The sequence below is a fragment of the Phycisphaerae bacterium genome (genome assembly GCA_018003015.1).
GTDB lineage: Bacteria > Planctomycetota > Phycisphaerae > UBA1845 > PWPN01 > JAGNEZ01.
On sequence record JAGNEZ010000031.1, the window covers coordinates 1 to 57,671 of the forward strand.

The 57,671-nt window shown below is 62.8% G+C and carries 44 protein-coding genes and 3 tRNA genes (1 of these 47 running past the window's edge); 22 read left to right on the top strand and 25 right to left on the bottom strand.

The window, feature by feature from the left end; translation table 11 throughout:
• Positions 1-108 precede the first annotated feature (108 nt).
• Complete coding sequence (locus KA354_14295; protein ID MBP7935814.1) at positions 109-480, bottom strand: hypothetical protein; 372 nt, start codon at positions 478-480, stop codon at positions 109-111.
• Between the two features lie 421 nt (positions 481-901).
• Complete coding sequence (locus KA354_14300; GenBank protein ID MBP7935815.1) at positions 902-1,258, bottom strand: hypothetical protein; 357 nt, start codon at positions 1,256-1,258, stop codon at positions 902-904.
• A 170-nt stretch (positions 1,259-1,428) separates the two neighbouring features.
• On the opposite strand from KA354_14300, the gene KA354_14305 reads away from it, so the two are divergent.
• The 5 genes from KA354_14305 to KA354_14325 are packed head-to-tail and all read left to right on the top strand — an operon-like array spanning position 1,429 to position 5,087.
• On the top strand, positions 1,429-1,848 hold the full coding sequence (locus KA354_14305; GenBank protein MBP7935816.1) for a hypothetical protein: 420 nt from the start codon (positions 1,429-1,431) through the stop codon (positions 1,846-1,848).
• Positions 1,848-2,012 carry a hypothetical protein gene (locus KA354_14310; GenBank protein MBP7935817.1) on the top strand — a complete coding sequence of 55 codons (165 nt, stop codon included), beginning with the start codon at positions 1,848-1,850 and terminating at the stop codon, positions 2,010-2,012. The genes KA354_14305 and KA354_14310 overlap by 1 nt, the downstream gene beginning before the upstream one ends.
• Positions 2,013-2,023: 11 nt before the next feature.
• Positions 2,024-2,470 (top strand): hypothetical protein, encoded by a 447-nt coding sequence (locus tag KA354_14315; GenBank protein ID MBP7935818.1) that lies wholly within the window; start codon positions 2,024-2,026, stop codon positions 2,468-2,470.
• 21 nt (positions 2,471-2,491) lie between these two features.
• A complete protein-coding gene (locus KA354_14320) occupies positions 2,492-4,612 on the top strand; it encodes a DUF87 domain-containing protein (GenBank protein ID MBP7935819.1) in 2,121 nt (706 codons plus the stop codon).
• A 37-nt stretch (positions 4,613-4,649) separates the two neighbouring features.
• Positions 4,650-5,087 (top strand): hypothetical protein, encoded by a 438-nt coding sequence (locus KA354_14325; GenBank protein MBP7935820.1) that lies wholly within the window; start codon positions 4,650-4,652, stop codon positions 5,085-5,087.
• Positions 5,088-5,154: 67 nt separating this feature from the next.
• Here the strand turns inward: KA354_14325 and KA354_14330 are convergent, their stop codons facing one another.
• Positions 5,155-5,415, bottom strand: coding sequence for a hypothetical protein (locus KA354_14330; GenBank protein ID MBP7935821.1), 261 nt, complete (start codon positions 5,413-5,415; stop codon positions 5,155-5,157).
• 63 nt (positions 5,416-5,478) lie between these two features.
• Between KA354_14330 and KA354_14335 the strand changes: the two genes are divergently transcribed.
• From KA354_14335 to KA354_14360, 6 genes are all read left to right on the top strand, one after another.
• Entirely contained in the window at positions 5,479-6,018 is a 540-nt protein-coding gene (locus tag KA354_14335; GenBank protein ID MBP7935822.1) for a hypothetical protein, read from the top strand.
• Between the two features lie 2 nt (positions 6,019-6,020).
• Positions 6,021-7,562, top strand: a complete 1,542-nt coding sequence (locus tag KA354_14340) for an Hsp70 family protein (protein MBP7935823.1) — start codon at positions 6,021-6,023, stop codon at positions 7,560-7,562.
• 72 nt (positions 7,563-7,634) lie between these two features.
• A complete protein-coding gene (locus tag KA354_14345) occupies positions 7,635-8,291 on the top strand; it encodes a VWA domain-containing protein (GenBank protein ID MBP7935824.1) in 657 nt (218 codons plus the stop codon).
• Positions 8,288-8,731, top strand: coding sequence for a hypothetical protein (locus KA354_14350; GenBank protein ID MBP7935825.1), 444 nt, complete (start codon positions 8,288-8,290; stop codon positions 8,729-8,731). Before KA354_14345 ends, KA354_14350 begins: the two co-directional genes overlap by 4 nt.
• 108 nt (positions 8,732-8,839) lie before the next feature.
• Entirely contained in the window at positions 8,840-9,091 is a 252-nt protein-coding gene (locus tag KA354_14355; GenBank protein ID MBP7935826.1) for a hypothetical protein, read from the top strand.
• A 347-nt stretch (positions 9,092-9,438) separates the two neighbouring features.
• Positions 9,439-10,854 (top strand): hypothetical protein, encoded by a 1,416-nt coding sequence (locus tag KA354_14360; GenBank protein ID MBP7935827.1) that lies wholly within the window; start codon positions 9,439-9,441, stop codon positions 10,852-10,854.
• 259 nt (positions 10,855-11,113) lie between these two features.
• Here the strand turns inward: KA354_14360 and KA354_14365 are convergent, their stop codons facing one another.
• The 6 genes from KA354_14365 to murA all read right to left on the bottom strand — a co-directional run bounded on the left by KA354_14365 (position 11,114) and on the right by murA (position 18,343).
• Positions 11,114-12,310 (bottom strand): site-specific integrase, encoded by a 1,197-nt coding sequence (locus KA354_14365; protein ID MBP7935828.1) that lies wholly within the window; start codon positions 12,308-12,310, stop codon positions 11,114-11,116.
• 108 nt (positions 12,311-12,418) lie between these two features.
• Positions 12,419-12,493, bottom strand: a tRNA-Pro gene (locus tag KA354_14370).
• 71 nt (positions 12,494-12,564) lie between these two features.
• On the bottom strand, positions 12,565-14,376 hold the full coding sequence (locus tag KA354_14375) for an N-acetylmuramoyl-L-alanine amidase (GenBank protein MBP7935829.1): 1,812 nt from the start codon (positions 14,374-14,376) through the stop codon (positions 12,565-12,567).
• A gap of 267 nt (positions 14,377-14,643) precedes the next feature.
• A complete protein-coding gene (locus KA354_14380; GenBank protein ID MBP7935830.1) occupies positions 14,644-15,783 on the bottom strand; it encodes an SUMF1/EgtB/PvdO family nonheme iron enzyme in 1,140 nt (379 codons plus the stop codon).
• A 63-nt stretch (positions 15,784-15,846) separates the two neighbouring features.
• Positions 15,847-16,854 carry a hypothetical protein gene (locus KA354_14385; GenBank protein MBP7935831.1) on the bottom strand — a complete coding sequence of 336 codons (1,008 nt, stop codon included), beginning with the start codon at positions 16,852-16,854 and terminating at the stop codon, positions 15,847-15,849.
• A gap of 208 nt (positions 16,855-17,062) precedes the next feature.
• Positions 17,063-18,343, bottom strand: a complete 1,281-nt coding sequence (gene murA / locus KA354_14390) for a UDP-N-acetylglucosamine 1-carboxyvinyltransferase (protein MBP7935832.1) — start codon at positions 18,341-18,343, stop codon at positions 17,063-17,065.
• A 380-nt stretch (positions 18,344-18,723) separates the two neighbouring features.
• Between murA and KA354_14395 the strand changes: the two genes are divergently transcribed.
• Both KA354_14395 and KA354_14400 read left to right on the top strand, forming a co-directional pair.
• Positions 18,724-19,425: a prolyl oligopeptidase family serine peptidase gene (locus tag KA354_14395; protein ID MBP7935833.1), complete on the top strand. Its 702-nt coding sequence runs from the start codon at positions 18,724-18,726 to the stop codon at positions 19,423-19,425.
• A 141-nt stretch (positions 19,426-19,566) separates the two neighbouring features.
• Positions 19,567-20,259, top strand: a complete 693-nt coding sequence (locus KA354_14400) for a prolyl oligopeptidase family serine peptidase (GenBank protein ID MBP7935834.1) — start codon at positions 19,567-19,569, stop codon at positions 20,257-20,259.
• 509 nt (positions 20,260-20,768) lie between these two features.
• On the opposite strand, the gene KA354_14405 is transcribed toward KA354_14400, so the two are convergent.
• Complete coding sequence (locus KA354_14405; protein ID MBP7935835.1) at positions 20,769-21,032, bottom strand: hypothetical protein; 264 nt, start codon at positions 21,030-21,032, stop codon at positions 20,769-20,771.
• 143 nt (positions 21,033-21,175) lie between these two features.
• On the opposite strand from KA354_14405, the gene KA354_14410 reads away from it, so the two are divergent.
• A complete protein-coding gene (locus tag KA354_14410; protein ID MBP7935836.1) occupies positions 21,176-21,379 on the top strand; it encodes a hypothetical protein in 204 nt (67 codons plus the stop codon).
• 71 nt (positions 21,380-21,450) lie between these two features.
• Here the strand turns inward: KA354_14410 and KA354_14415 are convergent, their stop codons facing one another.
• Positions 21,451-25,386 carry a S8 family serine peptidase gene (locus tag KA354_14415; protein ID MBP7935837.1) on the bottom strand — a complete coding sequence of 1,312 codons (3,936 nt, stop codon included), beginning with the start codon at positions 25,384-25,386 and terminating at the stop codon, positions 21,451-21,453.
• A gap of 753 nt (positions 25,387-26,139) precedes the next feature.
• Here KA354_14415 and KA354_14420 point away from each other — a divergent pair.
• On the top strand, positions 26,140-27,591 hold the full coding sequence (locus KA354_14420; GenBank protein ID MBP7935838.1) for an NAD-dependent malic enzyme: 1,452 nt from the start codon (positions 26,140-26,142) through the stop codon (positions 27,589-27,591).
• Positions 27,592-27,624: 33 nt separating this feature from the next.
• Here the strand turns inward: KA354_14420 and KA354_14425 are convergent, their stop codons facing one another.
• The 4 genes from KA354_14425 to KA354_14440 form a co-directional block, all read right to left on the bottom strand.
• A complete protein-coding gene (locus KA354_14425; protein ID MBP7935839.1) occupies positions 27,625-28,224 on the bottom strand; it encodes a hypothetical protein in 600 nt (199 codons plus the stop codon).
• Complete coding sequence (gene prmC / locus KA354_14430) at positions 28,166-29,092, bottom strand: peptide chain release factor N(5)-glutamine methyltransferase (GenBank protein ID MBP7935840.1); 927 nt, start codon at positions 29,090-29,092, stop codon at positions 28,166-28,168. The genes KA354_14425 and prmC overlap by 59 nt, the downstream gene beginning before the upstream one ends.
• Before the next feature lie 236 nt (positions 29,093-29,328).
• Complete coding sequence (locus KA354_14435; GenBank protein ID MBP7935841.1) at positions 29,329-30,357, bottom strand: hypothetical protein; 1,029 nt, start codon at positions 30,355-30,357, stop codon at positions 29,329-29,331.
• A gap of 114 nt (positions 30,358-30,471) precedes the next feature.
• Positions 30,472-31,758, bottom strand: coding sequence for a DUF1015 domain-containing protein (locus tag KA354_14440; protein MBP7935842.1), 1,287 nt, complete (start codon positions 31,756-31,758; stop codon positions 30,472-30,474).
• A gap of 231 nt (positions 31,759-31,989) precedes the next feature.
• Here KA354_14440 and KA354_14445 point away from each other — a divergent pair, with 231 nt between their 5' ends.
• The 3 genes from KA354_14445 to KA354_14455 all read left to right on the top strand — a co-directional run bounded on the left by KA354_14445 (position 31,990) and on the right by KA354_14455 (position 34,409).
• Complete coding sequence (locus tag KA354_14445; protein MBP7935843.1) at positions 31,990-33,711, top strand: GH3 auxin-responsive promoter family protein; 1,722 nt, start codon at positions 31,990-31,992, stop codon at positions 33,709-33,711.
• Positions 33,712-33,797: 86 nt separating this feature from the next.
• Positions 33,798-33,870: transfer RNA gene (locus tag KA354_14450), tRNA-Met, on the top strand.
• Positions 33,871-33,986: 116 nt separating this feature from the next.
• The gene (locus KA354_14455; protein ID MBP7935844.1) at positions 33,987-34,409 is read left to right on the top strand and encodes a hypothetical protein; all 423 of its coding nucleotides are present in this window, start codon (positions 33,987-33,989) and stop codon (positions 34,407-34,409) included.
• Between the two features lie 393 nt (positions 34,410-34,802).
• On the opposite strand, the gene KA354_14460 is transcribed toward KA354_14455, so the two are convergent.
• The 8 genes from KA354_14460 to KA354_14495 form a co-directional block, all read right to left on the bottom strand.
• Entirely contained in the window at positions 34,803-36,161 is a 1,359-nt protein-coding gene (locus KA354_14460) for a hypothetical protein (GenBank protein MBP7935845.1), read from the bottom strand.
• A gap of 433 nt (positions 36,162-36,594) precedes the next feature.
• Positions 36,595-42,855 (bottom strand): right-handed parallel beta-helix repeat-containing protein, encoded by a 6,261-nt coding sequence (locus KA354_14465; GenBank protein MBP7935846.1) that lies wholly within the window; start codon positions 42,853-42,855, stop codon positions 36,595-36,597.
• Positions 42,856-43,111: 256 nt separating this feature from the next.
• On the bottom strand, positions 43,112-43,867 hold the full coding sequence (locus tag KA354_14470) for a type II secretion system protein (GenBank protein ID MBP7935847.1): 756 nt from the start codon (positions 43,865-43,867) through the stop codon (positions 43,112-43,114).
• A gap of 130 nt (positions 43,868-43,997) precedes the next feature.
• Positions 43,998-45,707, bottom strand: coding sequence for a serine/threonine protein kinase (locus tag KA354_14475; protein ID MBP7935848.1), 1,710 nt, complete (start codon positions 45,705-45,707; stop codon positions 43,998-44,000).
• A gap of 9 nt (positions 45,708-45,716) precedes the next feature.
• Positions 45,717-46,307 carry a sigma-70 family RNA polymerase sigma factor gene (locus KA354_14480; GenBank protein ID MBP7935849.1) on the bottom strand — a complete coding sequence of 197 codons (591 nt, stop codon included), beginning with the start codon at positions 46,305-46,307 and terminating at the stop codon, positions 45,717-45,719.
• A 103-nt stretch (positions 46,308-46,410) separates the two neighbouring features.
• The gene (locus tag KA354_14485) at positions 46,411-46,857 is read right to left on the bottom strand and encodes a hypothetical protein (protein ID MBP7935850.1); all 447 of its coding nucleotides are present in this window, start codon (positions 46,855-46,857) and stop codon (positions 46,411-46,413) included.
• A gap of 599 nt (positions 46,858-47,456) precedes the next feature.
• Positions 47,457-47,756 (bottom strand): hypothetical protein, encoded by a 300-nt coding sequence (locus KA354_14490; GenBank protein ID MBP7935851.1) that lies wholly within the window; start codon positions 47,754-47,756, stop codon positions 47,457-47,459.
• Positions 47,757-48,343: 587 nt separating this feature from the next.
• Positions 48,344-48,416 (bottom strand) — tRNA-Lys (locus KA354_14495).
• 602 nt (positions 48,417-49,018) lie between these two features.
• On the opposite strand from KA354_14495, the gene KA354_14500 reads away from it, so the two are divergent.
• The 4 genes from KA354_14500 (at position 49,019) to KA354_14515 (ending at position 54,218) form a co-directional block, all read left to right on the top strand.
• The gene (locus KA354_14500) at positions 49,019-49,843 is read left to right on the top strand and encodes a sugar phosphate isomerase/epimerase (protein MBP7935852.1); all 825 of its coding nucleotides are present in this window, start codon (positions 49,019-49,021) and stop codon (positions 49,841-49,843) included.
• A 70-nt stretch (positions 49,844-49,913) separates the two neighbouring features.
• A complete protein-coding gene (locus KA354_14505; GenBank protein MBP7935853.1) occupies positions 49,914-51,869 on the top strand; it encodes a glycogen/starch synthase in 1,956 nt (651 codons plus the stop codon).
• A 58-nt stretch (positions 51,870-51,927) separates the two neighbouring features.
• Positions 51,928-52,791: a hypothetical protein gene (locus KA354_14510; GenBank protein MBP7935854.1), complete on the top strand. Its 864-nt coding sequence runs from the start codon at positions 51,928-51,930 to the stop codon at positions 52,789-52,791.
• Between the two features lie 212 nt (positions 52,792-53,003).
• On the top strand, positions 53,004-54,218 hold the full coding sequence (locus KA354_14515; protein ID MBP7935855.1) for a lactonase family protein: 1,215 nt from the start codon (positions 53,004-53,006) through the stop codon (positions 54,216-54,218).
• A 191-nt stretch (positions 54,219-54,409) separates the two neighbouring features.
• On the opposite strand, the gene KA354_14520 is transcribed toward KA354_14515, so the two are convergent.
• Together KA354_14520 and KA354_14525 are read right to left on the bottom strand one after the other, a co-directional pair.
• Positions 54,410-56,440, bottom strand: a complete 2,031-nt coding sequence (locus tag KA354_14520; GenBank protein MBP7935856.1) for a BNR-4 repeat-containing protein — start codon at positions 56,438-56,440, stop codon at positions 54,410-54,412.
• Between the two features lie 129 nt (positions 56,441-56,569).
• Positions 56,570-57,671, bottom strand: partial view of a BNR-4 repeat-containing protein gene (locus KA354_14525; GenBank protein ID MBP7935857.1) — the 3' end only. The gene runs 2,081 nt beyond the window's last position; only the last 1,102 of its 3,183 coding nucleotides appear in the window; its start codon lies beyond the right edge, outside the window; it ends in the stop codon at positions 56,570-56,572.

Here is a 57,671-nt window from a genome sequence, read left to right on the forward strand (position 1 = left end):
GCCGGCCTTATCCGGAGAATCGTGTCGGCGTCCATGCCCAGGGCCTCCTGTGTTCGAGTTCCACTCGAACTACCCATCGGCTGGTCGCATGAGGTTTCTTGAGCTTTCTTAGCGTTGTAGTACTAGTCGGCGCAGGCCGGTCTCATCCTCTGCCGTAGGGATGCCCACGGTGAGCTGGTCCCGAAACTCCTCGGCAAGCCGCTTCTTCAGACGAAGGGCCGTCGCGTTGTCGATTTCCGTGTCCCGCTTGGTCAGGCTCATGGCCAGCCGGAGTTCTTCTTCCGGCAGCCGCTGCATCCCCACGAGGAGTCGGCAGCAGTGGTCGTCACCACCAGCCCACCGCTCGACATAGGAGTCGATCAGCTTCCAGCCGCGCAGGTTGAAGTAGCCGACGCAGAAATCCGCCCGTTCAGAAACGCCCAGCGTGTCTCGCAACGCGGGCAGGAGATGCTCCTCGATGTTGTCCAGGATTCGTGGCAAGCGGGTAACCCTCTGGCGCCCCAATCTTTACATCGCCGTCTGCAGTGGCCATTGTAGCCGCAGCCCAGAAGCGTTCCAATGGCTGTGGAGTGGAAACTCGAGTGTACCGGAAAGAGGCACAAGGTTCTAACGGCCGGTTACCTCGTTTCTATGCAGCCGTCGGTTGCGGGCCCATGCAGCAGAAGCAATCCGTGAGGTCATAGGCCGGAAGAAGGACGCAAGCCTTTGACGAACAGGCGTTTCCGTGCGATAGGTGGCCTTGGCAGCGAGACCCGGAGAGGCCCCTAGTGGATTGTCGATCCTTAGTGGCGTCGTGAAGCGGGCAGCCGGATGCGGGTCGAGGAGTCCAACCCCAGCGAGGAGGCGGCTCAGGCCCCGCCGCCCGATGAGGACGGGGAACATCGCCGCTGAGAGCCGCAGTTCACAGATCTTCACACGCGGTCAGCGTATCCAGGATGCCGCTCAGTTCGCCAGTCTGGCCGCACCATGGGCAGGTCACGATGCGGCTCTTGCCATCCCAGCAAAACACCTTACCGCAGCCACATCGGAAGATGTTGGGATTGCCGCAATACGGGCATCCCTGGAAGGGGGAATCCAGCACGATCGACCCGGTGATTGCGGCCTGACCGTAGCCGCCGCGGTTCGTCACCGCCTCCGCCAGCGGGAAGGCTTCTATCGCCACCCACTTATTCCACCACTTCCGCTTGAACTTCAAGCCAAAGCCCTGTTTCGAGCCGGCACACCTGGCCATCACCATCATGACGTTCGGGGTACGCACGGATCATCCTCTCGATCATTGCCTCGTGGCACGTTCGACGTCCCCCGGGCAGTCCGGCAGGACTGCTCCTCCCCAATAGCCTTCTCGCCAGAAACATCCAGCAGAAACATTCCCGACCTCTTCTGGTGTGGTTCCATAACCAATCTGCGCGCCTTCAGAGGAGAACGTCCATGCCCCGCAAGCCCTCGTCACTCATGATCATGCAAGAATACCCCCCGCTCCCGACGCGAGGATGGCTCATTCTCGTCGTCCTGGCTGTCCGCCGGTTGAGCCGAATCGTCGTGCGGTTCGAGCTGGGCGTCATCGAGGATGTCCGCCAGGCCGGCCGCATCCTGAACTACGACCTGCCGGCGGTGCTGACCCCGAACAGTCCGTTGTGCCGGTTTTTGGCCGACGGGTTCCGGGTGCGCGTGGCCGACGGCCAGTCCTTCGAACTGAAATCCTTGGTCGGCCGCCGATTTCAGGCACGCTTCGACCAGGGCGCTGATGGCTGCCTGCAGGCGATCGTGGCAGCTCGGCCCTTTGAGCACAGGACTATTGCCCCGGCGGAGCCCGCAAGCAATTCTGACGGGAAGGAGGGGGCAAAGTGATGGACTGGGACAAGACCATCAACAGCGTCAGTGAAGTTGCCCGCAAGACTTTCGTCCTGGCGGTCTCGATCATCATGGTGATGGCGTCGTTCGGCCTCGTGTACATCGCCGGCATCGCCCTGTTGTGGCTGGTCAAGCACGCCCAGGCCATTCTCGGGCAATAGCGGAGGGAACCATGCCGTATTCACCACCACCAGTTCGCCGCGTTCCCGTGACCCGGGAGACCGTCATCTCCGAGTTCACTCGTGGAGACGGCAGCCAGAACACGCAAGGCAGTTTCACCAAGCAGACCGGCCCGGGCCCCGGCGTTGACGTGGATGTCGTGGTCGTGAATCAGAAGATCGAACTGGCCTGCGGCTGCTACTGGCCCGACGCCGAGGTTGCGGGCGTCTGCGCGGAATGTGCCAAGGAAGGCGATCGCCCGAACGTCTGCAAGACCCATTACTTCGTCTGCGCGTGCGGCACGGCTTGCTGCTGGAAGCACTCCTCACCTTGCGATGACGGAAAGACTCGGATCTGCACCCGCTGTCACCTTCGGGAACAAAACAAGGCGTTCAAGGCCGCCGTCACCGGCAAGCTGGCTCACGCAGCCCGCTGGCTCTTCTGGCAAGAAACTGGGTAATCCGGCCGCCGGAGTCAGACGATGGACGTCACGGACAACGATTGGCATCGCCTCCTTGGTCTTCAGCGACGTGCCGAGGCACTGGGGGCGCGCCGGGATCCCACCATCGACAGCTACCTCGGGCACCTGGAATTCGATCCCCGCAACCCTGCGCTGGCTGACCTGATCAGCACCTGGCTGGACGAGCACGAACAGGAGCAGCGTCTGGCCCCCAATCGGCTGGCGCCGCCGCCGGCCATCGAGGAGCTTTATGATCCCCAGATGCTGCCCGACTTCACCGTCGGTCAGACCACAGAAACAGGGGTGCTGTTCGGCCCGCGCCTAGCCGACTGCGGGAGCATGGTGGTGACCGGGATTGCCGGCGGCGGCAAGACCTCGCTGGTTCAGAACATCGTGGCCCGGACCCACCGCTGCCTGCCCGGCGCGACCACGCTGGCGTTCGACGTCAAGGGGGATTTCACCAACATGGCCTCCCTGCCGGGGTCGGCCATCCACGTGCACAAGGCCCGCGAGGAACTCAGGTTCCAGATTCTCTCGCCGCCGGCGGGCGTGGCCCTGCAGGCCTGGCTGGCCACCGTGGCAGACTACTTCTGCGGATACCGCGGCCTGCAGAAATCCCGCCACCTGTTCCTGGACGCGACCCTCCGTTTGTGCCGGCACTTCGGTGTGGATCAGGATCCCACCAAACCGTGGCCCAGCTTGTTTAGTGTGCTTGATTACTTCGGACAAATGCGCGGCCCCCGGTTCGGCAAGGAGGCCGAGTACAAGGCCAGCCTGGTGAACGAGTTGCGCGGACTGTTGGAGGATACGGGCTCGGTTTTTGACACCTCCGACGGCATCGACCTGGACACGCATCTGCTGTCACCCGGGGGCATTGCGGTCGTGCAACTGGATACGCTCCCAGTGTCTGCCCAGCAATTCATCATCAGCCTCTCCATCGAGCGGATTATCCGCACGCGTGCCGCCCGGAACATCCACAATGCCGGACTGGAGGTGCTGGTGGTGCTGGACGAGGCTCAACTGGTGCTGAGCCAGGCCGCTGACCGGGCCTCAACGAACGGCATCGCCCCCCTGGCCAACCAGTTGCTGCGTGCCCGGGAGACAGGGGTTGCCTTCCTGGTCGTCTCCCACCTGCTGCCGGACATTTCCCGGGCAGTCCTCGCGGCGGCCAAGAGCATGTACGTGGTCGGCGGGCTGAGTGACGCCCTCAGCGTCGATGTCGCTGCCCGCACACTGAATCTGCCGTACGAGGCCAAAACCATGATTCCCCGGCTGGGGAGAGGGCAGGCCCTGGTCCGCGAGATCGGCAAAGGCGGCACGTACACGGATGCCTTTCTCGTGGATCTGGATCCGCCCGAGCTGGTCAAGGATGCCATCGACGAGCCCACCCGCCAACGGCTGATGGCCCCCAAAAGGGCCACCTTCCCGGCGTCCCCTTCCAGGCCTTTGGCGGATTACCCGTCCCTGGTTGCGGAGCTCAACCTGCCCAAGCCGGCCCCGACGAACCCTTCCCCCACGTCGTCGACGGGCCCGTCGTTGACCCAGGATCAATATGATTTGCTGCTAGACTGCGCTCACCACAGGGATGACTGGATGAAAGAACGCCAGGCCCGGCTGAATATCCACAACTACAAGATCCTGGAGAAACTCGCCCAGTCGCTGGCGGCCCAGGGTCTCCTGGTGGTGCACGAGATCCGACTGGGTTCGGCCAAGTACTCTTTCATGGAAGTAGCGGACTATGGATGGCAGACTCTCCAGCTCGCCAAGCCCCTGCATTACATCGGCCACGGCAGCTTCCTGCACACCGTTCTGATCAACCGGGTCTCGCGATACCTCAGTGCACAGAACTGGTCGTATGTCCAGACCGAGTTTCGGATCGGCCAGAACCTTCACGCCGTCGACGTCTATGGCCGCAGTCCGGCCGGCGTCGCGACCGGTTTCGAGGTCACCCTGTCGCACTCCAACGTGGTGAGCAACGCCCTGAACTCGCTCGCGGTTCCCGGCGGCGTACAGGAGCTGTTCTTCCTGTGCCCGGTTACCAAGGATTGCAGAGCCGTGGAGGGTCTGCTGCAGCAGGACCCGCGCGTCGCTCCCTACCTCCCGCAGATCAAGACCTGCCGGATTGACCAATTCACTTCCTGAGAAACTTTCTGTCCTTCTTCCTTGTGAGGGGAATTACATGCGTAAGGGAGATGCCATGCGAGCGGCGAAGATCGTATTTCTCATTTGGTTGCTCTGCGAACTTGGTCTTTGGGTCCGCGGTGGCCAGGGCTTCTGCGTCATGGACACGCTGCCATTCGTCCAGAGGCCCCAGTCGCTTTCACCACACTATGAGTGGTTGGCCGCGGGCGCCATTCTCATCGGGCTTTGGGGCTTCCTCATGTTGCCCCGCCCACAAGCCGCCGCGCAACAGACCCGTCGGTTCCGGTCCGAGCTCTTCCTGGTGCCCGCAACCATCATTGCCCTGGCCCTCGTAAGTGAGCGGTTGCACACCACGCTCAGCCTCACGGACCTGACCGGGGATCCGAACCGGGCCATCGAGCATCGTCACCTCGCGATCCTGTGTCTGTGCGTCTACGCGGCACTGTTGGCCATCAAGGCCTTGCGGAACCGGTAAACCTGTTCCTTTTTCACTGGAGGACCCCGTTATGCGAAATCCATTCAACGGCAAGAAAAAGCCGGACTCACCCATGGAGGGCAGACCGCCCCCTCGCGGAAGGCCGGCTGACCATCCGGCATCTCCAGGCGTACCGGACGGCGCCAAAGCCGGTGATCACCGCGGCCAGGTGGGCTTGCCTGGTGGTGAAACAATGCCCGCGCCGCCGCTCGCAGACGCCGGCGTGCTGGATGGTCTGGCTGCGCTCGTTGTTCAGCGGCTGGAACAGCACGTTGCCTGCCACGTGCAGCGCGTGGCGGATGAACTCGTCGAACTTCTCCTGCAGCATGGGCCTCCAGGGGAGGACCAGATCAGCCTAGCCGCCCAGAAGATAGGAGAGGACCTGGCCCGCTTGATCGACGGGCATGCCTGCGAGCTGCAGACCGCCATCACCCAACGCCTGGAAGCCCTGCCCGCTCGGCTCAGCGAATGCCTGACCCAGATCTCGGCGGAGCACTGGACCGCAATTGGCTCCCAGTTGGCCGAGGCGGCTTTGACAGCCAACCGTCAGGCCGCTCTGCGGCCGGTGATCGACCAGTCGCTGGCGCTGCTGGACCGCATTCACGACGAAGGTGAGTTCCTGGCTACCGGGTATCACCGGAATCCCGAGCTGGCGTTGCACCTGGGGTCCCGTCAGCTCTTCGAGACGTACGACGCGGCGGTCCGGTCGTTCGTCACCGAGATCTTCATGATCCTGCGTACGCTCGATGTCCACCCGATCCAAGGGTCTGCCGGGCCCTTCAATCCCCAGTTACAGCGCGTCGTGGGAGTCGAGCGTACGTCCAAACCGGAACTGGACGGGCATGTGGCTCGAATCGTCCGTGTCGGCGTGACCTGGAACGGCGCCGTATTTCGTCACGAGCAGGTCATTGTTTTCAAGAAGGAGTGCTGAACATGAAACCGAAAGGAAATGGCGTCGTGATCGGGATCGACCTGGGCACGACGCTCTCGGGCGTTGCGATCTATGAGGCAGACACCAAGGTCAGGATGTTGGCCAATGCCGATGGCGAGCTGTTGACGCCCTCGGTGGTCAACCTGCGGGATGAGCAGCGGCCGGTGGTGGGCACCGCGGCACTCAATGAGCTGGCCTTCGCGCCGGAGTTCAGCGTTCGCCTGGTGAAGCGCTCCATGGGCAAGCGCGACGCCCAGGGCAACCCGGTCAACGTCCTCATCCACCCCACCAGCGGCAAGACCTATGTGCCAGAGGAGATTTCCGCCCTGATCATCCGCTACCTGGTAGACAGCGTCGAGGCCGGCCTCGGCGTCCACGTGGCCGGTGTGGTCATCACCGTGCCGGCGTACTTCGACGATCCGCCCCGAGTGGCCACTCGCCGGGCTGGGGAGCTGGCCGGCGTCAAGGTCCTCGGCATCATCAACGAGCCCACTGCGGCGGGGTTGGCTTTCGGCGTCGACCATGGCGAGGACGGGCGGCTCGTGGTGTTTGACTTTGGCGGCGGCACGTTCGACACGACTATCCTGGACATTTGCGGGGGCAATTTCCAGGTGATGGCCACTGACGGCGACCGCGATCTGGGAGGCTCTGACATCGATAACCTCCTCATCGAGAAAGTCGCCCAGGCCTTCAAGGCCGAGCACGGCGTGGAGATCAGCCCGCAGACCGACCTGCCCGCCCACCTGGAGACCCTGGCCAAGTGCGAGATCGCCAAGAAGACTCTCAGCCAGGCCGAGACAGCCAGCTTCATGGTCTCTGCCTCGGGCAAGCGGCTGGTATTCGACATCACGCGGGCGGAGTTCAACGCACTGATCGCGCCCCTGGTGGAGCGGACCCGGATGATCACGCAGCGGGCCCTGGACGCGGCCAAGCTTCAGCCCAAGGACATCAAAGATGTGCTGCTGGTGGGCGGCTCCAGCCGTATCCCACTGGTGCGCGAGATGCTCACCGAGCTGTTCGGCAAGAAGCCGCGCACCGACGCCAAGCCGGACGAGGCGGTGGCCATGGGTGCGGCCATCTTCGCGGCCCGGCTGGGCGTCGATGCCAAGCTGGCGGTCGTCGACACCGAAGGTAGGAAGGTTCTCCCGCCCGCACCCAAGATAGTGGATGTCAACGCGCACGGTCTGGGCTGCCTGGCGTTCGTCAAGGACGTGGAACTGAACTGCGTCATCATCCCGCCGAACACACCCCTGCCCGCTGAGCAAGAGGACATGTTCGCGCTGCAGCAAGAGACGCAGACCGAGGCCCCCGTGGTGATCACGCAGGGCCGGCACCACGTGCCGCCGTCGGAGTGCAACGTCATCGGCGAGATGGTTTTGAAGGATCTGCCGCCCGGCCCGCTGGTGGACCGGATCCGCGTCAAGTACGGTCTCGCAGCGGACGGGACGCTGCACATCACCGTCACCGACACTGTCAGCAAGAAGAGCACCAGCGACATCAAACGCGGCCTCGCCCACCTGATCGCGAAGACGCCGCACAACTGACCCAACCGGGGCGGAGGGCTGCCAAACAGGTGGCCCTCCCCCCATTCCTCTGACTTCTCCCGGAGAAAACCCATGATCCTCAAGAACAGTTATCTCGAACAAGTAGCTCGCGGACTGATCAAACTCACGCCTACGCAGGCGAAATCCACAGCCGCCATCCTGAACGAGTTCCTCCTGGTCCTCCTGGACTGCTCGGGCAGCATGAACGAGGAGTGCGGTCGCACGCACCGCCTGGGTGCGGCTCAGGACGCCATCCTCCGACTGCTGGACACGCGGCGGGCTCTCAAGGCCGATGACCAGATTGCCGTCATCGCCTTCCACGACGACGCCCACCTCGTCCTGCCCCCGACGCGATGCAGAGACCATGGTTCGACGATCGAGAAAGCGATCCGATCGATCACCGGCGGGGGCGGCACGAGCCTGGCGGTGCCCCTGATCCTGGCCGGCACGATCGTACCGGGCAGCGGAGCGGCTCACATCGTGATGCTCTCGGACGGCCATGGCGGCGACCCCACGAGTGCGGCCGACAAGCTCAAGCGGCGGGGAGCGATTATCGAGACGATCGGCGTGGGCAACGATCCTGCAGAGGTAGCCGAGGATTACTTAAGAGCGGCTGCGAGTGTCCTCAACGGCAAGGTGCTCTACCGGTTCATCACCGACGCGGACGAGATGTCGCACTATTTCCGCACGGAGATCGCCAATCGGCTGGTGTATCGGAGCAAGTCATGAGCCCGGAAGAAGCCCGTCAGAACCTGGGACTGCCCCGCAAGTTCACCCAGCAGGACGTTGAGCGGGCCTACGCCGAGCAGTCTCGCCCGTACATGCTCCGGGCTCAGCACGACACCAACCCGGATGAGCGCGAGGTCGCCAAGAACGCCCTGGCGGTGCTGCAGGACGCGTATCACAAGCTGACCGGCAAATCGCGGCCGGAGCTGATCAAGCCCTCGGGCAACATGGGGCAGGCCGCGTCAGAGCTCATTCGCCACCGGTCGCTGAATGGTTCGTGCCCGTCCAGACATGCTTCACCGACCCGTCCGCGGCGGCAGGAAGGCGCCGTCTGGGGACAACGGGCCGTCACCAAAGAGCGCTTGGTGGCCGCGTTGATCTTCGTCTTGATCTGCCTCGTCAACCTCCTGCTCCTCAGTACCGCGGTCGGCGGGCTTCCGTGAGGGCGATTCGAGGTTTGCAGGAATGATTTCTGACGAAACTTATCTCACATAGACGAGGTGAAGGGTCTCGGCTCCGACGGCGAGACCCTTGTTGTAGGAGCAATAGACATGGAACGACCCGTTAACCAGCAACCGCTGGCCAGTAAGCAGTTCGATCGCGTCCACGTTGCGATCTGGCCTCAGGAAAAGAAGGAGAACGATAACGGGGGCCGGCTCTGGTTCAGCGTCGGCATCACCCGCCGCTACCAGGACGGCAGCGGGCAATGGCAATCCTCGAACCACTACACAGCCCGGGACCTCCCGCACCTGCAGCTCGCGGTCCAGTGGGCCATGCGCGAGCTCCTCCTGAAGGAGGAGTAGCCAGCCGGATGAGCAGGTCCGGGTGGCCATGCTCAGAGAGGTGGGAAATGGCAAGGACAAACCAAGAGGCAGACGCCTCTGGCGGAAACCGTGCGGTGAAAACGGTGCCGCAGCTTCGCTCCACCGACAGATCGGCTCTCGGCCTGGGGGGCATATCCATCGCACAGGCCACGAGTGATGCCATCGCATCCTCCCCAATCGAGCTCGCACAGGTTGCCCGGCCACGATTCCCTGCTGCCGGGGAAGAAGCTGGCGGGACAGAAGTCTGTCGGCCGCAGTTGTTCTTCCATCCCGAGGTGGCTGGCCTGACGGAGACAGCCCTCACGCATCTCGGCGGAAAACCCTTCGTGATGTGGTCTCAGTACCTGCAGTGGTCCGATGGCCGGCGCGAGGTCCGGCCGTTGTTGGAGATGCTGGACCTGCCCAACGGCGGTCGGCTCTGGTTCGAGCCCCGACCCGGTGCACCGCAACCCGGCTTGGCACCGCACTGGAGCACCGTGGGCCGTAAGCAATGGCTGGAGGGTAAAACCCCAGATGCGGCAGGGCTGTTCCATTGCCTCTCCGAGACGATACGCCGTTTCGTGGTGCTTCCTGATGAGGATGCCGCGGGCGCCTGTGCCACAGTGGCGTTGTGGACCATGCTCACGTACTGCTTTCCGGCTTGGCCGGCCGTACCCTATCTCCACATCACGGGACCGCTGGGCAGCGGCAAGACCCGGCTACTGGAGGTCCTTTCGCGGCTGGTCTGGCGTCCCACGCTGGCCAGTTCGCTGACCGCCGGGGTGCTTTACCGAACCCTGCATGAGAGTGGGGGCACGTTCCTGCTCGATGAGAACGAGCGTCTGGCCGAGAAGGGTTCCCAGGCCTCCGAGCTGCGGACCGCGCTTCTGGCCGGCTACAAAGCCGGGGGGCATGTCCACCGCCTTCAAAAAGACGGTGATGGTTTTCGCGCCGTCCAGTTCGATGTTTACGGCCCCAAGGCGATGGGGAGCATCGGTGATCTCCCGCCTGCCCTCGCCAGCCGTTGTATCCAGTTGAGAATGCTGCGGGCCCGTGGGGACCATTCCCAGGTACAGGCACGATTGGATGCTGATCCTGAGGTGTGGCAGGGGCTCCGCGACGATCTGCACGCCTTTACATTGACCCACGCCGGTGAGATCGTGCGTGTGGCCAGAGCCCAGGACGAGTTGACCCGGACGATGAGTGGCCGTGACGCGGAACTGTGGCGGCCGCTGTTCGCCCTGGCCGTTATCTGCGAACGAGCCAGCGCTGTGGGTCTCGTTTCCGGCCTGCGTGAATTCGCCGGTCGAGCCGTCGATATCGGTCTTGAAGACGCTGCCCCCGAGCCGGACGAAACGCTCCTGACCGTGCTGGCCGAGTGCGTCATCTGGCAGCAGACCGACGTGACGCCGAAAGACGTCCTTGAGCGTGCGAAGAAGACCGATCCTGTGACGTTCTCGCGCTGGACGCCGCACCGCGTGGCCAGCGTACTGAAGCGGTATGGCGTGCTCACCCACAAGACCGGCGGTGGTCGGCGGTCATACCACCGGGTTACGGTCCAGCAGCTCTCCCGAGTCGCGTCGAGGTACGGTCTGTGCATACCGCTTGAAAATGCCCCTATCGCCACAAATGCCACCTGGGCCCCTCCGAACGCCCGCCGCAGCGACGTCAGCCCGTCGTCCGCTCTTTCCGCGAGTGGCGATGGTGGCAATGGTGGCGGCCCTGGAGGAACAGGTGGTGGTGCTCAAGCTGATGTATGTTGACATGCCCTCGTGATGATCATGTCACCGACCTAGCGTTTTGGTTTCGAAGCTGGAAGTGTGGTTTCTGTGAAAACATTCTCTCACTCTTATGAGGGAGGGAAGCGTATCGAAGTAGCGGCAGGTTGGCCTGGAGGCAACTGCGGTCAGCACGACGGCGCGTGCCTGCGCCGAGACGAATGTACGTGATTCATGACTGACTCTGTTACCATCAAGGTCTCCGAGGCCGCCAAGCGAATCGGGTGCAGCACGCGCACAATTCTCAGGCTGATCGAAGCTGGGAAGTTGCGTGCCGTCCAGCTTTGTGGCGAGCGGGGGCCTTACTATGTCTTTGTCGAGTCCATCGATCGGCTTCTTGGGATTCAGGAAGCGCGGCGGCGGAAGTCTCAGGAATACTACTGTCGACAGGCGGAGCTTGCAGCGGCGAGGGCAGGGCTCGGGCCACCCGGGCGGCCTGGGGATCGCGCACCTGAGCGTACACTTGGGTCGTAGAAAGGTGTTTGTGTCCGAGGTGTTTCTGCAACACATCCAGTTCGACACCTGCCTCGCGAGCACTCTGGGCGTAAGTGTGTCGCAATGCGTACCCTCCTGTGATGCCTCGACGGCGGAGAATGGACCGCAAGCCGTTCGGTTTGTAGGGGCGGCCGAACCGGTTGAGGAAAACGTACACGCCGACTCGCGGCTGATCCCGCAAGATCTCGACTGCGGCGGGGGTGAGGTAGAGGATACGGTCCTGGCCCGTAGACTCCTCTGTCTTGTGTTCGGCCAAGCGGCAGGTCCATCCCTCCAGGTCAACGTGCGACCATTTGAGCTGACACGCCTCCCCGGGTCGGCAACCAACGTTCACGATGAATCGGCAGATTGGTGATGATCGCTTCGGCAGATCGGCAAAGGCTTCACGGAGTCTCGGCCGTGCCACGTCTCGATACAGTTTCCTCGGGGGAGGAATGTCGTCCGGACGTCTTGGAATCACGTCCAGCCACCGACGGGGGGGCTCCGCTGCCCAGACGAGAACGGCGTGGGCGAGGCCGATCATCGTCCGCAGGTTCTTTGCCGAGTACTCAAACTTCTTCTTCCGAGCGTTCGGGATCTTGCCGTGCTGATCTGGCGTGCGCTTCTGGTAGACCCTCGTGTATCCCGTCTTGCGGAGGTGGGCGAGGAAGTCAACGAGATGCTCTTCGTTCAGTTCAGCGAGCCGCATGCCTCCAGCGAACCGGTTCCACGGGATCAACCGCTCTCGCTTCCAGTCGGTTCCGTTCTTGACGAGCCACTGCTCGATCGCTTGGGCGATGGTCTCGGCTTCGCCCAGGTGAGCGGGCTTCCCCAGGAACTGCTCAGCCCTTCTTGCCGCTTCGGCCCAATTTCCTTTCCCACTGCACAGGTATTTCTTCTCGTAGTTGACGTAGATGTACCACTGGTTCCGCTTCTCCTCGTAGTGGGGTTGGGCCTGTCGTGGCATGCTGGCATCCTCCTCGTATCATCAGAGATGCCATTTTATCATCAGAAACGGGGAAATCCAAGAGAAGGGCATGTTGCCGTAAGTGGCCATAGAAAAGCCACTTAAGAATCGGGGCGACTGGATTTGAACCAGCGGCCTCCTGGTCCCAAACCAGGCGCTCTAGCCAGGCTGAGCTACGCCCCGGTACACACTGATGCCCAGTATAACGAATGCATCAACGAGTGACAATTCACCCAAACACTGGCCTCTCGACGCTACCGGCCACAATCCGGATCAGCCTTGATGCCCGCCCCGGACATGCATCCGACCAGCTTGCGCAGATCCTCACCGTCCACGTCGCCATCGTTGCCTTCAATCAGACACTCGGCACAGGCGGCATCACCCTGGTTGACGCCAGAACCAGTTAGGCATCGCTGCATGATCGCCAGATCATCCAGATCAACGTCGTTGTCGTCATCCAGATCACCAGGTGAAGGAGGCAACATCACCTGGATCTGACGGCTTACCGTGGGACCAAACCAGGCCACGGCTTCACGGACCATGCGCCAATCCGTAGTGTACCGGCCAGCCGCCGCAGGGGCGGTCAGCGCGAAACTGAAGGCGAAAGCCTGCCCCGGCCGCACTTCACCCGCCACCGGCGACCGCGTGCTGACCGTGAACGGATCGCTGTCACCCACCGCTCCCAGCTTGAAGCCGCGCTCGACCGACCAGACCACGCCCCGATTGCGAAACGTGACCGAAACGTCGTAGACCCCACCGGCCGCCATCGTCGCCGGGATCGTGTCGCTGACGTACTCGCATGAGTACCGGTCCCAGGTGGGGGCGACACCGAAGTAGCTGCAGACGCCTTTGTAGACGCCCCACTCGGCGGTCGACCGGAAAAAGTTGTCCGTCAGGTAAGCAGCGTCCTTGTTGCAGTTGTCGTGAAACGCCAGCTCGATCAGGCACGCCGGCCGGTTCGGAATCCGGATCTCGCCAAAACCGCCGGCCGAGTCACGCGGCTGGCCACCGTTGCGAATCGGCCACGTGCTGTCGTAAACGTCGCGGATCGCGGACTCAATGTTCGTCTTGATCGCCAGAGCCAGGTTGTAGCTGTTGGTTTCGTGAGCAGGGTGCTCCATCTCCGTATCCCGATAGACCTCGGTACCACTGGCCTGGTTCACCTTATACGCGTTCGTGTGATGGGCAATGTAGATGTCCGAACCCCGATAGTCGGCAAACAACGGGCGAGCGCGGATGTCGTCATTGAGATGAGTGTCCGAGCTGTCCCACACCGCGGACGGAAGCCCGCTGTGCTCGAGCCAGTAGCGGGCGGCCATCTTCCACCACGCCAGACCGGTGGCCGAGTGACAGCAGTCGCTCTCGTCCAGCTGCCGCGGAACGTGCACCGTGGCCCCATCCTGGTTCAGATACTGATATAGAAACTGCATCAGCCGGATCGAGTTGGTGTCCTCCAACACCGCCTCCCCGAGACCGCACGGATCACTCCGCTGCCAGTACCAGCCCGACCCGTTGTGGAACCGACCGTGCGACGGACCAATGGTGATGATCTTGCCGGCCAGTCCCGTCGCCGCCTCGCCGCACCCCTTGCCCCCCAACACTGGAAACGACGCGGGCGGAACAGACTCCAACTTCGTCGGAGGCAGGTAGGCTGACAACACGCTGCCGCAGCAGGTCAGACGAACACTCAGGATCTCCGGAAACGAATCAAGGGCCAGCCGCAACCGCGAAAACACCTCCGTCAGCGAAGACTCTCCAAGCCCGCTAAGCACTTCCGGAGACAGGTCAATGGTAACCCCCTCCCCTGAAGACACGAACTCCACCAGCTGGACATCCGGCAGAATCGGCGAGGTCAACCCTCTGGCTGCCTCCTCTGGGGAGGGACCGGCCAGAAGCTCCCGGACCACCACTTCCTGTGCCAGCACACCGGGCAACAATGGCCGGCTGACGAAAACAACCCCCTCGGGAGCATCAAACGGGATCTGAACAGTCTGCCCAAGCCCAACGGCAGTGACGCTCAGCCACAAGGCCGAGATTGCAGCCAGGGCTGGGGACAACCACCTCATCCCTCCACCTCCACCGGGTCAAACCAAGTCACCGCGACTCTTCGCTCTATCTCATTGTGATGTAACAGGACCGCAGAATCAACCTCGCGGCAAGCCCGATAACCCCGGAACCCACACCCGCATCCCCGGGTCCGCGGCGGCGTGCGAACCCAGGCGGACACAAGAAAAGAGCCAAGCGGATTCGCTTGGCTCCCTGTCTTCCGTCTCGGTGATGCCCGACGTCCACGTGTCAGCGCCACCCGGCGGAACGTCGGCTCAAAAGGCTCATCACTGAGCCGAGGCGAGTGGCAGAATGCAACGGAACCCGACGTCATTCAGGTGGGCGTCGGGACGAGCGGCCTCCCGGGTCTCTACCCGGCAGCTGTCAATCGGGTCGGCAAAAGAACCGCCTCGAATCGCCCTCTGATCGCCGCGAAGCGGACCTACACGCGCATTGCGGTTATCCTTGTCCTGCGGATTCGGGTAGTTCCGGTCGCTAAACAGCTTCGGGCCGCGAATGACATCCGACGGCGGATCCTCCAGGCTGGGATAGGCGTAACGACCAGGGTCGTACCAGTCCGAGCACCATTCAGCCACATTGCCGGCCATCTGATAAACCCCGAACGGGCTCACGCCGCCGGCGAAGCTCTCCACCGGGGCGGTGTACTCATAGCCGTCGTAGTTGGCCTTCTGCGTCTTGCTGTTGCACAGGTAGCGCGTCACCTCACTCGTGCTCTGGTTACCCCACGGGTACTTGCGCCGGTCGGAACCACGGGCCGCAGCTTCCCATTGAGCCTCGGTCGGGAGCTGCTTGCCCGTCCAGCGGCTGTAACTGTTGGCCTCCCACCAGGACACATTCCTGACCGGGTGCAGATTGTTGACGTTCGGCCTCCAAAAGTCCTTGAAAGCCCGAGTCACCTGCCACGGACGCCCCATCGCTCCGCAATAGTCAGGATCGTTCGCCAGCAACGGATGCTCCGGACTCCACGACGAATCCTTCTCGTCCTGCCGAACCGCGAGGCGATAGAACCGGTTGAACTGGGCGTTGCTGACCTCGTGCAGGTCAATGTAGAAGTGGCTGACGCTGACCGTCCGCGCCGGCACCTCGTCCAGACCCGCTCCCCCGCCCATCACCATGGCCTGAGCGGGAACGTAAACCATGATCATGTCGTCCTTCTCCGACACGATGTATCGGGGCCAGCCGTTGTAGTCGTCATCCTGGCTGTTCGGCTGGTAGTGACCCGCCAGCGGGTAGAACCCGGCAGGCAGACTAACCCCCTCGGGAAGCACCGCCGCCGTGTCTGCCAGGGGCGACGGGAGGATGGTCATGCTCTTGTTCTTGCAGTGGCAGCCGAATCCGGATGCCAGAACCACGGCCAGGGCACACGCCATCAGGCCACCTGTCCAAACACGATTGACTGCCGCCATTCGAAGTATCCTCCCTAACCACCGGCCATCCGGGCCGGGGAGCTGCTCCGGCAACCTTGCGACTCAGTACTTCTTCCCCCCCGCCAGTTCGCGGTTCGGGTCGCTCCACTTCATGTGCCGCCCGCCGATTCGCATCACCAGCAGCACCTCGCCAACTTCTCCCGAGGCTCTGGCCACGTCCTTGTGCGAAGCCACGACCTCTTCAGTCGCCAGGGCAAGCATCCCCTTGCGGGTCAACACGGTGTCACCCTTGAGCAGAGCGTTCATCCGCCGTAGCCGGGATTCAAGCTTCTCCTGCTTCTGCAGGGCCTCCTGCCGTTCCTTCTCCCAGCGAATAAACTCCCGGTCCGTCCGCCAGAAGTTCGCGCTCGGGTCACTCACGTCAATCCGGAAGTCGTAGTAGCTGTTGCGGAACCGGGCCTCGATGTACTCCAGCTTCCGCTCCAAAACCTTCAGGTCCTCCACCGTCTGGTCCTTCTGCCGAGCCACCGCCTCCATGTCGGCTACGAAGAAAACCTTCTCAACTACGTCGCCTTCCCTGAGCCGCCGGATGTCATTCTCGTCGATCGCGGTGCGATAGGCTTCCCCACGATAGGGGAAAACCTCGTTCCCGGTGATCTCGGCCTTCTTGTAGGCCTCCGAAGGAAGCGAGACAGGAATGAACGCCCGCCGCTGGAACATCGCCGCCTCCGAGCTGTTGGCCCACATGACCTCCAGCTCCCCGTAAATGCTCGCCCCCGGCAAACCATCCACCGAGGTGTACTTGAACTCATACCTGCCCGGCCGCAGATTGAACACCGCAAACTCCTCGGGAGTCTGCTCAAGCCGGTTCTCAAACGGACCATAATCGGCAACCTCATGGCTGCGAATCGAACAAGCCCGCACCGTCACGTTCGTCCCCGGGGGAGAGAAAAACTGGATCTGGGTCTTCCCCTGGTTGAAATAACCGTGCTCCCGCGGGGTCTGGCTGCAGCCGATCGCCCCCGCCAGCACCAACCCCGCCGACATTGTCATCCAGGCGGCCCGCCTGGAACGGCTGGACCGGCGGCCATACTCTCGCTCGGCTCTCACCACGTCTTTGCTCCTTTGCTGGGACTTTCGCGGCCGTTCCGCCACCCGGGCCGGGCAGCGCGAGGCTCGCACAACACTGTACTTATCCGCTCCGCCCTGTCAACCCCGGCTCCACCCCCCCGCGAAGTCCCACTGCACCAAAACCCGGACAGAAAACACCACCCCGGCACACCACTCCCACATACGCCACCGGCCTCGGCCACCTCAATCAGCTGTCCTCGGTCGCTCGATTCAACCGCTCAATGTCCGCCCCCAGCGGCCGCAGTTTCCGCTCGATCCGCTCGTACCCGCGGTCAATATGATACACCCGGTTCACCGTCGTCTCCCCCTTGGCCACCAGACCGGCCAGAACCAGAGCCGCCGAAGCCCTTAAATCCGACGCCATCACCGGAGCCCCAATCAGCCGCTTCACTCCTTCCACAATCACCGTCGGCCCTTCCTTACGCAAAATCGCCCCCAGACGGTTCAGCTCGGCCACATGCATGAACCGGTCCGGGTAAATCTTCTCGGTAATGATGCTGTTGCCGTCCGCCAAGCAGAGCAACGCCATGATCTGAGCCTGCAAATCCGTCGGGAAACCAGGATAAGGCTGCGAGGTCACCGTGGTCGGCTCCAGCCGTCGGGAACTCGACACCACCACTTCCTCACCTTCCCGCTCAATGTTCACCCCGATCTGGCGGAGCCGGTCAACCACCGCTAAAAGGTGCTCCAGCCTGCAGTTACGCAAACGAATGTCACCGTTGGTAATGGCCCCGGCGATCATGAACGTCCCAGCCTCAATCCGGTCCGGAATGATCGTGTACTCGCACCCCTTCAGCTGCTTGACCCCGTCCACCGTGATCCGCGGGGAGCCCTCACCCGAAATCTGAGCCCCACATACCTTCAAGAAACTGGCCAGATCGGTCACCTCCGGCTCACAAGCGGCCGATTCGATCACCGTCCGACCCTCGGCCAGCGTGGCCGCCATCAGAATGTTCGCCGTACCCGTCACTGTCGATCCAAACGGGCCACCCAAAAACAACTCCGCCCCCGTCAGCCGCTTGGCCTTCAGTAGAATGTCGCCACTCATCAGGTCGGTGTCCGCTCCCAGCCCCGTCAAACCGGCAATGTGCAGGTTGATCGGCCGGTCGCCAATATTGCAGCCACCAGGCATGCTCACCTGAGCCTTGTGCCGCTTGGCCAGCAACGGCCCCATGACGCAAACACTCGCCCGCATCTTGCGAACCAGCTCATAGTCCGCATGGCAGTTCATCTCGTCCTGAACCTTGAGCCGGACCGTCCCCCCAGACTCCCGCGAGGTGGCCACACCTAACTTGTTGAGCAGAACCTCCATACTCCGCACGTCGGCCAGGTCGGGCACGTTGTGCAGAACAACCTCCCCCTCGCACAGAATCGACGCAGCCATGATCGGCAACGCCGCATTCTTCGAACCGCTGATCTCAACCGTCCCGCGAAGGCGCTTGCCTCCGGCGATCTGAAAGTAGTCCACGAATCCGTCCCTCGTATGCCGTCCGCCGCGGCGGGATAGGCCCGCTTCCGTCAAACCAGCCCAGTCGGTCCCACCCGACTATCCCAGGGGCATCCCCCCCATGCCTCCATGCCCCGCACACCGCTACCCCACAAAAGGCTATCATCCTCGCAACAACACGGCCTGACAAGACCGGCCCCCGCTGTCGAAAGAACGACTCGCCCCCAAACGCAGCGTCTCCAACAGCCAGCCCCGGGCAACCGGGGCGGCACGCGCCAACGAGATCCCCGGCTGGACAACCCAGCCGTACGACACACCGCAGCGACCTGGGCCACCAGTCTCCAGCAACAACCACGAACCGGCCATTTGCCCGCCAGGTCACCCGACGGCACAATACCCGGATGTCTTCCAATACCGCATCCCTGGACCGCCGGGCCAATCCCCAGCTGGCCTTGAGCCTCGACCGGCCCTTCCGCAGGCGGGCCCAATGCCGCTACTTGCTCCATCTGCCTTCCACCTGCCAACCTCAGGGTCACTTCTGGCCACTGATCCTCTACCTGCACGGCGCCGGCGAGCGGGGCGACGACCTCGAAATGGTGAAAAAACATGGCCCCCCCAAACTCATCGCCGCCGGCCGCGATCTGCCCTTCATCGTCCTATCACCCTTGTGCCCCAAGGACCAAACCTGGTACCCCCACCTGCTCACCGAACTCCTCGACGAGGTAGAAGAACACCACAACATCGACAAGGACCGCGTTTACCTCACCGGACTCAGCATGGGCGGATTCGGTGCCTGGGCTCTCGGGATCGAAACCCCGGAACGATTCGCGGCCATCGCCCCGATCTGCGGCGGCGGCCCCCCCTATATCGCCTACCGGCTCAGACGCGTGCCCGTCTGGGCCTTCCACGGCGACCGGGACGAAGTCGTGCCACTGTATGAGTCCCAGCGAATGGTCCAGGCCGTTCAGCGAGCCGGCGGTAATGCCCGCTTGACCGTCTATCCCGGTGTCGGCCATGATGCCTGGACCCGCACCTACGAGGGTCACGAACTGTACGACTGGCTGTTGAGCCACAAGCGAGCGGCCCGAGCCGCGGGCACGTGACCGGCGATCTCGTGATCGGGTCCCGCCCACCGCTCGCCCAATGGCCCTTACTGGCTAGGCCCCATGCCCCGGGCCTCATTCAATAGGAGAAAACCGATGAGACGGGTCACGTATCTCGTGTCTCCCATGATCACCTGGCTGATGCTCTCCGGCTGCGCTGCTTTCGGACAAGGCCCCACCAGCCGCCCGGCCCAAACCGTCCAAACCTTCAAAAAGGAGGTCACCAAAGCGTTCGAGTACCGGTATCTCCTCTATCTGCCCAAGGAATACGGAACTCCTGACAAGAAGTGGCCGTTGGTCCTGTTCCTCCATGGCGCCGGCGAACGCGGCACGCATATCGAGGCCGTCAAACGGCACGGCCCACCCAAGCTCATCGCCGCCGGCCGCGAGTTCCCCTTCATCGTCGCATCCCCCCAGTGCCCGGCCAAGAGATGGTGGGACCCCGCCGCCCTCGACGCCCTGATCGATGAAATCGTCGCCAAGTACGCGGTCGACGAGTCACGCATCTACCTCACCGGCCTGAGCATGGGCGGCTATGGCACCTGGAACCTGGCCTGCCACCACCCAGAGCGGTTCGCGGCCATCGCCCCCATCTGCGGCGGCGGAATCCCCTACCTCGCCCGCGAACAGCTCGCCAAGACGCCTACCTGGGTGTTCCACGGAGCTAAGGACCCCGTGGTCGCACCCAGCGAGTCCACCCGCATGGTCGACATGCTCAAGCAGACCAACCCCAACGTCAAGCTTACCATGTACCCCAACGCCGATCACGACTCCTGGACCCGAACCTACGATAACCCCGAGTTCTACAGTTGGCTCCTCAGCCATAAGCGGTAGGCCGGATCTGACATCATGCTCGCTCGGGCACGGAGAGTTGGCGGCTCTCGCCAAGAGCCAGGTTCGCCTGCCGTATGGGCGGCCGGAACGCCTGCGGTGTTATTCCGGCAGAGGCTCGGCCCAAACCCCCAACCCCCCGTCCGCACCCCCCAAATTGGGTTCGTTTGGCGCAAACAGTCGGCATTCAACCACCGGTCAATCCCGTCTGGCTGATCGCTGACCCCTCAATTGGCTTCGTTCAGTCGAAAAAACGACCGCGATCACGCTCGGAGGCGACCGGCCATCGCACCAATCAAGACCAGCGAACAAGCCACCCGACCATGCCCCGCCGCCTGGCCTCGGGCGCAGCCCACCCAACCAGCGACCGAAAACGGAGTCCGTGGATGGACAAACGGTAGCTCGCCGTCGGGCCCACCGCAGCAACAGACCACGCTCGCCCGCCGGCGCCCTGTATGGTAAGGCACTCCTTTACGTCACAAAATGTGAGCTGGACGATGTCGCCACCGGTCTCAGCCTTCCTTGGAATGACCATCCTGCTCGGCTCCGTCTCCGTCACCGCCCAAGAAACCCAACCCGCAAGGCAGTACTTCGCCCACCCCGTCGCCGAGGATCGCTACGGCGTCATCGCTCCCTGGTTCCGCGGACAGAACGGACAGTGCGACCTCCGCGTCCGCGTCACCGAGGAAACACTCAAACGCTACCCCTGGACCCAGCCCCGGCCGAACGTCAAGGCCGACGTCAAGGACGCGGAACTGTACCGCTACGGCGTCCACGGGAAGGACTTCACCGCCTACTTTGCCGTAGATCCTAAAACCACCTACTGGGCCCGGATCAGGTTCTGCCAGACGGACGCCCCCGCCCAGCCCAACCAGCTGCCACCAGCATCGACATCCAGGACAGAACCGCGGCCGCCGACGTGGATATCGCCGCCAGGGCCGGCGGGCTGGGCCATCCGCTGGACCTCGCCTTCAAGGACATCAGACCAGAACACGGAATCATCGCCATCCGGTTCTGGAACCGCTTCTCCGGCGAGGCCATGGTCCAGGCGATCGAGATCGCTCCGGCCGACGCCACACCCGCCACCCGGCCGGTCTCCACCCAACCGCCCAGGACACCGTGAGCGCCGCAGCCACCACTTGCCCCACCGGGCCTTGTCGCCCCGAACCGTCCGCGGCCTTCGATGAGCCCCGCTCACGGGCTCACGACGATGAAACGCGACAGGGTGTTGTTCGTCTCGCTGGTCTCCACCACGACACCGTCCGCATCCGCCTTCGCAATCAGGTAGTACACCGCCCGGACGCTGACCTGCGGCACGGTCACCGCAAAGGTGCAGGTCGTGGATGCATTCGGACCCAGCTCGGCAATACTGCAGCTTCCGATCTCGACATCGCTCGCGTCAAGCGCCGAATTGGTGGACCAGTACAGCCGGGTGAAGAACGCCTCGGCCGGGCTCGCGGTCGCACCGTTCTTGGTGGTCGCCGTGACCGTGATGGCCTGCCCCGCAACGACGGAGTTCGGGTTGGTCATGGCCGAGATCGTCAGCTCGGCCCCGATCTTGATCGAAGCGTACTTGGTGTTGTTGGACTCGCTGGTCTCGGAAACAACCGCGTCGTCAGCGTCCGCCTTGGCAATCAGATAGTACGAACCGGCGACAATGTCCGAAGTGATGGCCACCGACAGCGAACATGGCGTTGACTGGCCGGCTTGCAGATCGGCCGTGCTGCAGCTGCCGATCTCGGAATCACCCGCGTCGATCGTGGTGTTGGTCGACAGGTACACCCGGGTCACAAACGGGCCCGTGGGACTGCTGGTCACGCCGTTCTTCACCGTCGCCGTGACGGTGATGACCTGACCCATGCCACTGGTACTTGGAGCCGCCAGGGTGGGAATCGTCAGGTCGGCGCCGATCTTGATCGGTGCGTACCTGATGTTGTTGGTCTCGCTGACCTCCGAAAGGACCGCATCACCATCGTCCGTCCTGGCAATCACGTAGTAGGTCGCGGAGGCGGTACCGAGAGGAATGGTCAACGCCGTCTGAAAACTGGTCGACTCGCCGGCCCCCAGGCCGTCTACGCTCCAGCTTGCGATCTCAGTGTCGCCGATCTCCAGCGTGCTGTTGGTCGACCAGTAGAGTCGCGTGAAGAACGGCCCCGCGGGACTCGAGGTCGAGCCGTTCTTGACCGTCGCACTGATCGCGATCGTCTGGCCCGCCCCGCTCGTGCTCGGAACCGTCAGGGCCGAGACGCTCAGGTCCGGGCCGACCTTGATCGACCTGTACCGGGTGTTGTTGGTCTCGCTCGTCTCCGCCACCGCGTCGTCGGCATCCGCCTTCGCGAAGACGTAGTATGTGGCCGGAACGATGTCCGTGGGAATGTCAAGTTGGATAGAGCACGGCGCCCCGGACTGGTTCGCGGCCAGGGCGGCGACCCCGCAGCTGGCGATCTCGGCGTCTCCCCCGTCCAGCGTCGTGTTGGTGGACCAGTAGAACCGCAGGGTCGAGGCCGCAGCCGGGCTCGCGGTCGTGCCGTTCTTGACGATGGCCGTCAGGGTCACCACTTGGCCCGCCCCACTGGTCGACGGACCGGTCAGGGTCGACACCGTCAAGTCCGGGCCGACCTTGACGGTCAGGGTCCTGGTGTTGTTGGCCTCGTTGGTTTCGGTCACGTCGTTGTCCGCGTCGGCCTGGGCAATCACGTAGTAGGTGCCGGTCGCGGTATCGGGGGCAATGGTCGCCGTGACCGTGCCCGAGCTCGACTGACTTGCCTCCAGCGAGGAAATGCTGCAGCTCCCAATCTCGATGTCGTCACCGTCCACGGTGGTATTGGTGGACCAGTAGAGCCGGGTCACCGAGGCCCCGGCCAGCGTGGAGGTCGTGCCGTTCCGGGTCGTGGCGACAAGGCTGATGGTCTGACCCGCGCCGCTGGTGCTCGGGCCGGTCAAGGACTGGACGGTCAGGTCTCCGCTGATCACGGCCACCTCAACCGAGCAGCAGGTGCTGCCCACACACCCTGCCGCCGGATTCGCCGAGCGCGCGTAGTAGATCGTCGTCTGGGTGGGCGCAACCGTGGGCGTGGCCCCCCCCTCGATAGGCGTACCCCCGCAGCTGTCAGTGAACCACTCGACCGTGTCGCTGCCGCCGGGGAGGGCATGGAGGCTCGTCGATTGTCCGGCCAGAACCGCCTCCGAGGCTGCCTGGCAGCCGGTGAGCGGTTGGCAACTCGCGCAATCCACGTGTACCGGAATCGCGATCGCCGGCTGACCCGGATCGTTGCTGTAGATCACCATCGAGCCGTCCATGCCGGACCCCGAGCACTGGGCGCAGGCGGTCACGGAGACCGGCTGGCTGGCTCCGGCCGGGATGCTGAACGCAGCCGCCGGCGACACGTGTGCCCAGGCCGGTGCCTCAATGGCATTGATCTGAACCGGCGACGAGCCGGAATTCCTGATCGTCAGGCAGTGCCCGCCGTCGCGCGCGCATTGCGCCGCGGCAGCCGCATCGATCAGGCCGTAACCGTGGTAGGCGTCGCGCCCCGCGATGTCTTCCTCAGGAGCGCCCACCCGGTCGCGAGCGGTGGATTCGATGCAGCTCCGAATCTGGCTGCCGGTCAGGGCCGGGTTGATGTGCTTGAGCAGGGCCGCGAGGCCGGCCACATGCGGCGTCGCCGCACTGGTGCCGTTGAAGTAGTTGACGTAGGCAGTGTTGGTGAGGTTGCCCAGCGTCAGAATGGAGTCCCACAGGCCAACGTCCCCCTGGCCCGGGGCACAGACATCCAGGGTGGAGCCGTAGTTGCTCCCCCAATACCACCTCGACGGGCGGACGCGGATGCCGTCCTGGTCCACCGCACCCACCTGGATGCAGTAGGGCAGGGCGCTCGGGAAGGTCTGCTCCGCCGGACCATCGTCGTTGCCGGCGGCCGCACACACCACCACGTCGTGGGCTTGAGCGTAGTTGATGGCATCAACTTCTTCAGGGTAGGGATCGGAGTGAGTCCCGCCGAGACTCAGGCTGACCACGCTCGCCCCATGGTCCACACCCCAGTAAATGCCGTCAGTGTAGTTGGCGATGTAGGTGTTGCCGTTCTCCGTGTAGGACCCGTTGACCGGGATGATGGTGACCGGGGCAATCCCGGCCACCAGCAGGCCGTTGCCCCGAATCGATGCCATGATGCCGGCGCAGGCCGTCCCGTGGCCGTCCGGATCGTCGTTGCTGGGGTCGGCGTCCGCAAAGGCGTCTCCGTTGTCGAGATAGACGTCGGTCGGATCGGCGATCCGGCCGGCCAGTTCGGAATGGGTGATGCGCACGCCGCTGTCCACCAGGCAAACGCGAACCGTGCCGAGCGTGTTCCCGCTCACGTCCCAGGCCGCAGGCATGTTGATCATCGGCAGATTCCACATGCGCGGATACAGGGGATCGTTTGGGGTGACCATCGGCCGGCAGACCGGGCTCGGGCTGGCGTAGACGACCTCCGGGTGCCTCATGAGTTCCAGACACAGCGCCCGCAGGTCCGTGCCCGGGACGACCTTGGCATGGAAGATGCCCATCGGGTCGGCGGGCTGGAAAGCGCCGGCCAAAGCGCGGGACACGGCCGCCGAGCGATGAGCGGCCAGCGTCTTGCCACCCGCGAGGGTGGCCGCTTCGGCGCGCAGCTGGGCGTGGGTGTTCAAGGTCCGCAACGCCTTGGCATGACCGGACGCCTGAGGACGCAAGCCCTGAACCGCGATCGGCAACCGTGCCGGCCGGGCGGCCGCCGCGTGGTCCATCCACCGTCCGCGATCGTGCGGCGCGACCGTCATTCGGTCCGCGTGAAGCGCGGCCGCCCTGGCAGTCCTGAAACGGATCGTGATCTGGTCAGGCCGAATCGGTCCCAGAACGGCCTGCGGATTGGACAGATCGAGCGTCCCCTGGGGAGGAACGTCGAGCGCATTCATCGCACCACTCGCGGCAGACGCTCCGCCCGCCGTGCCCGTGCAGTCGATGATCAGAGACGACGGTTGAACCTCCAGATTGCCACTGGCGAAAGCCCACTCGGCGCCGCTCAACGCCCCTAACCCGGCGAACAGCAAGCCTAGCCTGCGGACACAACGAGCGTTGCACGACACGAACCTGAGCCTCTTGAAACCTCTCATGATGTTCTCCGGCATTCGGAAAGCGGACTACGTCGCAGGCGAAACGGAAGTGGCGGCCCTCGCCTGCGTCTCTGCCTTCAAGGCTGACAGCGCCTCTCGGCATCGGGCAACTCACTTACTCCAAATAACATACATGAGAGCCCCGGTCAATTCGTTCCGCGAGAACTCGACGGTTATCGGGCCAGGAACGGCAAATAACCGTCGTTCGCGTCCGCAAGCGGCAGAGCGGTCGGCCTTCAAGGGGAAGGCGGATTGCAGACGGCCTGCCGGCTCTCATCGCCTCTACTCCCATGCAAGCTCCGCGGTCCCATGCAGATAACCGGGAATAGAGCGTTCGGATGGCAACATGGGGCGGCTGATACTCGGGGGGCTGCGTGGATCGCGATGGCCACGAGGGCGTGCCCACGTGCAGCCTGCGAGGCGTCGGCAGTCAACGGATCGATGAGTACACCATGCTGACACTCGGAATCCGGACTTGTCCGAACCGAGCAAGGCGGGCCCGCTTTCGGCATTGGAAAGGTCGAGAGCACGGAGGTACAATGCGTCCCGTTCCCGTGGACGGTCCCCGGGATCCTGTCGCGCCGGGAGGAAGCCGCGAAGCAGGCTGACCGCCTCTGACCGTCGGCAGGAATGGGCCCGATGGAGGGTTGACATGCGTGGCGGTGCATCCTCCTGTCCCCGCCCCTCGGGGTTATCTCGCCGCCTCGCGAAGCCCCCTGTTTCCTTTCCCTACTCCATCCCTCTGGAATCATCATGAAACGTCAAAGCCCCTCCTACAGTCTCACGGTTCGTCTGCGATATCCCGACAAGACCGGTCAACTCGGCCGCATTACCTCCGCCATCGGCGAAGTCGAGGGCATGATCGGCTCGGTTGATCTTGTGGAAGTCCGCAAGGAGATGATCGTCCGCGACATCACCTTCAACGCCCGGGACGTCGAGCACGGCCAGCACATCGTCGATCGGCTTCATGCGATGAACGACGTCGAGGTGCTGCGGGTTTCGGACCGCACCTACCTGCTGCACATCGGTGGGAAGATCCAGGTCCAGCCGAGAATGGCCATCAAGAACCGTGACGATCTCTCGATGGCCTACACGCCCGGGGTCGCACGAGTGTGCCGATCGATCCAGGCCGATCCGAACGCGGCCTTCTCGTTGACCATTCGGCGTAACACGGTGGCCGTCGTCACCGACGGGACGGCGGTGTTGGGCCTGGGCGACATCGGTCCGCTGGCCGCGATGCCAGTGATGGAGGGCAAGGCGATGCTCTTCAAGGAGTTCGGCGGGGTCGATGCCTTTCCGATCTGTCTCGATACCAAGGACGCGGAGAAGATCATCGAGACCGTCACCTACCTTGCTCCGACCTTCGGCGGAATCAACCTGGAAGACATCTCCTCGCCCCGCTGTGTGGAGATCGAGGAACGACTCGCCGGGCGGCTCGACATCCCGGTCTTCCACGACGACCAGCACGGCACCGCGATCGTGGTGCTCGCCGCCCTGCAGAACGCCCTGACCATCGTCCAGAAGCCGATGCCGGACCTCTGCGTCACCGTCTGCGGAGCCGGAGCGGCCGGCCAGGCGATCGTCAAACTGCTCCAGTCGGTGGGCGTCGGTTCGGTGGTCGTCTGCGACCGGCAAGGGGCGTTGAACAGAGATCGCGACACCTCAGGCAACCCCGTCAAAAGGTGGCTGGTGGAGCACACCAACCCGGACCAGGTGAGCGGGTCCATCGGCCAAGCGATGGCGGGCACCGACGTGTTCATCGGCGTCGCCTCCGCCGACCTGATCACCGCCGACGACATCAAGCGTATGGCCCCCCGGCCGATCGTCTTTGCATTGGCCAACCCCGATCCGGAGATCGATCCCGACCTCGCGGCGACCTGTGCGGCGGTCGTGGCTTCCGGCCGTTCGGACTATGCGAACCAGATCAACAACGTGCTCTGCTTTCCGGGGCTGTTCCGAGGCATGCTCGATGTCCGCGCTCGGCGGGTCACGCAGGAGATGAAGATCGCCGCTGCCCGGGCCATTGCTGGTGTAATCTCCCCCCGAGAACTAACGCCCGACTACATCATTCCCAGCGTCTTTGACCGTCGCGTGGCCCCGGTCGTTGCCGAGGCGGTCTCGAAGGCCGCCCAGGAATGCGGCGTGGCCTCACGCGACCGCCGCCCGCCCTACACGCTGCAAGCCGACGGCGGCCACGCGTTCTGAGAAACGCAGGTGGCAGCGACCGGTCGCCGCTCTCTACCGCTTGTCACGGCACTGCTTCCGGTACGTCACGGCGAGCGAGAAGATCATGCATAGGACGGCGACCACGATGACCCAGAAGTCGCCGCCTCGCCTGCCCTGGGTCAGCATGACCGCGGCCATGACGCAGAAAGAGACCAAGCCGATTGCGGCGGAGACGAGAGTCAGCCGTCCCCGCGAACGCCGCATCTCCTCCGGATGCGGCTGACCTTCCCTCACCACGTTCGCCTCTAGCAACGGCTCGCCGCATTCCGGGCATCTCACCTGGGACTCGCCGATCACCGCCTTGTGCCCGGTGAGGTTGTACCCGCACGCCCCACATCGCAGATGATCGGCGATAGCCCTGCGCCGAATCCGCTTCTGCAGCCACAAGCCGAGCAGCAGCGAGCTGCCCAGGAACACGGTCATCAGGGCCATCGCCCCGGCGTTCAGTGTTCGCGCCATGGCCAAGCACACGACGGTATAGGCGGCGACGGTAATGGCCAGCATGAGGAGGAACATCAAGATGGCCTTGGGCTTGGGATTCATGACCACGATCTCAATCAAGAAGAAACTCGACCACTCGTTCGTGCGGATCGGTCGGATCGCGGTGGGCACCCAGATAGCTCCAGCCGCCAGCGGCCTGGAAGGTCTCCACGACCGAGGTCAGTTGCCCGGAGCCGATTTCCGCCAGCAGACGCCCCTGCTGGCGCAGCACGGCCGGGGCCTCGGCCGCCAGCCGGCGGTACATGACCAGCCCGTCGCTGCCGTCCAAGGCCAGGGCGATCTTCGGTTCGTGGTCGCGAATGTGCGGCGGAAGTGTGCGGTACAGCTCCTCGCTGATGTACGGCGGATTGGAGACGACCAGATCGAAGCCGCCTGCCGGGGTGATCTCGGCCGGCAGCGCGGTGCAATCGGCCTCAACCACCTGGACCCGCTCGTCCAGGCCGTGCCGCTCGACGTTCCTTCTCGCGACGGCCGCCGCCTCGCCGGATATGTCCCCGGCCACGACCGATGCGTTCTTGGCGTACTTGGCGATCGCGACGGCCACGCAACCGGAACCGGTACCGACGTCGAGGATTCGCCACGACTGATCCGGCATCTCCCGACACAGGTCGATGGCTCGCTGAACCAGGGCCTCGGTCTCCGGGCGGGGGACGAGCACCGCGGGGGTCACCTCGAATTCAAGCGAGAAGAACTCCCGAAACCCCAGCAGATACGCAATGGGCGTGTGAGCACCGGCACTGCGGACCAGCTCGCGGAACGCTGCCCGCTGCTCCTCGGTCGGCTCCTGGTCGTACCGGGTGTAGAGCTCGATCTTCTTGCAGTTCATCGCCCGGGCGAGGAGCAGCTCGGCAGCCAGCCGCCCGCCCTCGACCTGCTTCTGCTGGAACCACCCCGTCGTCCACTGAAGCAGCCGTCCGACCGTCCAGACTCCCTGCTGTGTCGTAGAAGAGCCGCCCGCCTGGGGGTTCACGTCAGCCATGGCCGCACTATACGACCAGGTGCGGCCTGGGCACAACACCGGCGCCCCGGCTTGTCGCCTGTGTTTCCGGTTCAACCGTTCCCTGCTTGGGCGACTGCACCGTGACAGACTGTGACAAGGATGGCGACGTCGGCCGAAACGACTTCGGTCTTCTGAAGCAATACGTCACAGAATGGCGGAATGGGCGCCAAGGATGTCGCCCGACCGGTGTTCGCCGGCGCGCGGGTGAGCGGCGTCTATTCGGCCGTCCAGGGGAACTTGTGCTTGAAATGGCGGTAGTACAGGCCGATGGCCCGCATCGCGACGATAAAGGCGTAGACATTCAAGGTGGAGGTGACCAGGCTGCCGACGAGGCCCGCCTGGGCGACGTAACGCCTGACCTGCGGGAGTTCGGGGATGATCAGGATGCCCATGGCCACGAGAATGGTGGCACAGATGGCCAGATACGCCACAGGTGCTGCCAAGGGGGTGAGCACCACATGGTGCGGCATGAGGCTGCCCACGCCGCCGCCCAGAGCGACGGTCAGGATGATGGCCGGCCACAAGAGACAACCGAGGACCGCAACCAGCCAGATCACCGCCGGCGGAATTGACAGGGAGTAGTAGTAGTCCAGAAACACGAGAATGAGGGCAGGCATGAACGCCGCCAGGAAAGTGCACAGGAACTCGAGCAGGGGCACGATGAGATCGTCCAGAATGCGTGTGAACCAGACGGTCGGCAGGTCATCTTCACCGGAGGCGGTCTCCCGGATGATCGCGAAGTAGAAGGCACAGAGGAATCCGGCGAGGAGGACATAGGCCGCGAAATGAAGGAACCAGATGAACGGAAGGTAGCCCAGGGCGTCGAGCCCGAACTGAGCCGCGGTGATGACCAGCAAGGTAATGAGGTTCCCCGGGTCGATGAAGAAGGTGAAGGAACCGAGCAGGTCGGCCCAGAAAGGCGACTGCGGCCCGGAGATCTCGTCGTGGAATTCCATCCGTCCGGGCAGGCTGTAGATGCTCTCGGATTCCTCCCGGGGCATGTGGCTTTTCCGGGACTCGTCTTCCTGCTCGCTCTGCTCCTCTTCCGCTTCGGTCGGCGGGACGGATGCTGGCGGCGGCCGACGGATCACGGGGACGTCGCCGGGGACCACGAACACCAGATGGCACGCCTTGCAGCGAGCCTTCTTTCCCGCCGCCGCGTCGGGGAGACGTATGTTCTGACCGCAGGAGCAATGGTAAAAGATGGCCATAGGAGGAATGGTCGGTCGTTGACCCTCAGTCATCGGTCCGTCGTGCCTGCATGCGAAATCGGGCCTTCAGCGAGCAGCGATCAGCAGTCAGCCACGCCTTCGCTCACATTCTTCGCTTTGACCTGGTCCCCCATCTATCACGGCATCTCATTCGAGGGGGTTGATCACGAGTCCGGTCGCCAGCTTGGGATAGAAATACGTACTCTTCTGGGGCATCAGATCGCCCGCTTCGCTGACCGCCTTCAGCTCGGCCATGGTGCACGGTTTGCACAGCAGGGCGATCCCGTGGCACTGCCGGGCCGCGTCGATCGCCTGGTCCGCCGCCTTAAGGTACTGAATCGTGGGGGCCGTCCCGCCGAGTGCTGCCTTGGTCACCAATTCGTCGATCAGGTATCGGTGCAGGTACGCGAGATCGAGCTTGCGCCAGGCCGCACTCCGTTCCGGAGCCAGCGTCGCCAGAACCTCGCGGCGGGTGAATCGGGCGGTATATGCTTGGCCCTTCCCGGTCACGTAGACGCACAGATCGTCGGCCGAATTCCAGGGCAGCAGCTTCTCGGGCTCGTTCACGCCGCCGGCCGGCTTCATCATCAGTCCCTGGGCCAGTGACTCGATCACCCTCGCCGGCGCGACCTTGCCGAAGCCCGACAGCACCCGGTGAGTAGGCATGATCACTGCCCCGGGATCCTCCATGGCGCACAAGCCGATCAGGGTAAAGTGTGCGGGGTGGTCCGCGGGCAGGGCCTGCTCGCCCCGCAGCTGGTCGCGGTAGTTCAGGGCGGTGCCGTACCGATGATGCCCGTCGGCGATGAACACCGGCCGGCGAGCCAGATGCTCGGCCACCGCACGGGCGATCTTGGCGTCCCGCAACACCCACAGCCGATTGACCACTCCCTCCATCGTCGCGGTCACGTCGGCCGGTCGGCTGCGGGGGTCGAGCAGCTTGCTCACCGCGTGATCCGGATCACTATACAGGCCAAAAACCGCCGAGAGCTGGCAGCGGGTGGCCTGCATCAGCTTGAGCCGGTCGGCTTTCGGGCCGCCGAAGGTCTGCTCGTGGGGGAACACCGTTCCGGTCCCGAACGGCTCCAAGCGCATGCGAGCGAAGAACTTGCGGCGTAGGAAGCGCTTGCCGCCGAAGCTGTATTCCTGGTGATACACGTACAGCGCGGGCTGGTCGTCGAGAGCGAGGGTACCGTCCTGCCGCCATTGCTGGAGCGTCCCGGCGGCCTGGGCATAGACCTCATCGGGGCCGGCCTCCTTGGGCGGCACGTGCGGCAGGTCGATGGCCACGATGTTGCGGTCGTGCCCACGCAACAGGGCGGCCTTGTCGTCCGCGCTGAGCACGTCATAGGGCGGAGCGATCAGGCGGTCCCACTGGCCGACGCAACGACTCGGGCTGTAACGCAACGCTCGAAACGGCATGATCTCTGGCACGGTTCGCCCTCGGTACACGGCGACGTCAACTCAACACGGTCAGGCTAACCTGCTTGCAGAGGAGCATCAAGGGGGGGCGAAGACGTCGGGGCGAACACGCCGAATGGAGGATTGGGATGTATGCACCCTGCGGGGATTTCCGGAGCGCATCCGCACTGTCTCCGCTCTCCATGCTCTACGCTCACTTGCCCAGCGTTGCGGTATGCAATGCCGGGGTTATCATGCCCCACGATGAGACGCCGCCCCAGTTTCTTCGACCGCATCGCCGCCTTGGTGGCCGGCAACCACGCCCGGCGGGTTTACGAAGGCCTCCAAGCCGCCACCCGCCGGGCAACGGCCGTACAGGAACAAGTTCTGTTGGCCAAGATTCGCCGCAACGCGGACAGCGACTTCGGCCGCAAGTACCATTTCGATCGCATCCGCTCGGCCGCGGATTTCACCCGCGAGGTGCCTATCCTGCGATACGAGGACTTCCACCCCTACATCGAGCGGGTCAAGGCGGGCGAATGGAGTGCCCTGTTCGGCGGACGGCAGCGCGTGCACATGTTCGCGATGAGCAGTGGCACCACCGAGCAACCCAAGTACATCCCCGTCACCGACGCCTTCCTGAACGAGTACCGCCAGGGGTGGAACGCATTCGGCATCAAAGCCCTGCTCGATCATCCGGTGGCCATGCTCCGCGGTATCGTTCAAGTCAGCTCGCGGATGGATGAAGCCCGCACCCAGACCGGCATCCCCTGCGGCGCGATCACCGGGCTGATGGCCGCCACGCAGAAGTGGCTGGTCCGCAAGTACTACATCACCCCGAGATGCCTGGCTGAGATCGACGATGCCGCCGCCAAGCACTACACCATCATGCGGCTCGCGGTCCCGGCCGACGCCGCCTTTGTCATCACCGCCAGCCCGGCCACCCAGCTCAAGCTCGCCCGCACGGCCGACCACTGCCGCGAGCAGATCATCCGCGACGTTCATGATGGAACGCTCCGCGCCGACCTGCCCGTGCCGTCGAGCGTCCGAGAGGCGCTCCGCCCACGGCTCAAGGCCGATCCCCAAACCGCCCGGCGTCTGGAAGCGATCGTCAGGCAGCACGGGCGGCTGCTGCCCAGGCACTACTGGGATCTCGCCTTTCTCGCCAATTGGACAGGCGGGACCATGGGCCTCTACCTGCAGGAGTTCCCCGAGTATTTCGGCGATGTGCCGGTCCGCGACGTGGGCCTGCTCGCCAGCGAGGGGCGAGTCTCGATCCCGGTGGACGACGGAACGCCGGCCGGCATCCTCGAGGTGACCAGCAACTTCTTCGAGTTCGTACCCCGCGACCGGATGGAGGAGACCTCCCTGCGCGCGTTCCGCAGCCACGAAGTCGAGGTCGGCCAGGAGTATTTCGTCCTGCTGACCACGTCGTCCGGGCTGTACCGCTACGACCTCGGCGATCTAGTCCGCGTGGTCGGTTTTGCCGGACAGGCTCCGATCATCGAGTTCCTCAACAAGGGCGCCCATATCTCGTCGATGGCTGGTGAGAAGCTGACCGAACACCAGGTCATCCTGGCGATGGAGAAGGCGACGACCGCACTGGGGCTGCCGATCGCGAGCTTCGTTCTTGCTCCGCAGTGGGCCGACCCGCCGTACTACCTTCTCCATGTGGAGCCTCACTCGCACCCAACGGCCGTGGCGGGGGAAGCGCAGCCCACTGGCCACACCGCTGGGGCCGCCCCGGCCGACTGGCTGGACCGGCTGGCGAACGTGCTCGACGCCCAGCTCCACGCGGTCAACGTGGAGTACGCCGGCAAGCGGCAGAGCGCCCGCCTGGCTCCGGTTCGAAGCCACCTCCTGCGGCCGGGCGTGTTGGCTGAGCTGGACCGCTGCGAGGCCGACCGGTACCGCAAAGGCAACGAGCAGTACAAGCACCGCTATCTCTATGTTCGACCGGGTGAAGATGCCGCGTTCTCGGGATGAGAAGGCCGCCGTCCGGGACGGGGCGAAAGAGCCTGCCATTCGATTTGACAGCTCTCCAGACTTGGTGTAGGTTTGCGTGTCTCGACTGCGGGGTGGAGCAGTTGGTAGCTCGCGAGGCTCATAACCTCGAGGTCACTGGTTCGAGTCCAGTCCCCGCTAATGGGCGTAAGCCCAGCCGAATGCGCGACTTACGCGTACCTGCCTGAGTCGGGCAGTGCGACCCTGAGAGCCCCACAAACCGGTAGTCTACCGGATTGGGCTCATGGAGGCTGCACATGCCCGCCAATAACCCAAGCTATCGCCACCACAAACCGTCCGGTCAAGCCATCGTTACCATCGATGGAAAGGACTTCTATCTCCGGCCATATGACACGCCCGAAAGCCAGTCGAAATATGATCGCCTGATCGCCATGTGGCTTGCGGGGGGACGGTGCTTGCCTGAAGGGAAGGACGGTATGCCCCATCTTACGGTCGACCAGTTGATCGCCGCTTACTGGAAGGTCACGCAGGCGCGTGACACAGCCCGCCAAATCATCGAGGAGTTCGAGGAGGTGCTGAGCTACCACCGCATCACGGTGCCCTCGGATGATGCGCAGCGGGCGACGACTCAAGTGCCCCTCTGCATGCCTGAGTGGGACAAACTGCGGGATGGGATTGTCCGGCTGCTGCGGCGGGAAACGACGGTTGGGAAGAGGTGATCGGTATGATCATCGACTTCGTCATCATCGGCGACAACGGCAGATACTGGAGCCCGGGGAGCAGGGCATGGCAGGTGAAGCCGGCGGGCACTGCCCAGGATTGAGCAGTACCCTTGGCACGGAGGTTGAGAACGTGGTTCAGGTGATACAGGTGGTCTCCCGGCGAGAACTCGAGAGGAGGATTCGCCAGGCTGTCCGGGAGCAACGGGCATCGGAGCGGAGGTTCCGAAAAGCGTGGCGTAAGATGGCCGGCGAGAGCACGTGGCGGGATCGGTTGGTGGAGTGGATGTGAAGACGGGGCTGATGGCCTGGTCGACATCACTGTCGCAGCCTGCATCCAGTCCTTCCAGGTGAGGCCTGGCCGCGATGGCTAACGAGGTTGCGGTGGCCAATTCACTTCACGCAGTTCGGATCGGCCGGCTTGTTCGCCCCGCTCCAACACCGCTGAAAGACACCGAAGTCGGACTGGTCGACGTCGTTGTCGTGATCGAAGTCGGCGGCGACGACGCCTTGGCCGTCCGGCAGAAGCGCACAACCAGATCTATATGGCATGGCCGGGCCGCTGGCACACGCCTCGAGCATAACGAGGTCCGTTCGGTCCACACGGCAGTCGTGGTTCAAGTCAGCATAGTTGACCCCGCGCCAGGTCGTCCAATCGATGCAAAACGAGAGAAAAGGCCATTCCGGGTAAGGCACAATGATAAACTCGCCTGCCATCAACTCGCTTTCATAGACGGCCAGACTGCGCACCGGCATGTTCCAACTGTCGAGTGCCCGCCACTGTCTACCGTTCCAGCGGGCAAATCCCCGTGCCTCCGCACCTCCAGCTGCGCTGAACCCCCCGCTGGCGATCAGCTCACAGTTGTACACCGTCAGGGCATAGACCGGGCCGTTCAGCCCGTTTCCCAGGGGCCTCCACGTCGAGCCGTCCCAGCTCGCGATGTTGCATGCCTCCTCGCTGCCGGCGAAGGCAAAGGCTCCCCCCGCGATCAACTCGCCGTTGTAGACGGTGAGAGCACTTATCTGACACAATTGGCAATGCTCACTGCTCAGACCGCTTCCCAAGGGTACCCAGTTCGCGCCATCCCATCGCGCAACACCGGGAGCCTTGGAGGGCTCAGGAGAATTGAGATTGATGAACTGATTTCCCCCTGCGATCAACTCACCCTTGTAGACTGTCAGGGTGGTAACCCCCCATACAGTACCCCCTAGTATGCTCCCTAATCGCTCCCACGTCGGACCGCTCCAACGGGCGACGCAGTACGGCTCTGCGCCACCGGTGGGCCCGAAAAAAAAGCCCCCGGCGATCAGCTCCCCGTTGTATACCGTCAAGGCATCCACCGAGCCGCGCACCTCGCCGCTGAGCGGTTTCCAGGTTGAGCCATCCCAATAAGCATCCCCCGAGATCAGCTGGCCATCATAGACACCAAGGGCGCCCGTGTGCGACTCGCCACCATCCATCGCTCTCCAATTCCCCCAGCCACCATAAGCCCACAAAGCAGCAAAAGGACGATCAAAAAAACCATCTTGAAAGGCAAACCTCAGCACTAGGAGTGGCGGCTGGGGCCCGGGGCCGTCCGGGTCCCAAACTGTGCTTGCATCAACCACACCCGAGCCGTTTTCGCGATAGACTTGTAGGGGCAGACACTCGCCGCCACCGTAGCGCGTCTCCCAGTCTCCACACTGTCCATGGGACGACGCTTCCATTCCCAGCATAAGGATAACCAGCAAACCCTCCGTCCATTGCACCATGGGTGACCTCCTCAGCTCTCAACGCCGCCAGTATCCACAGACCCGAAGTCAACATGCACATCTCCCGGCTAACTCACCAACTCGGCCGGCGTGCCTTCTTTCACTCCAAGCAATGGGAATCAGCGAGTTGGCCGTGGCCGTCTGCATACGCCGGGTTTCGAAAGCTCCCGCCAGCAACGGCGCAGTTGGGCCTGTTCCTCGGCCAGCAACTGAGTCTCGCGGGCGGTCTCTGTCCGCATGTCCATGTCTCGTAACACCCTTCTGGCCCTCGCTGTGAGTTCCGGTCTGATGCCGAATGTGAGAAGCTCAGCAATGTGACCCACTCTCACAGCCACGGGCATCCTGAGCGCCACGCCTTCGAACCGACTACCAGCACCGGCCCGAGCGATGCTGTTTTCGACCGCCATTCACACAGGCAGGTCTGTTTCGGCCGCTACGGTGCAGCGCAGTCCGGGTCGGCTGGCTTGTCTGAGCCGCTGTAGCACCGCTGGAAGATACCGAAGTCGGATTGGTCGACGTCGCCGTCTCCGTCGAGGTCGGCGTCCTGGCAGGTTGTCGCCTGGAGCAGGGGAACCTGCGGCCCACTGACGCAGTCCGCCAGATGCCTGTAATCGTCCATGTCTACGTCCTTGTCCCCATTGAAGTCGGCCGGGCAACCTCGCGGGCAAACCAGCTCCGCCTTGAAGGCCGGGCATTGCTTGATCTGCACGGTCTGTCGGCCGCTCAGACCCGTGAAGGCGATTTTGGCTTCGCCCTTGCAGTCCATGGTCGCCAACTTCTGCTCGCCGTTCCTGTCGATGGTCAACGTCGTATCCTTCGGCAGGTTGGACCGGACTGTGGCCACCAGCTTAGGATTGGCTGGATCGGACTCCTCGTCACACTGGACGTCGAACGAGGTGATCTCCCAGCAGGCCGCCTCAGATTGATCCTGAACGACGACGGACTTGTCGGGACACTCTGCAATGGAGACGGTCTGCGTCAGTTCCCGGCGGTCGAGCATCACAGAACCGGAACCTTGACTGTCCAGGGTCATGTACTCCTGCTGGCCGTTACTGAGAATGCTCAGTATCGTGCCCGATGGTAACGTCGAGGTAACCGTCGCCGTGATCTGGCTGCCGGTGATCGTCGCCGACAGGTTGATCTGGTCGCACTTCACCGCCTGGCAGCCGGTGTGATCCACCACAAAGCACGCGGGCGTACCCGGGCAGTCATCCTGGCTGTCCGGAACACCGTCGTCATCCGAATCCGGGCTGGCCGTGGCTGAGGCAGGCATGAACAAGGCCGAGACCGGCAAGGCCAGATCGCACTGCGGACAGCCGGCGATCTTCTGGGCAGTGATCCGGGTCACCGTGGCCGGTGGCAGTACCCATGGCGTGGCCGGCGACACCTCTGCCAAGGACGGAGTGGTGAAGATACGATCCACCGAGGTGGGCAACCATTCTTCCTTCTCGAAGGTCGGGGCGCTGTAGCCCATCACGTACAGCTCGCCCCCAGGACCTTCGTCGATCGACGTGATCGCCGAGGCGAATCCGTTGCAGGTTGTCCCGCTACGAGCTTCCGGCATCGGCTGCTGAATCTCGAGCACGCCTGTCAGCTGGAGCCAGGCAGCTTGCTCATTGAGCGCTGGACAAGGGTAGTTGGCATCACCCAACGCGAAGCGATACAGGCGTGTGAGCGGGTCTTGAGGGTTCTTGATCAGGTTCCGGGAATCCATCAAGGAAGTCAGATACAAGGTGCCGGGGTTAGTGGCCGACAGAATAAGCGATGCAGGGCTGCGGGGAGCCTGGTAGTCATCGGGCAGGCCGCAACCGGCGGTAAGATTGGCCCGGCCGAGTTCCGCCCCGGTATTGGCGAACAGGAGCAGCCAGTCGTTCTGGTTGTACTCGGTGGCGGTGAGAAGATAGACTTTGCCCGCGGCATCCACCTCGATCTCACGCATACCGCTGAAGTCGCAGCTGGGCCGACAGGTCGCGCCTGGCGACGGCGTGCAGTTCAGACATGGGTTAGCGGCTTGAGTGGCAGGATCACCTGGGTCGAGGCCGTAGAGCGTCTCCACAGCGAAGCTGCCGCCTGCACCGAGCACCAGCTTGGCTGCGGCCCGGTAGGTGTGCTCGGGAAAGTAAGTGTGGTCAGAGACGGTTCCGGTCGCTGGCACGTTTACCTGGACCGGCACCACGTAGACATACGCCGGACCGGCGTCGCTGCGCTCGAACGCAGCGTCGGACAAGGGAACACCCTGACCGGCGTTGGGATCGATACCCACGCTGACAGTCACGCCAGGACGAGGAGTGTACGCAGCGGCAAGATTTGGACTAACGACCGCCTGGCCGGTGTCGGCATCCAGCAGGCCGTGGATACTGTGGACCACGTACACCTTGCCGTTGCCGTCGCGGACCAGTCGGCTGGCTCCGTGGGTACAATCAGTCGCGCCCGGTGGGCAAACCACTAACTGACCGGCAGTCTTGCAGGTACCGCGCTGGCTGAGGCCGTACAAGCGGTCATCCTGCCGTACCGGGTCGTCGGGCTTGCCCAGGACGATCAGTGAGTCCGTCGGCAGTTGCGTCAGCTTTCGCGATACCGCGGCCACACGAACCTTGTCCGCCGGTCCCGCGGAAGGACTTACGCACGAGACCGATCCGCAGGACGAACCGTCTCCCTTGTACGCGCCTCCTGCGGTCAGGCAATCGCCTTCAGTCCCTTCTGCACATGTGCCATCTTTGCAGCAGGCGCCAGTCTTCCGATTCGAGCAGAAGTTGAAACTTGAGTTGGCTATCATCTCCCAAGCAGCCACATCGCCCAGGCTCAGGTAGCCGTCGTCGCTGAGGTCCAGGCAGAACTTGCCGAACGGCACCGCTTGACCTGTCTCCGCCAAAAGAACCAGCAAGTCGAAGATCGTCGCCGTCGAATCCTTATCGAAGGTCGAACACACCGTCTGGCAGTAGACCCGCGGATCAAAATCGTCGATCCAGACCGTCGCCGACAGCGGCTCGTTCGCGCCATCCTGCCCGCCCACCAGCTCCAATTCGACGAATGTGCCCTTGATGAAATCGAGGTCGTAAGCCTGGCCATCGAGATCCACGCCTCGTCGCGGGAAGCGACCGGTGAAGAACGCGAGAGCAGTACTTCCTACGCCGCCCGGTTGACCTGCCGGCGGCGGGTATAGCTCGGCGATCTTGACGTTCTCCTTGCTTACCTCCGAGTTGCTGCTGAGATACACGTTGATCTTCGTTCCCGGTGACACCTCACAGAACAGGTACTTGAAGAAGACTACGAGCGTCGGCTCGCTCATCTTGGCAAAGGAGGCCTTGGCGGCCACCGAGCGCGTCGGTATCTTCAGCGGCAGTCCGGTGGTCATATCCACCTTTCTCGTGGTCATGGCCATGACCCCGCTACCCGTGAAGTTGCCAGCCTCCTCCTTGGGCATACGCCGGACTTCACCGCCCCTGCATTGGGTCGGATCGGGACCACCGCAACTGCCGGTGCACAGGCAATTGGGCTTCGGATCGGCAGCATCCACGTTCCGGAATCGCACCCGCGGAACGTTATAGAATTCCGTGTCGTCTTCCATCGTGACGATGCCCAGCGAAAAGCCCAGCAGAGGCCAATCCACGATGCGGGCGCCGTTGTTGAAGTAGCCGGGCTTCTGCGGGTCCGGTCGCAACGGCTGGCCGCCAGGGTCTGTCAGATTGCGGTAGTAGAGCTTCTGCAAGCCGGTGTTCAAGGTCGCCCCATCTGCCACTACAAGATCCTTGACATACAGAACTTCGGAAGGATCAGGGTTATCCTGGTCCAAATACCTGTCCTGGAAGTTGAAGCGGTTGGTCAGGTTCAGCTTGGCACCGCTGGTGCACTTAGGCTCCCGGACCAGTTCCAGTCGCTCCAGCGTCCAAGACTGCGGGCTGAACTCCGGAACGCCGTCTATCTGGTACGGACCGGAGCCTGCCGAAGGATTGGTCACGTCCTTACCGCGGCATTCGAACAGCCCTCCGCGCTCCAGGCCCTGGCCCTCAGTGACGGTGACACACAGCCAGTTGCAGCCGATCTGATTCTGATCAAACAACCGTGGGTCAAAATCCAGATAGCGGTCGCCGTAAGCGTGGATCACGTTGCCGCTCACCTGCACGGATCCTTCAACAAAGAACTGGCCGACGGGCGTGCCTGCTTCCGCCACGATTACACTGTTGTAGATCTCCGCGCTATCGTTGAAACTCCCTCGAGTAATGGTAATCCGGGTGTTCTGAATCTTGGCTGAGTCCTTGGCGATGAGAGACCCATGACTCGTTAGAGAACCACGGCACAAATCCACACCAGCGGTCCCCGCCGCGTCGCAGACGTGCTCCGGCGGAGTGCAGCCGCCGGTGGATTGGCACCCAGGGGCGAGCAGGTCAATAGTCGCCTGATCCTGTACGTACAGCGCCGCGGCCTCCTCCACTGTGAGCCGTCCGTTGCCGATTATCTCGGAGGAATTCCCCAGGAGTAGCGAACTGTCTACGGTGACCGAGTTGTCCGATCCCAAATAAATAACACTATTCGCGACTATCGCGCCGCTGATTTTATCTACCGTGCTATTGTGCATCGCCAGCGAGGTTGAGTCCAAGTAGAGACCGCCACCCTCCCTTGCTAAGTTCTGGCTGAAAGCACAGTTGGTCAGTATCGTTGGACCAGGCCCATTGTACATTCCTCCACCAACCGACTGAGCGACGACATCGGCTCCAGCTACGTTGTCTGCAAAGGTGCAGTACTCTAGTGTTGCGCTGCCAGCATTGTATAACCCTCCACCAGCAGAGAAAGCCGAGTTCTCGATCGTCCAGTTTCCATTAAAGGTGCAGGCGGTTAACATCGCACTTCCCTGGCTGTACATTCCGCCGCCGTAGGACGTCATATGAGTGGCTGTATTCCTGGAAAACGTGCAGCGTCTCAGTACCGGGCTACCGCGACTATATAGCCCGCCGCCCTGCCCCCCCGAGTTACTCTCGAAAACACAGTCGGTCAACGTAGGGCTACCTGCCTCGCTGGACATTCCTCCGCCCGCAGCCTCGCCATCTGCAACATTGCTAAAGAAGGCGCAGTCGGTCAACGCTGGGTTGCCAGATGCGTTGTACATTCCACCGCCCTCCCCGTCACGTGCATGGTTGCCAGTAAACGTGCAGGCGACTAGCGTCGGACTTCCGGAGCCGTTGTGAAAGCCCCCCCCGTAAACACCATAAAGACCTTGGCCATTCCGATCAAAAGTGCAGTTGCGCAACACTGGTTTCCCAGAATCATTGTACATCCCACCACCCCGCCACGATGTGTTTTCGTTGCATAGGCAGTCCGTCAACACTGGGTTACCAGATCCGTTGTACATTCCACCACCCTGCCCAGGCCCCACGTTGTTGCTGATGAACATGCACTGCATGAGCTCCGGGTTACCGGAGTCGTTATAGACCCCTCCACCAGTAGCGCCGTCGACCCCGTTGGCGATGAATGTGCAAGCCACTAACGTCGGGCTGGATGATTGAATGTGGAGTCCGCCACCACCCCCATTGAAATCAGGCAAGTTGCCGGCGAAAACACAGCCGGTCGCACTCAAGCTGCAAGACAATACGTACACGCCGCCACCACGAATAGCCTGGTTCTCGCTGAACGTGCATCCATCGAGAACCACAGAACCGAACTCGCAGAACAGTCCGCCGCCTTCTGCGGCGAAGTTGCCCACAACCATGCATTTTCTGATCATGACGGTGCTTGATCCGCAGTACAGGCCGGCGCCATCTGGAGCACAACCGTGTGTTATGGTCACGCCTTCGATGGCAGCTCCAGGTTCAGGAATTGACTGGAGGATGAAGCCGCGGCGCCAGCCCTGGGTTGTCCCCTGACAGTCGATCACTGTTCCGGCAACAACGGTCGGGTTCTCAGGTCTAGTGCTACGCACGGTGATTGCTTTGCCCTTGAAGTCGATGTCGCGATTCCCCTCTCCCGTGTACGTTCCCGGGCTGAGCACGATCTCGTCGCCAGCGTTAGCGGCGTCGATGGCGGATTGAATGGTGCAGTAGATTGAGCCTGTTCTGAGATTCATGACAGATGGCTGTTCAGGTGTGCAAGAGCTCTCCTCGAAACACGCGAAGTGGAACGTCCTGTCGTAGCTGGTTGTCCAGCTCTGGGCCGTGAAGTCGTCCTCCATGGCGTACGCCTCGAACTCGAGTGGCTCGCCGGACTCGACGGTTACCTCCGCCAACTGAGTCTGAGGTCCCACCTCCGTGAGGAGCACCCCGTTTCTCTTGATTCTGAAGTAGTAGTCCTCGGCATTGCCGATGGGGCTGCCCGTAATCGACACGCTGAGTTGCAGGGCCACCCACGATCCGGCGGGGTATTGGGTCGGTGTCCAGATACCCGTGATCCTGCCATACGCCTGGCCGCAGGAGAACTGCGGGTAGTCCGGCGGCGCGTCCCATTCTCCGTCGGCCCCAAACAGCTTGATCTTGGGATTCAGATCGGGACAGCCGGGAGGAATCACCTCGGCAGACTGAAAGCCCGTATCGCCAACCCAGCCCTGCGTGTAGGCCGGTCCGTTCTGAACGGTCTGGGGCTGAAGCCAATCTCCATCCACCGTCGCCGACCAGGTGCACTGGGCCAGGACCACATCATAACTCATCAGGAGCATCGCTAGAAAGGCGGGGATCAGCAAGATCCTCTCTTCTTTCAACCTTCCCATCGTCTTTTCTCCGTCGATCAGTTACTCACCAACTGCAAGAAAGAGCTCAGTCCGGTCACGATCGGCTTCCATTTCCTCACAAACGTGCCAGTTCGCGGGTCTCGTGATCCGTCCCACATCGCGCACGCCCATTTGCCTTCACCTTGCACAGGAGCGATCCGCCGCAAAGCCTGCTCTGCTGCGGCATCGCTGGAGCAGGCCGAAGTCGATCTGATCGACATCGTTATCGGTCGACCCGTGGTTAGCATCCGCCAAATCATGGGAGCTTTGCCTCCGTCTGATACTCACATACCGGCGGAATCAGATCAGCGAACGGAATGAGCGTGTACTGATCGTCCACATGAATGCCCTTACGGATTTTCACGAGCCGCACGTGGCCGTCCATGAAGGCGATGTTGTGAAAACCGGCCGGCGTATGCCAGTTGACCTGATCGGCTGACTCGTAGCTTCGCTCCCAGGCGTTGTACCAACCCAGATCGCCCACGAGCAGAAGCCGTGATTCACCCTTGATCTGCGACAGGGATAGGTCGGCCGCTCGCTCGAACACCCGCTTGAGAACGTCGCCGCAGGGATCTCCCGGCGGAACCTGCAAACCGGGCGGGCCGGGTGGACCGACCAAGATATGGTTCATGTGGTAGCTGTTGCCTCGGTAATCGTAACTCGTGGGCAGCTCACGGCCGAAGCCGACGTCGAACGGACAGCGGAACAACTCGGCTCCCGACCAGACCACCGGCGGAAGGCCCACATAGCGGTTAAGCGGCCTGGGGCCCTGGTAGGCTGCAATCGCTCCCTGCTTGCCGCCAAAGTTCGCCTGCACATTGTCCGTGGCCTTGACCGATTTCAGGAATTTGCCCTTCGAATCACCCAGATAGGCATGCCAGCCCTTGGCAATGGTAGCCAGATTCGTCTGACATAGGAGCTGCTTGCTTTGTCGACGGGCCGCGGCCAGGGTCGGCATCAGCACAGCGATCAAAAGGGCAATGATCGCGACGACTACGAGTATCTCGAGCAAGGAGAATCCCTTCACGCTGCGAAGGCAGCCAGGCACGCCCCGAACCGGCGACACACCGCGACGTGTCTCGCGACCTCGATATGGCGGATATGCGGACAATGAGAGCATCGTCCACATAGGGTGGCCTCCACTACGGCTTCAAACGACGATCGATCTCCTCCAAACGCGATTGAACCAGGGGCAACAGATACCCCTTGTACCGCTCGGCGTACTGCTCGAAAGCCGTCCTGGCCTGGGCCCATCGCCCGGCCTTCATGTGCCGCTCTCCCACAGCGAAAAGCACGAGGGACTCTCCAATCTGCGGAGCCTGAGCCCGGAGATCCTCAACCGAACGCGACTCGTCCAGTAGAAACTCCGTCACCGCGTATTCGGGCGAATCTTTCGGCATCGATCCCTGGATCGCCTCGGCGGCATCTTTCCGGCCAGCATGCCACTCCAGTAGAAAGTAGCCCAACTCGTCCTGATGAGCTTTGGCGGTGTACTGGGCGACCTGGTGTTGCAGGTCGTCGATGTGGACGGCAAAGCCCCGGTTGATCTCGCTCAGGTGGGCCTCCGATGCTTGGGTTCGTCGTAGCAGTTGAAACGATATCAGCCCGAACCCGAGCATGGACAGCACGAGCGCTACAATCACGGATGTGTGGAAGTAGTGCTTGAAGGCCAGCTTGCGCAGGACGTACCATGAGCTGTCGAACTTGGCCGTCACTGCATCACCGCCAAGCCACGCCTTCAGATCAGATTCCAACTCGCGGGCGGAACCGTATCGACGGTCGGGCTCCTTGGCCATGGCACGCAGAACAATAGCATCCAGCTCCGAGTTGACTCCCCCGGCGAGCTTCGAGGGACGAGGCGGGTCGGTGTCCCGAATGTTGCTGAATGCTTCTGCAACATCGCCGTCGGTTTTGTACGGCACCGTGCCGGTGAGCAGTTCGAAAAGAACCACGCCTAACGAATACACGTCCATCCGCGTGTCGGCCGCATCAGCACCACCCCGGGTCTGCTCCGGCGACATGTACCGCACGGTGCCCATCACCCGGCCCGGCGTAGTGGTGTACTCGGGATGTGTTTCTCGCATCTCATCGCGTACCGCCTTGGCCAGCCCGAAGTCGAGCAGGTACGGCCTCCCCTCGGTGTCCACCAGGATGTTGAGCGGCTTGAGGTCGCGGTGGATAACGCCCCTGCTATGGGCATAGCCAACTGCCTCGCACACCTGGTGGAAAAGACCCACAATCTCCCGGATAGGCAGCCGGCGGTCACGAACGTACTTGTCCAGCGGCTGGCCCTGGATGAAGTCCATCGCAAAGAAGTGACGCTTCTCCGCGACGCCGCTATCGTGAGCGACCACGATATTCGGATGCCGAAGGGACGCGACCAGCTTGATTTCTCGCTCGAACCGCCACTGCGACCTCTCGCTGGCAAACGCGCCTTCGAGCATGACCTTGACAGCCACCTTGCGTTTGGTTGAGAGCTGGATGGCCTCATAGACAACGCCCTGCCCGCCACGGTGCAGTTCGTGAAGAATCGTGTAGCCGGGCAATGAATCGGGCGGGGAAACAGGTTGCGAATGGCCTGCAGCCTGAGGCGACTCAGCATGCTGCTTCCTTAGCTTCTCGATGGCATCGGGCGATAGTAGTACGGTCGAAGGCTTGTCGTTTCCGCGAACCACCGCCAGCAAATCGGCGCCTACCTCTTTCTCGAAGGACTGATTTGCTTGGTACTCGGCCAACGCCTCTTGACAGATGGCACACTCCTGGGCGTGAACTCTCAGTCCGGCCGCCTCCTCCGAATCGAGTCGCCCTGCGATCAGATCCTCAAGCTCTTGCTCCGTCAGGCAGGTACTCATGGCCATCCCTCACCAATCGGCTTCCATCTGACGGTACACTTCTCGCATTCGGGCCAGCACGCGGCGCTTGGCCTTCATCGCTGCGTTGACGGTCATTCCGAGCTGGGCGGCAGCTTCTTCCGAAGACACCTCTCCTGAAGTCATCAGCTCAAAGGCACGGATGGTCTCGGGGCTCATCTCCGGTTTGACCTGGTCCAGGCAGGCCCGCAGCACGGCCTGACGCCACTGGGCTTCCCACAACTTACTCATGCTCGCGTCATCAGGCACATTGAGCAGCAGATCGGTCTTGCTGCCGTCCGGGCTCACGACGTGCTGAGCCGCCCGGCTGCGGAGTACATGTAGGACTTTGTTCCGGGCGAAGCCGAACAACCAGTGCCTGAGCCGGCCACGGCTCCGATCGTACTGACCCTTGCGGTAGGCCTCGGCGAAAGCCAGCAGAGCATCCTGGGCGGCATCTGCGGCGTCTTCCCGGCCGAGCCCCAGTTTCAAACCGAAGGCAATCAACACCGCCAAGTACCGCTGGACGAACTCAGACCAAGCCTTGTCGTTGCGGACATCCTTCAAGTCGTTCAGCAGCATCGTGTTGGTTGTGCTGTCCACGCGACAACTCCCGGCGGCTGAAGCTACCCTCGAATGCCGATATCCTGCCCTGAGATGGCAAGTGCCATTCTACCCATTTCACGTGCCCTTTAACAACGATGAATCAGAAGTCGGGCAACTCACCAAACAAGCCGTCGGCTACAGCCTGAGCGAGATGGCTACACAGCTCGTCCACAGCCGACATCTCGCCGCCAAGCCGCCGGCTACAGTGCGACTGCAACTCGCAGCGCGCTCGAGTCATCAGCCGACGGCATTCGGGTGGGCTCAGGTGCTCATATTCGCGGCCCATCGCGACTTTGAGCAATTCATGCACGCGGTGCAGAGCGTATTGACGAAGAGCGAAATCCACGTGGGAAGAGTTGATCAGTTCGTCCAGCAGCGCCACGCTCCAATCGCACACCATTCGGCAGAGCAGATCGACTCCACGCAAACGGAGCCGTGATGGAGCGTTGTCCAGGACATAATGATGCCCGATGGCCGCCGCGGAAGCTCGCGACGGCTTCATGGCCAGCGTGCTCAGAACAACCTCGGAAGAAACGGGGGCTACCATGGGGTGATCTCCTTCCATCAATGCTTGGTGACGGCTTCTGTCCGTTTGGCCATCGCCTGCTCTTGTTTTCCAGCTACAGGGGTGACAGTTCCGGCGCATCGCTTGATGCTCGGGATCCACGCACCAAACAACCGGCGATCTCGCGACTACCCCGTCCCAATCCACCTTCCGCTGTCCAGTCGGGCTTTGGACTGGACATCTGAGGTCCGTCTTTCGCCGGAGGCTGTTCATATAGGGTGTTTCCGGCAGCGGTCTGGAAACGGCCACAGCTCTCCCTTTCTTCTCGCGGAAAGCACCAATGTGGGGTCTGACCCCGGGCAACCAAGCGGGTCTGTCGTGTTCCAGGCCCCCGATTTCTTCGGCGGAGTATGTTCTCGGCTGAGGTGACTATTTCGCAGTGTACACATACGGCAATCGCCGGTGGCGGAGTATTTCTCTACGCCATGAAGAACAATCCGAACGCGGGGGCCAGCCTCTTCCTTCGCCCGAGAAGAGGCTGGTCGCCGCCGGGCCATCTGGAACATGGGCCGAAGCGCGATTCAGAACGCCAAGGCCTGGGCCAAACCCCTGGGCAAGACTACCGGAGGTTCGGAACAAAGTCATGAACGGCGTGGAGTCGCTTGGCCCGACGTGGCCTGATCGCTCGACCTGGTTGGTGGCGGCGGGAGAGGAATGCCTGAAGTGCCTGCCACGCGGCCGATCACTCCGCCCACGGATTCCACTCGCCCTCTGTTAGTGATGGTGAGTGTACCGCTGGACCGCCACCCGACTCCAAGCTTTCCGTCCTGCTGCCATAGGGAGCCGGAACCGCTGACGACCACCTCGCCTGAGCCGTTGGTCTGTTGGCCAATGATGCCACTGGTTCCGGATGCCGAGCTGCCCTTCTTGCTGGTAACCACGCCACCGTCCATAATCGACAGTGTGCAGGAACCGCTTGCTCCAACCCATAGAACAGCTCGAACCGGTCATGTTGAGCACGCCTCGGGCCATGGTCTCCTTTCCAAGGACCGTCGCCGGCGTGGTGAGCGTGGAGCCTGCCATCGCGTTGAGCACACCTCCATCCGCACGGTGACTGTCAGCGTTAGGCGTCGTCGATGATCGCCTTCTGCCCGAAGCAAGGACGCGACGCGAGCGGGAACTGATGTGTTGACAGCTGGTTACGTCGCACCGCCTTGGCCTTGTGAACGGAAGACCCAAACGACGCTCGGCGACTACTATGGCCTCTCCGTCCGCGCTAACCAGCGTCGATCCTGGCACTTGTCTATGTTGGCTTCTGCGGCGGCCAAGCGGCGGATCCTGGTTTGAGCCCTGGTCAGGTGATTCTGCCCTGGTCCAACCCCCCTTTGGCGGGTCCAGCCTGTTGTAACGTTACAGCCACTTCTGGGGTTTGTTAGGGCTATCTGCGTCTTCCGGTTGCAGGGGTGACCAAATGGAAAAACCACTCAATTCCTTAGGGGAAACGCATTCTTAAGGTCTATTGGTGTATTGCCTCCTCAAGGACTCGAACCTTGAACCCGCTGATTAAGAGTCAGCTGCTCTGCCAATTGAGCTAAGGAGGCGGGGGTTACCCCGTCCGAATGGGGAAGTATAGCCGATCCGGCCGGCGGTCTCAAGGGCCGGCGACGCAGGTTCAGACGAGGGGTGGCACGCCGGGATGATGGACGGCCGGCGCTGGTCGGAGCGCGGTGCTGCGGTTCCCGGCCTGTCCGGCTGGAGTGTCGACCTCCGTCTTCGGACTCCACCGCTCTGGGTGCTTTTGGCTCTGTCAAGGATGGCAGCCCTTCTCGAGAACCGGCGTTTCAGGGGGGCAGTGCCAAGAATGACTCCCTCGAAGACGATGGTGATCCGTGGCCGCGCCCACGGTAGCCGCTACCAGCGGTGTCATCTCCGAGCAGAGTTCTGGGTCGGTATGGATCTCAGGTTGCACCAGCCGCGGCTCACGTCCACCAGGCAGTTCATGATGGAGCGACGAAGGCGATGATGCCCACTCGCCATGGCCTGCGCTTAAGACAGAGTCTCTGCGGACCGGCCCGTCATGATCGGCTTACGACCAGCGACCTCGGTTGACCCTGATCGAGTGGCTCCCCTTGCCCAAATCGTGTTCTTGCGTCAGAGTATTTATGCGTTGTTGTGGCTGGCTCATTTTGTGGAGAGGATCCTCATGCAACCGCTTCAAATCGGCGTATGCTCGTGGTCCCTGGCCATTCCCGATCTCACCCAGGCCCTGGCGACCGTTCGGGACAAGCTCAAGCTCGGCTTGGTGCAGGTCGGGTTCTTCGATGACGGCTATAGGGACATCAACAAGATGGTGGACCTTGTGACGGAGAGCCGTCTAGAAGTCAGCGCCACCTGCGTAGGGTTCGCAGGAGAGGACTACTCGAGTATCCAAAACATAGCGGCCAGCGGTGGATACATTCCCAACAGCTTGTGGGAGGAGCGTCGGGCCAAGACCATTGCCGTGGCCGACATCACGGCCAAGCTGGGCGTCAAGCTGCTGGCGACGCACGTTGGCTTTGTTCCGCATGACCGCAAGGACGCGCAGTATTTGCGCTTGGTGGACCGTCTGAGGGACATTTGTGATGCGCTGGGTGCCCGGGGCGTCACTCTGGTCATGGAGACAGGCCAGGAGCAGGCGGAAGCGCTGATTGACTTCATTGAGGCCGTGGGGTGCAAGAACATCGGCGTGAACTTCGATCCGGCCAACATGATTCTGTACGGTGTGGGTGAGCCGCTTGAGGCGGTAGCTCTGCTGAAGGAGCGGATTATCCATGTTCACATGAAAGACGCCAACTGGTCGGCCAAGCCAGGTCGGGACTGGGGCGCGGAGGTCGTTCTGGGGACCGGCCAAGCGGACATTCCGCGGATTGTGAGCAAGCTGCGTGCCCAGGGCTACCGGGGACCACTGGTGATCGAGCGCGAAGCGGGCAATCAGCGGCTGGTCGACATTCAGGAAGCGGCCCGCCTGCTTGAATCGCTGGTGCGTTAGCGATAAGGTGGCCGATCGGGTCATTGGCACGTCAGGCGGGGAACAGGTCGCTGCAGGAAGGTCTGAGGTCATGGTTCAGGAGCATCCGGCAGTCCAGGAGTCTCCTTCGGGTAACGGCAAGCACATCGCCCCGTACCTCTTCGAACTCTCGTGGGAAGTCTGTTCGCAGGCTGGAGGGATTTACACCGTCTTGCGAAGCAAGGCCCCGGCCGCGATTCGCCGCTGGGGCGATCACTACTTCCTGATCGGGCCGTACCGGGAGCACACCGCCGCGGTCGAGTTTGAGCTGGAGACTCCGGACGGCCCGGTGGCTCAAGTGCTCGAGAAGCTCCGCGAGCGGGGGGTGGTTTTCCATCATGGGCGTTGGCTGATCACCGGCCGGCCGCACGTCCTGCTCGCGGACCTGCGGGGCATGCACGATCGGCTCGGCGAGATGAAGTACTACCTCTGGAAGGACCTCGGAATCGGCACACCCGACAACGACTCGGAGCTGAACGACCTGATCGTTTTTGGCTTCATGGTGGCCGAGCTGCTTCAAGCCGTCCACGAGGCTCTGGGCGATTACCCGATGCTCGCCCACTTCCACGAGTGGCAGGCGGCGGTGGCCCTGCCTCTGCTCAAGCGCCGCAAGGTCGAGTTTCCGACCGTATTCACCACCCACGCGACGCTGGTTGGCCGCAGCCTCAGTGCCGCCAACGCCAACCTGTACGATCATCTCCACGAGATCGATGGTGCCGCGGTGGCTTACGAGCACGGCTTCAGCCACCGCTACAACATTGAACGGGCCGCGGCCCACTCCGCCGACGTATTCACCACCGTGTCGGGCATCACCGCCATGGAGGCCAAGCAGTTTCTCGGCCGCCAGCCGGAGGTGCTTGTGCCGAACGGCCTCAACGTGGAGCGGTTCTCTGCGCCCTACGAGTTCCAGAATCTGCATCGCAAGTGCAAGCAGCTCATCCATGAGTTCGTGATGGGCCATTTCTTCTCCAGCTACACGTTTGATCTCGACCGGACACTGTATCTCTTCTCTGCCGGCCGCTACGAGTACCGCAACAAGGGCTTCGACATGTTCATCGAGGCCCTGTTTCAGCTCAACCAGTGGCTCAAGAGCGAGCCGTCGGAAGTGACGGTGGTGGCGTTCCTCATCGCTCCGGCCTCTTACCGGGCGCTCAACGTGGACACGCTGAACCGCCAGGCGATGTTCCACGAACTCCGCGATACCTGCGAGTCGATCCAGGAGGACATGGGTCACCGCCTGTTTCAGACCGTGGCCCAGGGCCGCATGCCCACCCTGGACGATCTTCTGGACGAGTACGCTCGCGTGCGGGTCAAGCGAATGATGCATGCCTGGCGGAAGTACGCCCAGCCGACGATCGTGACCCATGACCTCTGGGACGACGGTAACGACGCGATTCTGCGGCACCTACGGCATCGCCATCTGCTGAACGCGGCCGACGACCCGGTCAAGGTGGTGTTCCACCCGGAATTCATCACCTCGACCAGCCCTGTCCTCGGCCTGGAATACGATCAGTTTGTCCGCGGCTGTAATCTTGGGGTGTTTCCTTCGTACTACGAACCATGGGGCTATACGCCGATGGAATGTGTCGTCCGGGGCATCCCGACCATCACCAGCGATCTGAGCGGCTTTGGGGCCTACGTGATGAGCCACTTCCCGGACCACGACGAGAATGGGATCTTCGTCGCCCGCCGGCGGGGCCAGCCGTTTCACGAGACGGTAAGTCAGATCACCGCCTGGCTGCACGGCTTCACCCAGATGGGCCGGCGGGACCGCATTCAGCTTCGCAACCGAGTCGAGACGTACGCCACCCACTTCGACTGGAGCGAGATGGGCCGGTACTACCGCGTCGCTCGCCGCTGGGCCTTCCAGAAGCACTATCCACAGCTGGACATCCTGCCGGTCGAGGTGACCCAGGTCCCAGAGGTGAGCCCGCGGTCCAAAACCGGTTCGCGGGTCAGCAAGGCCAAGCGTGGTCGTGGATCCAAGGGCGAATCACGGAAGCTGTAGCCGCCAGTCGGCCGATCTGGGCGATGCCTGAACCGCCCACAGGGGTGGAGATGCCGTCATGTTCGCGAGAGTGACCAACGGACTGTCATTGGCCCGGGCCAGTTGGGAAGTCCTCAAGCTCGACAAGGAACTGCTGGTTTTTCCGCTTCTCAGCGGTATCGCTTGCCTGATGGTCGTAGCCAGTTTTGCCGTTCCACTCATCGGCAGCGACTACGTGCAGACCATCGTGGACGACGAGTCCGTTCGTGCCGAGGTGCGATCCGATCCGCTGCTGTGGGTGGTGCTGTTCGCGTTCTACTTCGCCAACTACTTCGTGATCGTGTTCTTCAACTCGGCCCTGGTCGGCTGCGCGATGATTCGGTTCCAAGGCGCCGATCCCACGGTGGCGGACGGCTTCCGGATCGCCTTTGCCCGGCTTCCTCAGATCGCCTCCTGGGCACTAGTCAGCGCGACGGTGGGTGTGATCCTCAAGGCCATCGAGTCTCGGTCGGAGCGGATCGGGAAATTCGTGGCCGGCCTGTTGGGTATGGCCTGGGGGGTTACCACCTATTTCGTCGTGCCCGTCCTGGTCGTTGAGAAGGTCGGTCCGTTCGAGGCGATCAAGCGAAGCGTCAGCATCCTGCGGCGGGCTTGGGGCGAAGCGCTGGTCTCCAACATCGGCATCGGCCTGGTCGTCTTCTTCGCCACACTGATCTGCTTCATCCCCGGCATCCTGGGCGTGGTGGCAGGCCTCGTTTACGGCCAGATGGTCCTGACGGTGGTGGGGATCGCTGTCAGCGTCGTCCTCGTCATCCTGGTCTCGTTGATTTCGTCCGCTCTTCACGCCGTCATCGTTGGGGCACTCTACCGGTACGCCTCCGACGGGAAGGTGCCGGGTGGGTTCGATTCCGACGCCCTTCGAGGCGCATTCTCCAGCCGCTGACGAGCCTTGACGACGGCATCTTCGTTCATCCGGCTTCGGGTGGCCTGGACCGTGATCGACGCCACCGTGGTCGCGGCGGTGCTCTTTGCCCGGATGCCGGTCGGCAAGGAGTCGAGGTCAGGGGGCCACGAGTGTCGTCGCGTTACCGGCTTGTCGCGTTCTCGATCTTGGTTGCAGCCCTACTACCTTCTGCATATCCTGGCCACTCAATCATGAAAGCAACCTCCTTCTTCTTTGCGTCGTGGCTTTGTGCCGTCTTGTTGTTGGGCTCGTCCGTGCTGGCGGGGAGCGGCGATACGTCTGCCGCTTCGGCTCTGGGGAAACGAGTCGCGATCTCGCCTGGACCGGCCAAGTTCCGGGTCTATGTCGGGACGTACACCGGGCCCAAGAGCAAGGGAATCTACTCGCTGGTCATGGATACAGCCGACGGGAAGCTCAAGCCGGAAGGCCTCGCCGGCGAAGCGGCCAACCCTTCGTATCTGTCCGTGCACCCCAACGGGCGATTCCTCTTTGCGGCGGGCGAGCTGGACGCTTTCGCAGGCAAGCGGACCGGCGCGGTCAGTGCTTTCTCCATTGCGGCCGACTCCGGCAAGCTGAACCTGCTTAACCAACAGCCCTCCGGCGGGCGCGGGCCCTGCCATCTGACCGTGGACCGGACGGGCAGGTACGTCCTGGTCGCCAACTATTCGAGCGGCAGTGTGGCCGTGCTCCCCGTCGCCGCCGACGGCATGCTGGGCGAACCGACGGCTACGGTTCAACACCAGGGTTCGGGTCCCAACCGCGGGCGCCAGGAAGGCCCGCATGCCCACTCCATCAACCTCTCTGCCGACGGCCGCTTCGCCGTTGCCGCCGATCTCGGTGTGGACAAGCTCTTCGTGTATCGGTTCGATCCCGCCCGGGGTTCCTTGACCGCCAATGAGCCCCCCGCCGGTTTGGTCGCGCCTGGCTCCGGGCCGCGCCATTTCGCGTTTCACCCCGACGGTCGGCACGCCTACGTGATCAACGAGTTGACCTCGACGGTCGCCGCCTTCGACTACGATCCCAAAGCCGGCACACTCCGCGAGATCCAGACCCTCTCCGCACTGCCCGCCGGCTGGTCGGGCAGGAGCTTCGCCGCCCACATCCTGGTTCATCCTTCCGGAAGGTCGCTTTATGCCTCTAACCGCGGCCACGACAGCATCGCCGTCTTTGCTGTCGACGAGAAGACGGGCCGGCTGACCGTCGTCGGCCACGAGTCCACCCAGGGCAAGAACCCGCGCAATTTCGGTATTGACCCCTTCGGCGCATGGCTGCTGGCGGCCAATCAGAACTCCGACTCGCTGGTTCTCTTTCGGGTTGACCCCAGGACCGGCCGGCTCGAGGACCGCGGAATCAAGGCCGAAGTTCCCTCGCCGGTCTGCGTGGGCTTCGTGCCGCTTGGTGGTTGAGCGCCTGTCTCACTTGGGAGTGTGGGATAGGCTTCCAGCCTGTCACCTGACCGGCAAGATGCCGTTCCCACACCTTGCGGGACAGGCTCCAAGGACGCTCGGCGGCCAGGTTCTCCACGCCGTCACCCCTTTATCGGGTGACGGCTCTGTGGCCATCCAGGGCCACCTCTCGACGTGGTTCCGCCGCGGCCCTACCGCTCCGTCGAGACCTTCTCCGGTTTGGCGGAATTACCTGACATCGTCACCGGAAGACGGAAGATATCGCCAGCCTGGTTGCAGAAGTACAGCCGCGAGTCGGAAGGCTGACGAGCGTGCCCGTCGGCCCAGAAGCCGTAGAAGTCCGGATTCGCGTTCACTGGCCGGCGAAGGTAGGTGTGATTGTACTTGCTGCCGGTGGTCATCTGGCGAGTCAGCTTCCAACTCTTCCCCTGATCGCGGCTGATCCACATCGCGACTTCTCCACCGGTGTTGAACGCTTGCGGACCGTCCTGGCTGGGGCCAATGATTCGCCACAGGTCCGGCGCCTCGATATAAATCGAACCGGTGTCGTAGTTGTTGTCGGCCAGGATATCCCCGCCGCGAATCTCCCACGCTGAGCCGGTCCAATGGGCCGTGGTCCAATGCCGAGGTCCATTCTTGGGTCCCGATTCGTAGCCCTTGCTGGTCGTGTACAAGATCAGCGGGCGCCCCTCGGCGTCGTGAGTAATGTCCTGGATGTAGACCAGCAGCCCCTGGCTCTCATACTCCTGCACCAGGGCGGGGTTCACGATCTCGGTCAGTGGAAGCTGCAGCGCTTCGCCGCCGGCCGTCCGCCAGGTCTTCCCGAAGTCAGACGATTCCATGTAATAGAGGTTCGTTCGCCAGTTGACGCCCTTGCCTTTGGGGTGATACATGAAGCTGGTGCCGATCCTGCCGCCACCCATCGGCCCACTCACCTGGTAATGTCCTTCTCCGATGCTCGAGAGCAGGCGCCGCTCCGACCAGTTCACGCCGTCGGGGCTGGTGAACATGCAGACCGTGCGGCCGGGGTTGTAGTAGGTGTGCAGAAAGAGGAAGCCGTGTCCTGGCAAGTATGCCGGCTGAGGGTACGAGAAGTTGCCGGTCCAAATCAGTTCGAATTCATCGATGCGGTGAGGCTCCTTGCTGCGTGAGATGTACGACGGGCGCCCCCGGCCATGGCTGCTCGAGAACACCCAGAGGTATCCTCTCTCGTCGATGCTGAGAACGGGATTGTCGTGGGCGTCGGAGGTCTTCTTGTCCAGTAGAATCGTGGGACGGGGCACCGTGCCGGTCTGGTGGTCGTAGAAGGAGACCATGTGGATCAATCGCTGGTTGGAGTCCCTGGTCGTTCCGCCGTAGACAAAGAAGGTCTTCTTGACCGCAGGCGCGTGCCAGGCAAAGGGAAGGTGATTGGCGCAATAGGTGCCCAATCCACCACTGTACTTGTAGACGTACTCGTCGTTAGACGGCTGATTCATGTACCAGATGCCGCGATAGCCGTCATCCTTGCCGTTGATCAGCACCTGCGGCTCGCTTCGCTCGACGCGCGTGGCGGCGGTAACGGACGCAGGCTCGGTCTTCCACGCATCGCCGGCCAGGCTCCCGCCCGTCCATCGCCCGGCCAGATCACGATTCAGGCTGGCGGACGTCTCGCCCCGGGCAACGGCCATGACCTCCTCTCCGCTGAGCACCCGGCGCCAGATGCAAAGATCGTCCATCCGCCCGCTGACAAACCGTTCATGGTCGTCGAGCGAGCCGATGTAGACCTTGCCCGTTCCAAAGTGTATTTGCCCTTTCGCCGGTGTGGTCTTGACCAGCCGGCCGTTCATGAAGACCTGGATCGACTCCCCGTCGTAGGTTCCCGCGTAATGCGTCCACTCGCCGGGCTTCGGTGGCGGGGCGTCGGCGTGAGCGTAGCCGCCGCGCTGATGGCCGATCAACATTCGGACCTGTTTGTCAAACAGATAAAAGGTGAACGACTCGCTGACCGGCCCGCGGTTGAGGAAGACCTGCGATTCCACTGTGGCATCCAGCTTCACCCACGCGGACACGCTCAGGGCTTTCGGCTTGAGTGCCAGAGCCTCAACAGGAACGGCGTAGGCGGTCCGGCCGTTGAACGCGACACCGTCGGCCGGCGGTTTCAGGCCGGATTGCTCGACTCCAACGGCGGGTGTAACGACAGCCAGTATCCATACAATCGCAAACCGGTGACCTGATCGCATGTTTCCATTCCTTCCACCCGGCGGTGGGCAAGCCAAGCCATGTGTCCGCACATGACGGCCTGATCGTCCGGCGCATGCATGCCCTTGTCAACCAACGCAGGCAAATGCTCGAAGAGAAGTCTTGGCGCGCTACGGCAGACAGCTCGGCGTCTGCTGCGGGGTCCAGGCAACGTCCGGCCCGGTGATACACTCCAGGAACGAGGCAACGTCGATTTGGCCGATCGCCCCATTGCCATCGCGGTCGAAGCAGAGGCACTCGGGCAAGATCCACTGTCCTCCGGTGTCGTCGCCCGTAAAACACGCCTGCAACTTGCCGAAGTCGGACTGGTCGACATCGGCGTCTGCGTCTGCATCCGCGAACGGCAACGGGCAGGCGGGGTAGCACGGCTCTTCTCCGGGAGTGGTCGAGGGCAGGATGAAGTCTTTCGGACTCAGGGCCGCGTCCACGATACGGACCTCGTCAATCAAGCCGAAGAAGCCTCGCTCGCCGAGTCCTGTCGCCAGATCGTTGCCGATGACGATTGGGTCGTCGCTGGCGGATGCCAGGGCGACGCCGGTCAGCGCGCCCTCCTCTTGGCCGTCCAGATACCACCGAAGACCCCCGTCGTAAACGAGCGCGAAATGATGCCAGGCACCCGGTTGGATCGGCGTCTGGCCGAACGTCGTGTGCCCGGCCTGGTCCGCACCGAGCCAGTACACCGCAAGGACATTGTGGCCGTTCACGGCGTGAAGCCCGATGGCCAGACGGGAACCGCCGGTCGTTCCGCCTGCTCTCTGGCTGACCAACCGCCGGCCGACCGCCGAGGGCATGGTGATGGGTTGTGTGTCGGCACTGCTGAAGAGACCCTCGAAAGTCAGGTTCGTTCGCAGGTGGCCGGCATTGCCCCGCAGGCAGGTGCTGACCGCCACGCCCTGGCCGTTCGGCCATGAAAGGGCAAAGGAACCGGCCATGGATGCCGGCGCGTCGCCTACGCCTGTCTGGCCGTAGGCGGCGTACGAAGGCTTCGGGGCTCCGGCCGATGTCCCGCATGGCCCGAAAGTGTTGTCGATCGTGCCGTCGGCCCCGGAATCCGGGAGCCCGTGGCTGACCGCGGTTCCCGGCTCCATCTCGAAGCCGGAGCACCAGAGGACGTCGGCCGCCGGCTGTTGACCGCATGAGAGCTCACAGTGGCCGCCGTTGATCAGCAGTTCCGAGGAGTCCAAGGCCCGGTCACTGATTCGGATGTTGTCC

Coding starts and splice junctions, on each gene's coding strand:
- KA354_14455 (MBP7935844.1), top strand. CDS start 33,987: ATGCCCGCCAATAACCCAAGCTATCGCCACCACAAACCGTCCGGTCAA.
- KA354_14475 (MBP7935848.1), bottom strand. CDS start 45,707: ATGAGTACCTGCCTGACGGAGCAAGAGCTTGAGGATCTGATCGCAGGG.
- KA354_14355 (MBP7935826.1), top strand. CDS start 8,840: ATGGAACGACCCGTTAACCAGCAACCGCTGGCCAGTAAGCAGTTCGAT.
- KA354_14420 (MBP7935838.1), top strand. CDS start 26,140: ATGAAACGTCAAAGCCCCTCCTACAGTCTCACGGTTCGTCTGCGATAT.
- KA354_14520 (MBP7935856.1), bottom strand. CDS start 56,440: ATGCGATCAGGTCACCGGTTTGCGATTGTATGGATACTGGCTGTCGTT.
- KA354_14510 (MBP7935854.1), top strand. CDS start 51,928: ATGTTCGCGAGAGTGACCAACGGACTGTCATTGGCCCGGGCCAGTTGG.
- KA354_14465 (MBP7935846.1), bottom strand. CDS start 42,855: ATGGGAAGGTTGAAAGAAGAGAGGATCTTGCTGATCCCCGCCTTTCTA.
- KA354_14305 (MBP7935816.1), top strand. CDS start 1,429: ATGCCCCGCAAGCCCTCGTCACTCATGATCATGCAAGAATACCCCCCG.
- KA354_14320 (MBP7935819.1), top strand. CDS start 2,492: ATGGACGTCACGGACAACGATTGGCATCGCCTCCTTGGTCTTCAGCGA.
- prmC (MBP7935840.1), bottom strand. CDS start 29,092: ATGGCTGACGTGAACCCCCAGGCGGGCGGCTCTTCTACGACACAGCAG.
- KA354_14460 (MBP7935845.1), bottom strand. CDS start 36,161: ATGGTGCAATGGACGGAGGGTTTGCTGGTTATCCTTATGCTGGGAATG.
- KA354_14445 (MBP7935843.1), top strand. CDS start 31,990: ATGAGACGCCGCCCCAGTTTCTTCGACCGCATCGCCGCCTTGGTGGCC.
- KA354_14325 (MBP7935820.1), top strand. CDS start 4,650: ATGCGTAAGGGAGATGCCATGCGAGCGGCGAAGATCGTATTTCTCATT.
- KA354_14380 (MBP7935830.1), bottom strand. CDS start 15,783: ATGGCGGCAGTCAATCGTGTTTGGACAGGTGGCCTGATGGCGTGTGCC.
- KA354_14330 (MBP7935821.1), bottom strand. CDS start 5,415: ATGCTGCAGGAGAAGTTCGACGAGTTCATCCGCCACGCGCTGCACGTG.
- KA354_14515 (MBP7935855.1), top strand. CDS start 53,004: ATGAAAGCAACCTCCTTCTTCTTTGCGTCGTGGCTTTGTGCCGTCTTG.
- KA354_14435 (MBP7935841.1), bottom strand. CDS start 30,357: ATGACTGAGGGTCAACGACCGACCATTCCTCCTATGGCCATCTTTTAC.
- KA354_14400 (MBP7935834.1), top strand. CDS start 19,567: ATGCTCTCCGGCTGCGCTGCTTTCGGACAAGGCCCCACCAGCCGCCCG.
- KA354_14345 (MBP7935824.1), top strand. CDS start 7,635: ATGATCCTCAAGAACAGTTATCTCGAACAAGTAGCTCGCGGACTGATC.
- KA354_14340 (MBP7935823.1), top strand. CDS start 6,021: ATGAAACCGAAAGGAAATGGCGTCGTGATCGGGATCGACCTGGGCACG.
- KA354_14505 (MBP7935853.1), top strand. CDS start 49,914: ATGGTTCAGGAGCATCCGGCAGTCCAGGAGTCTCCTTCGGGTAACGGC.
- KA354_14415 (MBP7935837.1), bottom strand. CDS start 25,386: ATGAGAGGTTTCAAGAGGCTCAGGTTCGTGTCGTGCAACGCTCGTTGT.
- KA354_14310 (MBP7935817.1), top strand. CDS start 1,848: ATGGACTGGGACAAGACCATCAACAGCGTCAGTGAAGTTGCCCGCAAG.
- KA354_14350 (MBP7935825.1), top strand. CDS start 8,288: ATGAGCCCGGAAGAAGCCCGTCAGAACCTGGGACTGCCCCGCAAGTTC.
- KA354_14395 (MBP7935833.1), top strand. CDS start 18,724: ATGTCTTCCAATACCGCATCCCTGGACCGCCGGGCCAATCCCCAGCTG.
- KA354_14485 (MBP7935850.1), bottom strand. CDS start 46,857: ATGGTAGCCCCCGTTTCTTCCGAGGTTGTTCTGAGCACGCTGGCCATG.
- KA354_14375 (MBP7935829.1), bottom strand. CDS start 14,376: ATGAGGTGGTTGTCCCCAGCCCTGGCTGCAATCTCGGCCTTGTGGCTG.
- KA354_14315 (MBP7935818.1), top strand. CDS start 2,024: ATGCCGTATTCACCACCACCAGTTCGCCGCGTTCCCGTGACCCGGGAG.
- KA354_14500 (MBP7935852.1), top strand. CDS start 49,019: ATGCAACCGCTTCAAATCGGCGTATGCTCGTGGTCCCTGGCCATTCCC.
- KA354_14365 (MBP7935828.1), bottom strand. CDS start 12,310: ATGCCACGACAGGCCCAACCCCACTACGAGGAGAAGCGGAACCAGTGG.